The sequence below is a fragment of the Acinetobacter sp. Marseille-Q1623 genome, from assembly GCF_902809895.1.
Lineage (GTDB): Bacteria > Pseudomonadota > Gammaproteobacteria > Pseudomonadales > Moraxellaceae > Acinetobacter > Acinetobacter piscicola_A.
In genome coordinates, this window is the sequence record NZ_CADDWG010000001.1 from 980415 (window position 1) to 1038085 (window position 57671).

Genomic DNA, 57671 nt, shown 5'->3' on the forward strand with positions numbered 1-57671 from the left:
CAATTGATTCATGGGCATGGTGGTATGTTAGACCGCATTGATTCAATCTGTTTTTCAGCACCTATTTTCTTTCATATTTTACGCTATTGGTGGAGCTAAGAATTTAGGTTTTACATCACATAATGTAGTAATCACATAAAAAAGGATGGAGAAATATCGCTATTTCCCCTCCTTTTTTCATGTCGTATAGGTTGTTGACCTATTATTGTTCAGCTACCCAACTCATAAAACGTTGACGTTCTGCTTTTGATGCTCTTTGCCAGATCTGAATCATTTGTTGATCTGCACCGTTGGCTGTATTTAAATCAACTGATGTATTGGGTGTTGCTGTCGTATTGACCCCAGCGGCAGACTGCTGTGTATTGGCATAAACGGGAGCTGGTTGATTTTCAGATTTTTTTGAGGTTGTTAAATCAAATACTCGACCAAAAACACCACCCGATAACCAAGGTTTCGCTTCATTATTTGCACCTGTTTGCTGCACAATCATTTGATTATTTTGATCATACAAAGCAATTGTAGGTTGTTCAGCATATTTCTTGGCTGCATCAAAATCTTTGGGCGCATTCACTAAATTTAATTTATAGCTCTGACCCTCTTGTAAATTAGGCGCCGTAATCGTAACAACACCCGATTTTAAAATATCATGTTCATTATTTAAATGTTCAAAATATTGCTGATAACGCACACTGATTGCGGTTTGACCCGCATTGACTTTATATTCATTTTTCTTAGTTCTAAAAATACCTGTATTGACTTCTTGATCATTTACAGCCAAAACAACAATTTCTTCAGGTGCGGTAATGGTGACTGCTGCAAATGCTGACGCATTCATGATAAGACCTAACCCCATTACACTTGCTGCCAATTTAAATCGCATAGGTATTTCTCAAATATCAATAAACTTTAAAATTTAATGCACTATGCTATGTGTGCATGACATTTTTATGACAATTTGTTTTTAAACCCCAAATTTACAAGTAATTTGAAGAAATTTATCACTTTTTATAAGCTTAAAAAAAGCTAAATATTATTATTTTTACATCAAATGATGTGTATATCTACGGTACTTTATACAAGCTAAAAATAAAAGAGCGCCTAAGCGCCCTTGTATTTAATAAACTGATTAGTTAAATGTTTTAAAACGTTCAGCATCATCCATAAATGCTTTTTCGCCAGCAGGTGCTTCTACTGAGCCAAAGACCAATTGAGCACGTAATTTCCAGTTGCTAGGAACATTAAAGGTTTGTGCCACTTCTTCATCTACAATTGGATTGTAATGTTGTAATGATGCACCTAAACCAGCTTCTGAAAGCGCAGTCCATGTTGCAAATTGTGCAATACCAGTTGAATGTTCAGACCAAATTGGAAAATTATCTGCATACAGTGCAAATTGTTCTTGCAAGCTTTTTACCACATCTTGATCTTCATAAAACAAGACTGTGCCATAACCTGCGATAAAGCTATTAATTTTCTGGCTTGTCCCTTCAAATGCTTCTGCAGGTACAATTTTACGTAACGTTTCTAACACAATTGTCCAAAATTTTACGTGTGAATCACCAAATAATGTCACTGCACGTGAAGTTTGTGAGTTAAATGCAGATGGGCTAAGTTTAATGGCTTGCTTAATGATATCTTCAATTTTTGAATTATCCAAAGTCACATTTTTGCCAATTGCATAAATACTACGGCGTTCTTTGATTTGATCTAAAAATGACATTATCGTAATCCTCAATATTTCTTTGACCCTATGGTCGTGTTCTTAAGATAAGCTAAGTGTATTACATTCAAAAAATCTTCGTTAGTGGTATCTATATGACATACTGTTGCATAAATAGAACAATATCTAAAAATCAATGCTTTAAATATGTCAACATCCTAGCTAAGACACAGACTGATCCATTCAATCATCAATCAGTGTAATTATTATGACCTAGCTTCCATACGCATGATGATGAATATCGAATAAAAATAGCCTTTCTTTACGCTTTAATCCTATAAAATGTCAAATTTTTTATAAAAGCTTATATACATTTATGAAAATACTCGAAAAATCACTTGATCATCTTCATAGCTTTTAGCATCTGCTGGCGTCATGATTGAGCCAAAAGTCATTTGTGCTTTTAATTGCCAATGTGAGGGTAAGTCATAATATTGCAAAATTTCATCATTTATATTGGCATTATAATGATGTAAAGCCGCCCCTAAATTTAAACTTGCCAATAATCCCCACACTGCAAACTGCACCATACCTAAACTTTGTTCTGACCATACTTCAAAGTCATTTGCTTGTAGTGGTCTTAATTTTTGTAGTTTTTGTATGACATCAAGATCTTGAAAATACAAAATCGTCCCATATGCAGCCATGCTTTCGTCTATTTTTAATGCCATGCCCTCATAAGCTTTTTCATGCATGTATTTTTTTTGGATTTCTTTGACCATTGCCCAAAACTGTGCATGTGATTTTTGCAGCAAAATAACCACACGTGTACTTTGACAATTCAACACTGAAGGACAGCAATATACCGTTTCTTTAATTAAAGACACTAACTCATCTTGTGGATAAGCGACCTTTTTACCTAAATGATAAATACTACGTCGCTTACGTAGTTCTTCTAGAAAATTGCATTCATCCTTTTGATTTTCCTTTCGTTTAAAAAGTATATCTTTGGATAAATCCGTTGCTAACACCTGACCGATTTTAGACAAAATTGTCAATTTGTATTCCCCCTAAAAAATGAATAAAAAACCATATTTTTTTTAGGTATTTTAGCTTTAATTGCATGTATTTGTATATTTAAGCAAGGTTCTAACGCCTATTTTTACAGCATAAAATCATTTAAAAACAAAAAACTCCGTGGATAACGGAGTTTTTTGTTTATTTATTCCACATTGTAGCTAGATTCATTATTTTTCAGTTTCAAATAATGCTGCCACAAATGATTTTGCAGAGAATGGGCGTAAGTCATCAATTTTTTCACCGACACCAATAAAACGAATCGGTACATGTGTACGGCTTGCGATATTAAACAACACACCACCTTTGGCAGTACCATCGAGTTTGGTAATGGTTAAGCCTGTTAAGCCCACGGCTTCATCAAACATTTCCACTTGATTAATGGCATTTTGTCCCGTACCCGCATCGACAACCAACATGACTTCATGTGGCGCAGTTGCATCAATTTTTTGCATCACACGTTTCACTTTGGTTAACTCAGTCATCAAGTTACTTTTGTTATGTAAACGTCCTGCTGTATCTGCAATCAATACATCCACACCTTTAGCACGAGCACTTTCAAAAGCATCGAAAATCACAGATGCACTATCTGCTCCATGCCCTTGTGCAACCACTTGGATATTGTTACGCTCACCCCAAATTTGTAATTGCTCTGTCGCTGCCGCACGGAAAGTATCACCCGCAGCCAACATCACTTTCTTACCTTCACCCTGCAAACGTTTAGCCAGTTTACCAATAGTAGTGGTTTTACCTACCCCATTTACCCCAACCACTAAAATCACAAATGGATTTTTATTCGGGTCAATATGTAAAGGTTTGACACGCGGTGCAAGTAATGCCACCAACTCTTCTTGTAAAGCCTTATATAATGAATGTGAATAAATTAAATCACCACGTTCTGTACGCTCAGTCAGATTAGCAATAATCGTCTTGGTTGCTTCAACACCAATATCTGAAACTAAAAGCTGTTCTTCAACTTCTTCAAGCAATTCATCATCAATTTCTTTACCACCGATGAGAATATTCACCATACCGTCTGCAAGGTTTTTACGGGTTTTAGTTAAACCCTCCTTCATACGGCTAAAAAAACCACCTTTCGTTTGCTGTTGTGACTGTTGTTCATCTGTCACAGCCGTATCTGCTACTGACGCTTGTACAACCGGTGTTTCTATAATTTTATTTTCAACGATGGGCACATCAACGGTGGGTAAACTCGGTAATGTGACATCATCATCACCAATTTCCGCATCAATCAAGAATTTATTGTGCTGTTCTTGCATGCCGATTCCTTGAAAAGCATCATGTTAAAAAAGAAAGAGTTTAGCACAGATTGTCCTATTGATAAGCGTTTAAGACACTTTTAAATATATGCTTAAGGTATTTGTGCTGATGCAAATCAACTAAAATGCAACATTTCAATATTGATTTAAAAAATATTTTTCTAAAGAATGGTTTATGTATTTAACACGTTTGGGGTAGGTAGTGCTGAAAATCAAAAAAAATCCTCACTCTATTTTTTCAACTTTATCTCATGTCGTACTTTTAAGTGGATTTTTCTTGACGACTTGTCACATTCCCACAGCATTTGCTGAAACACAAAGTCAATTAGCACGTACAACCGTGGAAACAACTTTAAATAATGGTCTAAAAGTCATTATTCGAGAAGACCATCGTGCGCCGATTGTGATGACACAGATTTGGTATGCAGTAGGCAGTAGTGATGAATCTGGCAATGTACTCGGCATATCACATGTCTTAGAACACATGATGTTTAAAGGCACACAAAAAGTGCCCGATGATGAATTTACACGTCTGAGTCGTATTTATGGTGGGCGGATCAATGCTGCAACATTTACCAATTATACTAATTATTATCAGCTTTACCCTAAAAAGTATTTTCCATTGGCTTTAGAACTTGAAGCCGATCGCATGCAAAACCTCGTCCTACGTCAACAAGATTTTGAACCTGAAATCAAAGTCGTTATGGAGGAACGCCGTCAACGTACCGATGATAATCCGCGTAATTTAGCATACGAACGTTTTAAATGGATTGCCTACCCTACGAGTCACCACCGCCAACCTGTAATTGGCTATATGAAAAATCTACAGAATATTCAACTTGATGATTTAAAAAAATGGTACAAAACGTGGTATACGCCTAACAATGCGACCTTGGTGATTGTTGGCGATGTCAACGCAGAACAAGCACTCAAACAAGTCGAAAAATATTTTTCCGCCATTAGTCAAAAAACCACACCTGACCGCAATGATGTGCTTGAATTTGACCGTTTAGGGTATCGTCATATGGAGTTGTCACTCCCTGTACAGGTTCCAAACTTATTTATGGCATGGAATGTTCGCTCCCTTGCCACCGCCAAAAATCCACAAGATGCTTATGCACTCACGATTATTCAATCTTTACTCGATGGCGGAATCTCTGCCCGTCTGCAAGATCGATTGATTCGTGATAAAAAATTGTTGACTGCCATTAGTGTAAGTTACGACCCCTACAATCGTGGGGATAGCTTATTTATTATTTCCGCCTTACCTTCTGAAAATGTTTCACTGACCGAAGCACAAGCTGCTATCGAAAAAGAAATGAATTTATTTAAAACCGAATTGGTCAATCAAACCGAGTTAGCACGTGTGAAAAACAATTTTGTCTCTAATTTAATCTATAGCCAAGATGATATTATTGGGCAAGCAAATATGATTGGCAATTTAGAGGTAAATGGCTTGAGTTACCGCCTGATGGATGAGTTAGCCCAACATTATGAAAAAGTGACTCCACAAGATTTACAACGTATTGCCAATATTTATTTTGTTCGCGATAATTTAAGTACCTTGTACTTAAGCCCCGAATCAAATAACAAAAAATAGAGAATCAGGAGCTTTCAGTGCAAATATCGCAATTTATTGTATTACTAAGCACACTACTTTGTTCTAACCTGAGCTTAGCTGAGTTTGATCATGACACCTCGCAAAACATCGAAGAATTACCCAATGACACCCCTTTAAAATCACTCAGCTCTTTGCAAAGCTTAAAAAATTTAAGTCAGCAAAAAAGCTATGAAGCACCTTTTGTACAACAACTCAATAACGCCCATAAGGTCCGAACACTTTTTGTTGCTGTGCAAGATCTTCCGATTGTAGATATCCAACTGACCTTCAATGCAGGCTCTGCCCAAGACGAAAATATTGCCAAAGGCTTGAATGGACTGTCCAATATGGCAGCACGGCTGATGACTGAGGGTACAGATCAATATACTGCAAAACAAATCGCCAGTATTTTCGACGGTTTAGGTGCAAAATTTAGTGTCAACGCATACCGTGATATGTTTACAGTTCGAATGCGTGTATTGTCTGATCCGCAAAAACTCACCCCCGCAATCGAGATGATGTTACATGTTCTCAATCATGCGACTTTTAATAATAGTGGACTCAATTTAGTTTTAAATAATACAAAAATTGGACAAAAACAAATCCAAGAAAATCCAAATCGGCTAATGAATATCCGTTTCTATCGTGCAATCTATGGGAAGCATCCATACGCAGAACCGAGTGTAGGAACAAATGGCAGTATTCAAAAAATTACGCCTGAATTATTGGTTCAATTTCGTAAACAACTTTTAGTCGCACAAAATATGAATATTGCAATCACAGGAAATCTAACCACAGAACAAGCGACCCAATTAGGCAACCTAATCACACAAAATTTAGCACAGGGTGAAAAAGCAGCCGAACTGCCCGAACCTCTAGATCAAACTGATTTTAATATTCAATATATTCCCTATCAATCGACACAAGCCCATATTATGATGGGGCATCTTGGCATTAGGCGTGAAGATCCTGATCGTATTGCACTCGAAGTTGCCAATCAAATGTTTGGTGGAAATGGCTTTAACTCGGTTTTGATGAAAGAATTACGTGTAAAGCGCGGTTATACTTATGGTGCATATAGCACATTGTCTTCTACTCAAGCGCGTGGATTATTTAGTTTGAGTTATAGCACACAACAAGACCAAATGATGGAAAGTATTCGTGTCACACATCAAGCACTCATCGATTTTGTACGACAACCCATTCAACGCAAAGTATTAGAAGAAACCAAAGAAGGAATGCTACGTTCATTTCCAATGACTTTTAGCAGCAATGCTAATATCAATGCACAATTGGCAGCGATTGCTTTTTACCATTTACCAAGCAATTACCTGTCAGACTATCAACAACAACTGAGTCAAATAACGGCCAAACAAGTCCAAACTGCATTACAAAAACATATTCGGGCAGATCGTTTAACGCTTGTTATTGTTGCCAATCAGCTTGATGCAGTGGCTTTAAAGACCATGCTCAATGCAAATTTAGGCATTCATACACCTTTAAAATCTGAAAAAAGCACAGAAAATTTGAGCAAATAACCATCAATTTACTATAAAAGTCTATTTAAGACGTCATTCATCCTCAATGGCCATTGCAGGATATTCTTTTACACGATGCGATTCATAAGCATATGCACGCATGAGCCTAAAATATTCATGCGTAGCAATTTGTGGTTGAAGCCGTAAATGCTGAGCAAGAGCTTGTGTGTGAGGATAACCTTCTTGTAGAGAAAGTTGGGCAACCTGTTGATATTTTTCAACATTAATTGGGCGAAATAAAGCGTAAGTTGAAATCATTAAAATAAAGACCACAACTGCCATAATTGCCATTTTCAAAAAAAACTCTAAGTTTATATGGGATTTAAAATGTAAAATTTGATCTTTTGATATGAGCATGTACTACCTCGAATGTAGAAGTAGTTTAATCCTGAGGCAATAAAAAATACAGTGTTTCAATAAAATACACACAAAATTAAGGGTTATTCAACAAGCTACTGTAAAATAACCCTGATGATCATATGGCTCAATATTACACCGCAAAAGCGATACTCCATTTGCCCAAATAATTTAGTTTAAGACTGAGCGAATCACTGCAAAATATAAAATAAGTGCAATAATTCCTAAGGCTAAAAACACTGTAAATACACTGACACCACCTTCTGCATCAGCGGGATGCAGATCATCATCATCTGCTAAACGATGTAATTCACCATCGTAAACCCGATAAAATCCTAATTTTTGCAAAGGTTCAAGATTTCGTGTATAATCATGCACACGCTTTCTTTGCGCTAAGCAAAAATTACCTAAATGAATTTCTTGGTGAAATATTGCTTCGTCCAATTGTTTGCGGTGATACTGAGCAAGTGCAACAATTTGAGACTCAGTCGGAGGTACATCAAAATTAAAACCATCTATGATATGTGTCATATTTGTTCTCCTTTTTAGTCGTCTTCCTTATATAGATTTTAATAAAAATTGTTTTTGATTATTGTTTAATCATGTAATCATAAACCATACGATCTAGTGTCTCAAAATAGTTGACAAGTTAAGTAAAATGTAATATTAGTTTAATAAAGAGAAGTTAAATTAGTAGTGTTAGTAAAAGACCTCATGGGAGGTCTTAATGATCATAATTACAATAAGGAGTTATATATGATTCATCAACTTTCTCAACATGACTTAGAACATGTTTATGCAAATGCGGTAAATACGATCCATTCAGAAATGAACTTTGTAGATGCAGTAAAACAGTTAGAAGACGCAGCAAAAGCTGGTCATGGTAAAGCAGCAATGTTCTTAGCAGAACTTTATTTCCAAGGTTTCCGTGTAGAACGTGATTCTTTAAAAGCACAATATTGGCAAAAATTAGCCACAATGCAAGCATAACAAAACGTCACTTAGGTGGCGTTTTTTAATGCCACCCCTTTTTATTTATATTTGTTTACGAATTAACAGCAAGCTTACATCAAAATAACAGCCGAATCACTTACAATAGTCTTGTATCAAACTCGATTGTTTATCATGAAAAAATACATCCTTCTTCAACCAATTTCTAAAGAACTGACAATTAAACTTTCTATTCTTAAATCTCTGATGTACTGTGGTGTTTTATGGGGCTTATATCATCAAGGTTGGGCAATGAAGACCGACAAAAATGATATATTCTTTCCATTTTGGTTAAATTCTTTGCAAGCATATCAATATGCTAGCTTACATTGGCCACAATACACCCCAAAGAAAATCACACCGAAAGACTTTCAAGAAGCATTACTACCAACCCTAACACGATTGAATGTCAAACCTGCTTTATTCAATTCATCAGGTCGCAAATTCAAACTTTCAACGCTACAAATGCACCATTTTTTCTTTCATAATTCCATGCAATTTCATGCAATTTAATTTTAAATTGCATGAATATTTTCTTTCCCCTCGCACTCAAAATTTTTATTTTGCGCCCATCATCTGTAATTTAAGCTTTTCCTGACGAAAGATTAAACAAACTATTGTTTTTTTCTGCAATTGTCATAAGAAAGTATTTGCATTCTTTTAAAATAAAGCTAAGTTAAAAGAGTGCAATAAAAACGAAAAGGAAAATAATGATGACCACAGTTGCTCAAGTGATTCATAATAAAATAGGTCAAGAAATTTTTACAATTTCGCCTGAACATACCGTCTTGCAAGCCATTACCATTATGGCAAATAAAGGCATTGGCGCATTAGTGGTTACCGAAAACACAAAGGTGGTGGGCATCTTATCTGAACGTGATTACACGCGTAAAATTGCTTTGATGCAACGTACTTCTGACCATACCACTGTGGCAGAGATTATGACACCAAAAGTGATTTCTGTAACACGTAATAACACGGTAGAAGAATGTCTAGGTCTAATGACCGATCGCCATTTACGTCATTTGCCTGTGATTGAAAATGATGAATTAATCGGTTTTGTTTCTATTGGTGACCTTGTAAAAGCAACGATGGAAGATCAACGACAACTGATCGAACAATTAAGACAATATATTTCAGGTTAATTTTTAAATCGTAATAAAAAACCTAGCTTAAGCTAGGTTTTTTATGGCATCAACTGTAAAAATTAGTGTAAACCTAATTTCCCTGCAACAAAGTCTGCGTCTTTATCGCCACGACCTGATAAATTGACAACAATTTTTACATCTTTTGGCATTTTTGCAGCTTCACGTATTGCCCAAGCGACTGCATGTGAGCTTTCTAAAGCAGGCACAATCCCTTCAACACGAGACAAAGTCATAAATGCATCTAAACATTCTTGATCTGTTGCTGTGGAATATTCCACACGCCCTAAATCTTTTAAAAAGCTGTGCTGTGGACCTACGCCAGGATAGTCCAAACCTGAAGCAATTGAATGTACAGGTAAAGGCTCACCCTGTTCATCCTCTAACACATAACATGCCATACCATGCAACTGGCTTGGTTTACCTAAAGTTAATGTTGCCGAATGCATATCTGTATCTAAGCCATGACCTGCTGGCTCAACTCCGACCAATTTAACATTTTCTTCATTTAAAAATGCAGTGAATGCGCCCATTGCATTTGAACCACCACCAACACAAGCCACGACATAGTCAGGATTTGTACCAAAACGTGCATTGGTTTGAACTTTAATTTCATCACCAATAATCGCTTGGAAATCACGTACCATTTTTGGAAATGGATGTGGACCAACTACTGAACCAATGGCATAAATGAAATTTTTCGGATCTTTTAAATATTCTTCAAAAGCACTATCTACCGCATCTTTTAACGTTGCTGTACCACGCGTTACCGAAATCAGGTTTGCGCCTAAAATTTTCATTTTAACAACGTTTGGATGCTCTTTTTCAATATCCACTTGTCCCATATGAATTTCACATGGAATCCCGACTAAAGCACACGCAGTTGCCAAAGCCACACCATGCTGTCCTGCACCTGTTTCAGCAATCACTTTGCTTTTACCCATATATTTAGCAAGCAAAGCCTCACCTAAACAATGGTTAATTTTGTGTGCGCCTGTATGGTTTAAATCCTCACGCTTTAAGTAAATCTGTGCGCCGCCAATTTGATCAGACAAACGCTTCGCGTGAAATAAAGGGCTTGGGCGACCTACATAATTCGCAAATAAATCAGCAAGTTCATTTTGAAATTCAGCCGTGTGACGAATTTCTTCATACGCCACATTAATTTCATCCATCGCTTGTTTTAAATGGGGTGGAATAAATTGACCGCCGTATTCACCAAAAAAGCCATCTTCATTGGGTAAAGCAATGCCATTTATTTGATGTGTCATTTCATTCCTCAGATCATCAATCAGTTTCAATTCAAACAGAAATTATAAATATTTTTTATAACTAACGGGATAAGTATTTCGTCAAATCTTCAATACCCTTCAAAGTCATCGGATACATATGATCATCAAAGATTTGCTTAATCCAACCAATCGTTTGCGTATAATGCCAATAATTTTCTTGTTCTGGATTGAGCCACGCCGTTTTTTCAAAATGATTGCGTAAGCGGCGTAACCACACATCGCCTGCCTCATCATTCATATACTCAACCGAACCACCTACTGACTTCAACTCATAAGGTGCCATACTGGCATCACCTACCACGATGACACGATAATCGTTGCCATAGGTATTCAATAAATCCCATGTATTCATTTTAGTAGATGAACGGCGAAAATTATCTTTCCATACATAATCATATAAACAGTTATGGAAATAAAAATATTCCAGCGTTTTAAACTCAGTTTTAGCAGCACTAAATAGTTTTTCACACTGTGCAATATGAGAATCCATCGATCCACCGACATCAAACAGCATTAACACTTTGATGCGATTACGGCGCTCAGGGATCATTTGCACATCTAAAATTCCCTGTTTAGCAGTTTCATAAATGGTACTGTTAATATCCAGTTCTTCAGCTGCACCTTGACGAGCAAATTTCCGTAGACGACGCAAAGCCATTTGCATTTGACGTGTACCTAAGATTTGTTCATCATCCAAATTTTGATATTTACGCTGTTCCCATACCTTAACGGCTGAGTTTTTCCGACTTGGACCACCAATCCGCACACCTTCGGGATGATCCCCAAATGCACCAAACGGTGATGTACCGCCTGTACCCACCATGCGGTTACCACCTTGATGTTTTTTATGCTGTTCGCGTAAACGCTCTTCTAGCATTTTCATCAATTCTTCTAATGAACCCGCTTTCATCAACTCCGCACGTTGTTCAGGTGTTAAATGCTTTTCAAGCAGTTCTAAATCAAACCAATCTTTCGGTAAATTTTGAACTTTACTCAGCAAATCATCGATATCAAAGGTTTGAATCCCCTCGAAATAATCCTTCATTGCACGATCAAACTTATCAAAGAATCGCTCATCTTTGACCATGACTGTTTTCACGAGTTGATAAAAATCATCTTGATTGGCAAAGACGAGACCTGCCGCAATGGCTTGATTGAGATCAATCAATTCACGTGTTGAGACAGGAACACCATATTTTCGTAGGGTATAAAATAATCGCACAAACATTTGGCGATCCCCCTATTAACGACGCGACATAAAGGCTAAACGTTCAAGCAATTGCACATCTTGTTCGTTTTTAATCAGCGCACCATATAAAGGTGGAATGGCTTTCGATTTATCATGATTACGCAATACATCTTCTGGCATATCATCTGCCATGAGTAAACTTAACCAATCAATCAACTCAGACGTTGAAGGTGGTTTTTTCAAACCAGGCACTTGACGTAATTTAAAGAAAACTTGTAAAGCTTCAGTCACCAAAGTCGATGAAATTTTCGGGAAATGCACTGCAATAATTTCACGCATGGTTGCTTCATCAGGGAATTCAATATAATGGAAGAAACAACGACGCAAGAATGCATCTGGAAGTTCTTTTTCATTATTTGAAGTGATGATCACGATTGGACGTTGAGTTGCTGTAATCGTTTCCCCTGTTTCATAAACAAAGAACGACATTTTGTCGAGTTCATGCAACAAGTCATTTGGAAATTCGATATCTGCTTTATCAATTTCATCAATCAATAAAACACAACGTTCTTCACTGGTAAATGCTTCCCACAACTTACCGGGTTTAATATAGTTTTTGATGTCATAAACACGGTCATCCCCGAGTTGACTATCACGCAGACGTGATACAGCATCATATTCATATAAACCTTGCTGCGCTTTGGTAGTCGATTTAATATGCCAAGTAATGAGTTTAAGACCTAAACTCTCAGCCACTTGTTCAGCCAATAAGGTTTTCCCTGTACCTGGCTCACCTTTCACCAAAAGCGGCTTTTGCAACGCACGTGCTGCTTTGACTGCAAGTTTCAAACTATCAGTCGCAATATATTGCGCTGTCCCTGTAAATTGTTGTGCTTCCACAGACATAATAAACCTTTATTTTTTATTTAAAGTGGTGATGTGTTCTTCGTTGACGTTGTTTTTTGCATTAAATTTTTATTTGCTTGGTATTTCGACCAAAAAAAGCCGAGCACTAAGCCGATACCGATGACAAAAACAATCAGTGCAACATTTGACCAAATTAATGGAGAATCTTTGGTCAGTATCCCAAAAAGCAATCCAAAAAATGCAGGTGCAATTGCAGAATTAGGTCCTTCTGAAATGGTAGGCGTTGCAATAACAGCAAATACAATAATCCATGTAATCCCACCCAGGGGTGAAGGTAGACGTTTTGCAATCGAATACCAACACCTTAAAATAATCAGTGTCCCAAGAATATAGACGGTGATCGCAATATTGTCTTCTGGTATAGAATCAAATAGGTTGAGGAAGTTTGCCCATATTCCTGATAACTGCTCAAGCACCGCGTAATCCCTCTGGTTCAACCGCATTTGGGTTAATTAAACCTTCTGGCGGCATTTGAATAAAGAAACCTTTTGTTTGTAATGAATCTAACACATGTAAAACATTCACACGCGCTAACTTACGAGATTCACTTAATTCCAAATGCATCACATGCGTTGCACGACCAAATGCAACACGCAAAGGTTCAGCTAAAATGTCAAGTGGATCAGCATTTTCAGCTTCATTTGGATGATTTGGGCGAGCCACATAAAGATACATTTCATCTTTTTTGCTCGACTTATAAATATCACAATGCATTTTATTCAACAGCGTAACTAAAACTCAAACACAGCATACATGAAAAAAACAACCGATACATTAGTGTTTGTTAACGCATCAGTCGTTATTTTATGCTGTTTGTAAATTCTTTAACCAATTTATTTTAACTCAATCCACATATGCTTATGGGAAAACTTCCATTTGCATAGAAAGATACTGTTTGTCATTCATCAAGATTTTAAGCAATGGTTGTGTTAATGCCTCATAGCGCCAACCCAATAAATAACGGGGCAAATCCTGCTCATCACGTTGAAAAACCACGTGCTGATACAATGCATTCATCCATTTTTTACGCATCAGGACTTCTTTCGGAATTTGCTTTTCCGTAGAGACATTTAAAATTAAATTCTCCACAGTCTGTGCAACCTCCTGTGAGGAATGTTTGATTGGACGTGCTATACGTAATGGCCATTCATCCATATCGGGTAAAAATTTTAATAAATCTAAAATCGTTTTTCCATGTTCACGCACAATATGTGGACGAATATCTTTGCTTTGAGACAACTGGAAATTGTTTTTCGGATTTTTTTCTACCAAATCATGCATGGTCGAATTTTTTAAAATAAAGCTTCTTGGCTGATTTAAAGCTTTCGCCAATTCCTCACGCCACAAACTTAATTGTTGTAATTGCATCAATTGTTTACGTGAATGACGATAGTTACCAATGTCTGTATATAATTTATCTTTTGGTGTTTCTTGTGCAATTTCATAAGTGAGATTTTTACAATCTTCAACCACGCAATTATAGATATTTTTACGGTTCAATTGCTGCTTTAAATCATCTGCTAATTGCATAATATATAATACATCATTTGCAGCATAATCCATTTGCTTGCCCGTTAAAGGACGTGCTAGCCAGTCTGAACGCGTTTGATCTTTATCAATTTCAATATCCAAAACTGTTTTCAATGCAGACTGATAACTGACTTGCAAACCATGTCCTAAAAATGACATGGCCACTTGTGTATCAAAGACATTTTCTAAACAGTTTTTTTGCGAATAATGATAAATCAGATCAATATCTTCACTGCATGCATGAAATACATTCTGCTCTGCCTGATAAATAGATGCCCAAAAACCTGATAAATCTAAAGTTGTTCCATCAAGTAAAAATACTTGATCACAGACATTAATTTGGAACACGCCAAGTTTTGGCCATAATGTATCGACTTTGATAAATTCAGTGTCGAGACCATAAATAGAGCTCTGACGCATTAATTGGATCACATGGTCGAGTTCGTTTTGCTGATGAATAAATTGAAACATGTCTGTTTTGCGTCAAGATGTTACATTTAAATAAAATGTTGATTTTACCTTAATATATAAAATATAAATATAATATTTTCAAAGTAATTTACAACAAAAGCTATATTTTTCAGCAATATCAATACACCAAATGTATTTGAAAAATAGTTTTTAACACTTAATTCCTATATAAATCCATTTATATCTGAATATCACTTGAAAACAATCATTATCATGATTGAATTGCATCGTGGCATAAATTTACATTTTCTGAGTAGCTATTCTGCATCGTAATTGTAAATATTTATATTTAAAGCATAACCTGATGAAAAATGGATTAATTATTCGCTTGACCTATACATATTTGCACAAGATTCAAACCAAACAAAATAAACCCTAAATCAAGTTTAAAAAAATAAGCACATGATGTGCTTATTTCATTTGCATCCGATTATGGACAGCTTGACTCAGTGTATGACTGTCGACATATTCAAGCTCACCACCTTGAGGTACACCCTGTGCAATACGGGTCATTTGTATCCCTAAATGCTTGGTTGCTTCTACCAAATAGTGTGCTGTTGCTTGTCCTTCAACAGTTGCATTGGTCGCTAGAATCACTTCTTGGATTGGGTTATTTGCCAATCTTTGTACCAAATAAGGAATGCCTATTTCTTCAGGTCCAATCCCATCTAAAGGTGATAAATGCCCACCTAAAACGTGATATTTCCCTTTAAAACTGCCACTTTGCTCTATTGCCATAACATCCGCAGGTGACTCAACCACACAAAGGATTTGATCGTTGCGTTCTGTAGACTGACAAATATCACAAATTTCATGTTCAGTTAAAGAATGACAAATACTACACTCATGAATATAAGACGTCGCTTCATTTAAAGCAGATGCCAAAGCCACAGCACCTTCTTTATTTTTCATAATCAAATGCAATGCCATACGCTGTGCCGACTTTGGTCCAACACTGGGCAATATTCTTAATGCTTGTACCAATTGATCAAAACGGTTACTAAACACCTAAGCAATCCTTAGAACATGCCTGCAAGACCTGGTGGTAAACCCATGCCTGCATTTGCTTCTTTCATTTTTGCTTCAGATACGACTTCCGCTTGACGTGCAGCATCATTCATTGCTGCAGCGATCAAATCTTCAATCATGTCAGCATCGTCTTGTAAAAGTTCAGGACTAATTTCAATACGTTTTACCACATTGCGACAAGTCATTGTCACTTTGACTAAACCACCACCAGCTTCGGCATGAACCTCAGTTTGAGCAAGTTCTTCTTTTGCCTTTTTGACATTGTTTTCCATATCTTTTTGCATGCGTTGAGCTTGCTGCATGAGCATATTAATGTTCATAAAATTCTCCGAACATAAAGTGGTTTAAATTTTCATGACTCAAGTCTCCACCGAACATGTAGACTTGAGTATTTTTTCATTCAAGTAGATTCTAAATTAAATCTAAGCCACGAGAAAGGTCACCGATAATATCATCAATGTTTTCCAAACCTACAGATACACGGATTAAACCTTCTACAATGCCTGCGGCTTGTTTCGCTTCATCTGACATTCTACCATGTGAGGTGGTTGCTGGATGGGTAATGGTCGATTTTACATCGCCCAAGTTACTGGTGATCGACAAGAAACGAGTGTGATCAATCACAGTCCAAGCCCCCTGACGCTCGCCCTTCACCACAAATGAGACTACACCACCAAAGCCTGATTGTTGTTTTTTAGCCAAGTTATGACCTGCATGGTTAGGTAAACCTGCGTAATACACTTTTTCAACTTTTGGATGTGCATCGAGCCATTCTGCAAGTTTTTGTGCACTTTCGCAATGTGCTTTCATACGTAGACTGAGGGTTTCTAAACCTTTTAAGAAAATCCACGCATTAAATGGACTCATTGAGTTACCTAATGTACGAATTACGCCATTAATTTCTTCAACAAGTTTGTCTTTACCAACAACTGCACCACCTAGCGCACGACCTTGCCCATCAATATATTTTGTTGATGAATAGACGATCAAATCTGCACCAAATTTAATAGGTTGTTGTAATACAGGTGTACAGAACGTATTGTCCACGGCAAATAAAGCACCATGTTCATGAGCAATATCCGCAATCGCTTGCATATCACCCACTTGTGCCAATGGGTTAGATGGCGTTTCGATAAAAATTAACCGTGTATTTGGACGAACAGCTTGTTTCCAACCTTCTAAATCTTCTAAGTCTACAAATGTCACGTCTACAGCAAATTTAACAACGTATTTTTCAAATAAAGAAATAATTGAGCCAAACACAGCACGTGAACAAATCACATGATCGCCTGCCTTAAGATACGCCATACAGACTGCATGTACCGCAGCCATACCTGAACTTGTTGCCACTGCACGTTCCGCACCATCTAAAACGGCTAGACGTTTTTCAAATGCTTGTACCGTTGGATTGGTATAACGAGAATAGGTGTTTCCTTCAATTTGTCCAGAAAATTTAGCCGCAGCATCAGCCGCATTTTCACATACAAAAGACGATGTCAGGAAAATTGGCTCGCTATGCTCACCTTCAAAACTACGTGTATGTCCTGTACGAATTGCTAATGTATCCAGTTGGTATTCTATCTCGTCTTGTTGGCTCATGTTAAATTCAGTGATCCACTGCCTTTGTAAAGTATTGCTAATATTTTGAGCGTCTAGTGTATTTAAGGTCAAGGTATAATGTGAAATTATCGCTTAGACTTCAATCAAACTTTTATGATTTCTGGACTAAACCGCCTTATGGAACAATTAACGAGTAATTCTCAAGTCCGTTCGAGCAAAATTAAAAATTTATCTAGACGCATTTTCAAAGGTAAATCACTAGTTTTATCGCAAACCACGCCTTATGAAATCATTGGTCACCACAAGCAGGCTAAAATTCGCTTTTATGCCGCAACTGAACGCAAATACTTAGAACCCTTAGTATTTGTTGCACCACTTGCAATCAACATGTCTATTTATGACCTTTATCCTTATCGTTCTTTAATTAAATACTTTACCGAACAAGGTTTTGATGTCTATTTATTAGATTGGGGTAAACTTAACTATAAACATCGCAATCTCAATTTTTTAAATTTTATCGATGAAGCAATTCCGTATTGTATTGACCAAATTCGCACGCATTCTAAAAGTGAACAAATTTCTTTGCATGGTTGGAGTATGGCAGGGATTTTTGTCTTGTTATATACGGCGTTAAGACAGCCCAATTATGTCAAAAATCTGATTGTTTTAGGCAGTCCGATTGACAGTTACTCCTCAGGTGGCATTGGTAAACTTTATAAAAAAATCAATATACTTTTATCTAAAAATCATAAAATTCAACAATCGATTTATCATGGCATCATTCCTAAAAGGATCTTACACACACCAGGTATTTTAAACGCCATTGGTTTTAAAATTTTAGATCCCAAAGGTTGGTACGAAGGTCATAAACAACTGTTACTCAACCTAGACGATGAAAAATTACTATACGAGCATGCAACTTTGGGCAATTTTTTAAACCATATGATTGATTATCCAGGGGGGGTTAATCAAGACATGTTGTTTAATATTTGGCTGCAAAATCCGTTAAAAACAGGTGCAATCCGTTTAAAGCAACACACCATTGAGCTAAAGAACATTGATTGTTCACTTTTAATTGGTGCTGGAAAAAATGACCAAATGGTCACTGCAGCCTCTGTTAAGCCTTTGAGCGAATTGACAAACAGCAATGATGTCACGTTTACTCTAATTCCGGGTGGGCATTTAGGCTTAATGTCGAGTCAAAAAAGTGCGGAAGAATTTTGGCCGATGCTTGCCCAATGGTTAGATAAACGTTCAACACAATATAAGGACTAAACAATGATCCAATCAGTTGCATTTATTGGCTTAGGTGCAATGGGCTATCGTATGGCAGCACATTTACCAAAACATTTTAATGAGGTCTATGTTTGGAATAGAAATCATGACAAAGCTAAGCAACATGCAGCTGAATATGGCACACAAGCGGTTGATTTACGCCAAGCGAGTCAAGCCGATGTCATTTTTTCTTGCTTACCGACCAGTCAGGAAGTAGATGCTATTTTGGCGCAAGTACAACTCAAAAAAGGCTGCATTTGGGTAGACTGTACCAGTGGTGTACCTGAAGCAGCCAAAGCACAAGCTTTACACTTGGCTGCACAAGGTGTTCATTTCCTAGATGCGCCTGTGAGTGGGCAAACCATTGGTGCAGAAAATGCAACTTTAACTTTTATGGTCGGTGGCGACTCAGATGCTTTTCAACAGGCACGACCTGCCATGCAAGCTATGGGGCAATTGATCAAACACGTGGGTGGATCAGGTGCAGGCTTTGCCGTTAAAGCTATTAACAACATGATGATGGCTGTTCATCTCTGTGCTGCAGCAGAAGGGTTTACCACCCTTAAAGCACATGGGGTAAATTTAAATGAAGCATTAGCCTGTATTAATGCCTCGAGTGGTAAAAGTGGTGTTACTGAAACAGCTTTACCTCAACGGATTTTAAACCGTGAGTTTCCACTGACGTTTGCCCTACCACTTTTAGCTAAAGATACTGGTATTGCAATCGATTTAGTGCGAGAAGCAAAACTTTCAGCCCCTGTGATTGGCTTAACCCAAAGTTTGATCCAAGCTGCAAATGCTTTAGCTGAACCGAATAGTGACTTTTCAACTGCGATTAAACTCTATGAATCATGGAGTAACATCACTTTAGAATAATTAAGCGATTAATTAAAGATTCAACACAAATAATTTTAAAGAGCATGCGCGCACTAACGCATGCTTTTTCATATTGAAAATTCCATGACTAAAATCGTGAGATGAACATCAATAATGCTTTACTGAGTCAAAATGACTCGTCTTTAAGCCCTGATATTAAATATATGAATGAAATATGAATTAAAATTACACATGAATAATTTTTCGCCATTGAAAAACAAAGATTGTCCCCTATAATCTAAATGATACAAGTGACAATCCAATATGTCCAATTGAGGTAAACTCATGAAAAAGTTGTTCGTTACAGCCTTTACATTTACTAGTATGTTGATCGGTTCTTATACTTTTGCAGCAGATAACGCACAAGAGTGTAAAAAATTGCAAGATGACTATAATGTCATTTATGCATCAAAAGGTTTCTGCTTCAAAGATCCTGAAGCAAAAGCAAAATTTGGCAATGAAAATTGTTTTACTTCAAAACCTAAGTTTTCTGACAAAGAACAACAAAAGTTAGATCAAATTGCTGCGCGTCAAAAAGAATTAAACTGTAAATAACGCTATGATAGACACATTCACAGTTTAAACCGCATAAGCAAGGAATTTAAAATGGCTTACGATGATCAAAATATTTTTGCACGAATTTTACGTGGTGAACTTCCTGCTATCAAAGTCTACGAAGACGAACAAGTGCTGGCATTTATGGATATTATGCCACAAGCCGATGGTCATACTTTAGTCATTCCTAAAACCCCAGCCGTGACATTACTTGATCTACCACCTGATGCGGCAGCATACACTATTCAAGTGGTACAAAAAGTTGCCAATGCCATGAAAAAGGCATTAGACCTCAAAGGAATTGTACTCATGCAGCTTTCAGGAGAGGCCGCTGGTCAGACCGTGCCACATGTGCACTTCCACCTCATTCCAAGCTCAGTACATGAACTTGGCAAGCATGCAGCACAAATGGGCGATCAAGAAAAAATCAAAGCCTTTGCAGAAAAAATCAAAGCTGCGCTTTAAAAAATTTAAAAATAAAGACTAAATCGCAACACCTCAATGAGGCTTTTAAAGCCTCATTTTTTTTTTATTGTGACCAAAATAACTTCCATTCATTCAGCTCTTTTTCATTCTGTTCTTAGCATCGTCATCAAAATGTCATCTCCTCTTCACCCATTTGTAACAAAGTTTGCAGATACTGCACCCAAGTTAGTAAGTATCGTAAAGATTTGTTTCTTACTTACTGAGTATAAAAAAGTGACAGGGCCATGCCCGACAGAACTGATTTGGAGAAATCTCAATGAAAAAAGTGCTACTCGCTGCCGCAGTTGCATCATTCGGCTTAAGCGCAGCGCAAGCAGCGCCAACATTGTACGGTAAGCTCAATGTTTCGTTAAACCAAGTTCAAAATTATGATTTTGCTGATAATGATGAAACCCAATTAAATTCAAATGCTTCACGTATCGGGGTTAAAGGCGAAGAAGCATTAACAGATCGTATTGCAGCAGTATACCAAGCAGAATGGGCTGTCTCTACAGATGGTTCAGGTTCGGATACAGATTGGAGCGCACGTAACCGTTTTTTAGGTCTTAAATTTAAAGACATCGGTACAGTAAAAGCAGGTAACTACGATTCTTATTTCAAAACTGCTGCGGGCAAGTACCAAGATATCTTTAATGATGACACAAACTTAGACATTACCAAAACCATGCATGGTGAAGAGCGTCTTAAAAATGTAGTAGGCTTTGAAACGGATAAAAATTTAATCGTTCCAGGCTTACAGTTCAATCTAATGGCACAAGTTGGCGAACACAATTCTACTGAATACACAACAAAAGAAAATGATAGTTTCAGTGGCATTTCTACTTCGATTTCTTACGAAAATAAAGAGATCGGTTTAGCTGCTGCAATTGCAGGTAACTTTGCTGTACCAGGTGATTATGCTGCACTTAGCTTAAAAGATGTTGAATCTGATGCTTACCGTGTAACAGGATCATTAGACCTCGGTGCTTTAGGTGCAAAAGGTCTAGTGTTTGGCGCTTTATGGCAACACGCTGAACTCTCTGATTCACCTTCTGCTGCTGCATTGACTGCTGCTAAACTTAAACCTGAAGCTGCATCTGCTGAAGAAAAAGCGTGGGCAATTACTGCTGGTTATACAATTCCTGAAACACCTGTCACATTGAAAGCACAGTATCAATCTGCTGAAACCACAGCAGATGGCATGACTGACCGCACCATTGATCAATATGGTGTTGGCGTAGACTATAACTTCAACAAACAAACTCGTTTTTATGGTGTTTTAGCACAGCAAAAACACGACTGGAAAGCCGAAGACAAGAAAACTGTAGTTGGTGTGGGAATGGAATATAATTTCTAATATCGCCACAACAGCAACAGATAAAAGGAATATGAGCAATCATATTCCTTTTTTATATGTTCATTTTAAATTCGATCGCTTTGTCTATTCTTTAGATCATTTTTCGTATTTGATCGAGTGACGATCATTAACGATCATTGGATCAAAAGAGATTTAAAAATTAAATCTCTTTAACATGATATTACTTCTATTTTAACACACTGATTTTTCCATACACTTCTTTTGGCATTTCAGCGATTTCCACACATAATTGAATTTCTAAGCCTGATGCTTGATATTGGTCAAAATCTTTTAAACATGCCAATAATTGTGCAGACATCCGTTGACGTTGTTCTAAGGTACGCCCTGTCAGAATGCCTAAACGCACATGAATATACGCTTGATGATTGTCACCAAAACCAATTAAAAAATCTTGATTGGCACGAATACGTGTCTTGATATTAAAAGGATGATCAATTAAACCTGTATCAAACAAAGCATGGTTTAAATTTAACATCAAATCTTGCTGATTCAGCGCTTTAATATTGTCTGAATATTCAACGACCATTTGTGGCACGATACACTTCCTTTTTTGACATATTGCCAAATCAACGCAAATAACTTAAATCTAAAACGCAATATTTTGTTCAATATTACACCGCACATTATTCAATAAATAATAAGGCTAAACGTACTTGGTCATAGCCCATTTTTGGATTCGTCAATTCAACAATTGGACGCAATTTGATTGCACCTTCTTCACTAAAATGGCTTGGATCTTGACGTTTTTGCAATTTTTTATAGATTTTACGGACTTGCTCAAGCACATTTGCATCGGGGCTTGCCACTGAAATATCCAAGCCTTGTTCGCGGTGTAATTTTGCTAAATGGTTAATGATGGTTGCAGGCGTCAAACCACGCTCATTAGCAATATCCTGAATTTCATAACCATTTTCAAATAACTCACGAGTTTCGTCCAATGTTGCTGTCGCGTAATTGGTTTTACCGGCATTTTTCGCTAACTTTTTCTCATTGCGTTGAATTTCAGATGCATTCAATGTCCCCCCACAATGTCGAATAAATGCATTGTGTTGAACAGTTAAATCTTCCTCAGCAAAGTGCTGTTCTGCCTCAGTTGAAAGCTCTTGGAAACGGCGATCCGCTTTAATGGCTAAACTGTCTAATTCTAAAGCTTGTTCATTAAAACCCAGTAAACGCAGACCTTCGATGGATTTCAAACGTGATAATGCGACATAACCTTGCCCTTTTTCAAACGTATGAGACAAGTTAATTTCAGCAGCTTCTAAGGTCATGCCTTGCGATTTATGAATGGTAATTGCCCATGCCAAACGCAGTGGAACCTGTTGCAAACTCGCAATGGTTTTGCCTGCATCGTTGTCTACAGACCAAGTTTCAGGTTCAACCAATAACGTTGTACCATCTGTAAGTTTTACCTTAGGCAACAATCCCAGTTCATCATCTTCTTCAAAACCGACCACTTCCCCTAAGCTGCCATTGATATAACCCATGTCAAAGTTGTTTTTCACAAACATGACTTTGGCATGTTTTTTCAGGGTTAATTCATCAGGTGCACGAACTGAAGACTTCAGTGTTTCAATCAGTTTTTCATTACCATCCGCCACTGCAACAAATTGGTATTCTTTGCCTGAAATTTCATTTAAATGTTTATAATTAATATTATCCACATCCATATTGTGGGTATATAGACGTGTATAAGTGTCACCAATATTTTGATTGCGTGTGTTATGTAAAGCTTGCAAGTGTTGTGGTTGAATGTTTTGCGCGCGAATGGCATTAAGAACATCATTTAATGCCGAATCATCTTGACGATGTTGCTCAGTCAAATAGCAAACACGAAATTTTGCTTCCACCCAAGCATTTGACATAAAACAAAACTTATCACGGTTTTTTTCATCATTTTTTCCTACAGGGGGCAATTGGAAAAAATCCCCCGCTGCGATGACTTGAATACCACCAAAAGCTTCATCTGATTCTTTAAAGTATTTTAAGACTTGATTAACCAAATTCAGTTGTTTGGCATGTAACATTGAAATTTCATCAATAATCAAGACTTGGGCATTTTCCAAATGCTCTTTTAAATATTTACGTTCTTTCATACGTTTCAGATCTTCATCTGAAAGTACATCTTTAATACCGATGCCTGCCCATGTATGAATAGTCATCCCATTCATATGCGTTGCAGCAATCCCTGTAGATGCTGTAATCGCCACAGGCACTTTACGCGCTTTTAGATAGTTTATATATTGATTTAAGGTATACGTTTTTCCTGCACCTGCGGAACCTGTCAAAAAGACATTTTCACCTGTTTTCATGAGTTTCAGCGCAGTTTCTTGTTTCATAACAACCTAGACCTTATCAGACCGCTATAGCCTAACGATTTTTGACAAAAAAGTTAAGTTTTTATGCCAAAATCCGCTCATCAACCCTCCGTTTACGTAGCATCAAATTAAATTCAGCAATAAAAGCATAGACTTTATTCAGACAACTTTCATCTGCTGCACGATTGCTTGGGTATTTTAACTGATCAAAATACAATTGATCATCTTTGTACACACAGCCCAACGTCAAACATTGTGTAGGATGTTGCTCTGGATAAATGTGAAAAGCGACATATTCTTGTGCCAACATACGCTCAGTATATGAATGTGCTAAACAATGTTTATAGTCGACAGACTCTTGAATGACGCGCTCTAATTCATGTAATTCTTCAAAGCACCAACCTTCAAAATAAATGATCGGCTCAGGTGAAATCGCTTGCCAACTTTCAGTTTCAATTCTACTTTTTAGATAATTTAAAGTGCTATCAAATTCAAGTTGCTGATGCCATTCATATGCTTGCTGAAATAAACCTTGCCAAGTCAAATTCTTATTTACAAAACGCTGCTGTGCAAAATGATCCAGTAAATAGTCTGCTACATAAGAATCAAACACACTGATCGAACGCTGCTGCTGTGTAAAATGATATTTAAAATATTGTCGGAACGCGATGACTTCTGTTTTAGACTGTTTTAAAGCCTTAAAAAAATCATGTTGTTGATGCGTTTTAGGATCAATAAAATCCCATAATTCTGTCGGTAAAGTCGAAATAATATGTTGTAAAAACAACATATAGGCTTGCATTACTCGGCTGAGTTTCACATAACATTTTTTCAATAATTTGGGATCATTTTTTGAAAGAATATGCACTAATTCTAGCCATTCTTCGATATATAACATCGAAGCACTAATAGCATTTTTTTGATCTAAATGTTCCCGACTTTCATTTAAACGATATTTTTGATTTTCAGGATTTAAGAACCACTGTTGCTCAAGCGATAAATGACGGCAGTCGGACAAAAATAAACGTCCTGCAATATTTTCAAAATATTTTAAGGTCAGTAAAATGACTTGTGGATGTATATGACTACAATCTAAAAAGCTCAATGCCGTAACTGCAACACGTACATTTGGACTTTGAATCACTTGGCTGAGCCATAAATTCAACTCAAGCTTTTGTTTGAAAATCCAATTGACTGCTTTGCTTTGATAAAACACAGGTAACCGTGCGAGTTGTGAATCATCCCAATACAGACTTTTTGCATCTAAAAAGTGTTTTTTATCCAGTAAATCCTGATATTGCCAATAGCCTCGATGCATCAATTTTGCATAAGCAAGCACATGCGGTTTTTCAATGGCATGTTGTCGCAATAACTGAAAATCTTGTTGATGATCAATCAGATTCATCAAACTAAATTGTTCAGGATAAAAACATTGCACTAAACAATAAATGTCTTGAGGTAAAAATTGTTGTGCAGAAAAGGATAACTCCTCATAGCTTGAAATGAGCTCATTTACAGCAATAAATTGTTCACCTTTTATGGAGTTTACCAAACATAAATGTTTGATATTTAACTCCACTTCTAAAGGGACTTGTATCCCATGTTCGGCAAATGCGGTTAAATGTGGCTGATCATAATAATGTTGCTGTATCAATAACTGATCAATCAATACTGCATCTGGTACTGAAATATTGTAAATAAATTGTTCTATACGATTTTCAGCATCGACCCATTGAAAAGCTTGCTCCATCAAGATTTGACGCAACACTTGCACATTGGTTTTTACTGTTGTCGGATGCTGTGCTAAACGATTGCCTGTAAAAAATATCATGTCTTGTAAAATAAATTTTGAAATTTTTTCTACAGCAAGTGCATCTTGTACATGTAACTGCAACATTTCACTTTCTTGATTAAAATCAATTATCAACAAACCATTTGCTATAGAGATCCGCTTATTTTTCTCATCAATTTGCAGCATATTCTGTGCATGAATATGTTGTAAATAACGCCATTGTTCTTGAAAAATAGAGAACAATGCAGGCGCAATTTTTAATAATTGTTGTGCTGTCCACTGATGTGGAGGTATATGCTGTTGATCATCAAATGGCAACATATGGATCTGTTTCTCAACTCAAGTATTCCCCTATACAAACCCATTATAAGCCTTCTATTTTAAAGATTTGTTCTATTTTCAATTTTATTTTTTATGAAAAACTTTTCATTATTTCATCTAAACACTTCGTAAATTAAAACTAAATCATTAATTCTATTTATTTTTATTTGGTAGGTGTTTCGTAGGTATAAAAACACCTGTGCTTAGACAATACTCATTCTTAAGGTGATCATCACCTGTTGGATGATTAATAACAAAATGGTAGAAGGAATCGCACCATGGCTTTTAAAAATATTGCAGATCAAACAAACGGCTTTTATATTCCTTGTGTTTCATTATTTGGACCCGGCTGTGCCAAAGAAGTCGGTATAAAAGCACAAAATTTAGGTGCTAAAAAAGCACTTATCGTGACCGATGCCGGTTTATTTAAATTTGGCGTTGCCGACATTATTGTTAATTACTTAAAAGATGCTGGCGTAGACAGCCATGTTTTCCCAGGCGCAGAACCCAATCCTACAGATGTTAACGTTCACAATGGTGTGAATGAATATAATGAAAACGGCTGTGACTTTATTGTTTCTTTAGGTGGCGGCTCATCGCATGACTGCGCGAAAGGGATTGGCTTAGTCACAGCAGGTGGTGGACATATACGTGATTATGAAGGGATTGACCAAAGTAAAGTACCTATGACGCCGTTAGTGGCCATTAATACAACCGCAGGTACAGCATCTGAAATGACCCGTTTCTGTATTATTACCAATACAGATACCCATGTTAAAATGGCAATTGTCGACTGGCGTTGTACACCACTCGTTGCTATTGATGATCCTAAACTGATGATTGCAAAACCTGCGGCTTTGACTGCTGCAACAGGGATGGATGCATTAACACACGCCGTTGAAGCCTATGTATCTACAGCAGCAAATCCAATTACAGACGCATGTGCTGAAAAAGCCATTACCATGATCAGTGAATGGTTACGTCCTGCGGTTGCAAACGGTGAAAATATTGAAGCACGTGATGCTATGGCGTATGCACAATATCTCGCAGGCATGGCCTTTAATAACGCCTCTCTTGGCTATGTGCATGCCATGGCGCATCAATTGGGCGGTTTCTACAACCTTCCACATGGCGTTTGTAATGCAATCTTACTGCCTCATGTCTGTGAATTTAACTTAATTGCTTGCCCAGATCGCTACGCAAAAATTGCACAACTAATGGGTATCAATACGCATGGTTTAACACAAACTGAAGCCGCGAATGCTGCAATTACGGCAATTCGTGAATTATCAGCATCAATTGGTATTCCGTCTGGTTTAGCAGAACTTGGGGTCAAAGCCGAAGATCATGCCGTGATGACAGCAAATGCACAAAAAGACGCATGTATGTTGACCAACCCACGTAAAGCAACAGATGCACAGGTTATTGGTATTTTTGAGGCGGCAATGTAACACTCTCCCTTTTTGCTTTATTTTGGCTAGCCTTGGGAATATCTTGATAGATATTCCCTTTTTTTATTGCGATGAATATTCAATAAAAACAGTAAACTCAAAAATCAATCATATTCAACTTGTAAAAACTTCACCATTCAACCAAAACGTTTTATGATCATTCATAGCTCACAAATTGGATGTCAGTAAAAATGTTGAACTCACAAACTTTAAATTATATGCCTGACATTCTCGGTACAGGCTTTGAACAAGTCACTTTAGATTTTCCTGATGATGATCAAGGCAAAGTGGTTGCGACGCTGATTCGTAAGAAAGCTGCTCAACAAACCAACAAAGCTGTTTTATATATTCATGGTTTTATTGACTATTTTTTTCAAAAGGAAATGGCTGAGCAGTTTAATCAACATGGCTATGATTTTTACGCGCTTGATCTTAGAAAGTATGGGCGCTCATATCGTCCGCATCAGAAATATTATTATGTAAAAAACTTAAATGAATACGATGCCGAAATCCATCAAGCCCTCGATATTATTGCATCGGAACAGCATGAAAGTGTAGTCTTGGCAGGACATTCCACAGGTGGGCTGATTGCCACGCTTTTTGCTGCACACCACTTAGACCATCCAACGATTAAAGCTTTATGGTGTAACAGCCCATTTTATGACTTTAATATGAATATTTTAAAGAAAAAATTAGCACTGCCTCGTTTAAGTAAGCTAGGACAAAAATTCCCAAATTTGAAATTCCCAAGTGAATTAAATAAAAATTATGTCCCAAGTTTACACAAAGACTTGTCTGGAGAATGGGACTTCAACCTGACATGGAAACCGACAAAATATCCAAAAGTGTATTTAAGTTTTGTACATGCCATTTTTGAAGCACAAAAAGAAATTCATGCAGGTGCAGAAATCGATATTCCAACACTTGTGATGCATTCGCACCAAACCAAAAATCCTAAACGTATGAATCGAGCTGCTAAAACCAGTGACATTATTTTAGACGTGAAAGACATTGAAAAATACGCAAATAAATTACAAGGTGATGTCACTGTCATTACAATTAAGAATGGATTACATGATTTAGTGCTGTCAGCATCACCGGTACGCATTCAAGTCTATGAAAGCTTATTTCAATGGCTAAAACAAAAAATAGGATGAGATTCAAGCTTGAGTGTGACTAAATCAGTGTTGCAAGAAGCTGTGTAAAACAGCTTCTTCATTTTGTATTAGTTTAAATAATCTAAAATAATCATGGTTAATGTTCTTCTCTATATTTTAATAACATCTGATGTGCTGGATGCCCCAATGGCGTAAGTTCAATTAAACGTTCTACTGCATCAATCGCTTCAGGAAAATGTGCCAAATGTTTTAATAAAACATCAGCCTCGTTGGCTTTAAAAATGGCTTCACTCAAACGTGACTCTAAACAATCACGCCACGCACATAAAAAAGGACTTTCGGTTTTTGCTAAAAAAACGCCTCGACATAACTTTAATGCTGACTCAGTATAGCCTGCATCTAAAGCACGCTCGACTTGTAAAAAATCTGCCTCAACTTGCGCCAACAAACGATAAGGACGTGAACCCAACATTCCCCCTAAAATTTCACGTAGCTGTGACATCTCTGCTTTTAAAGTCCCCATACTGACTTTACGTTCGCCATACAGCGATTGATGCAAACCTTCTAAGTTTAATCCTTGTGGGCACAGTGCCAAAATCGTTAAGATTTCAATCTGACGAGGTGTTAAGACCACAATTTTACCGTTAAACAACACTTGAGGAATGGTAAAAGCACGGATAAATAAATGTTGCTGCTGATAATTTAATAGTGCAGATTGCAAAATAGAGGCACAACGTTCAGCTGCCAACAAACCCAAACTATTATGATTACTCCATGTTGTAGAAAGGTCGATAACACCCAAAACATTTTTCGAATAGGGGTCGATCACGGGCGCTGCATAACAAACCCAATCATGGATAGAGCTCATATAATGTTCATTGGAAAATACGCAACTCGACTGTTGTGTTTTTAACGATAAAGCCAAAGCATTGGTGCCAACCAAATCTTCACGCCACTGCCCACCTTCTACAAAATGAACTTTTTCGGCAGCATTGCGCATCTTACCACTGGCTGCTGACCATACAATGGTGCTACCAATATCCCCCACTGCAATCACCATAGACGATTGTTCAGCAATATGTTTCAATTCTTCACTACACGCTGCAAGTGCAACATCTAAACTACTTTTATTTGTTCCATTTTTCTGTTTTTGAATTTGTAACGGCGCAGCTTCTCGATCAACAGGAATTGCTGCCTGTTTAGAACGCTGCCAAGAACTCGCAATACTTTGCCCTAATTGATCAGCTTGATACAAAGATAAACTACTACTTTGTCTAAATTTTTCAATTTGTTGACGCTTTTGCATTAAACTTTGCATATTCAACACCCTTTTACATCCATGTGATGATTAACGTATAACGTGCCATTTTACTTTTGTTGAACCTTCACTCCATTGTTCGCAAAATACTCAGTCATGGTCAAGACATTTAATACCAAAGCGTAAATCAATTTAACACCGATCTCATTTTTAAATGTCCTGATTAAAAATAAAATACGACCAAAATTTAAAGCATAAGCCAAATATCATTTTTTTAATGCCAACCTTTTTCCAACCTTATATTTCTTAATCTCAAATCAACCAAAAGAACGGATGAAAAAAATCGTCATCCATGCAACGTTAAAATAAGTAAAGGGAAATTCTTATGCGCTATGCAAATCCAAATACTGAAGGTTCAAAAATTCACTTTAAAGCTCAATATGAAAACTTTATTGGCGGCAAATGGGTTGCACCAGTAAAAGGTGAATATTTTGAAAATATTTCACCTGTCGATGGTCAAGCTTTTACCAAAGTCCCGCGTTCTTCTGCTGAAGATATTGAACTCGCACTTGATGCTGCACATGCAGCCAAAGCACAATGGAACAGCAGCTCACCAACGACACGTTCAAATATTCTATTAAAAATTGCAGATCGTTTAGAAGAAAATTTAGAACTTCTTGCTGTTGCTGAAACTTGGGAAAATGGCAAACCGATTCGTGAAACACTGGCAGCAGATATTCCACTGTGTATTGACCATTTCCGTTATTTTGCGGGTTGCCTACGCGCACAAGAAGGCGGTATTTCTGAAATTGACGAAGATACGATTGCTTATCACTTCCATGAGCCTTTAGGTGTTGTTGGGCAAATTATTCCATGGAACTTCCCTATTTTAATGGCAGCATGGAAACTTGCACCTGCTTTAGCTGCGGGAAATTGTATTGTACTCAAGCCTGCTGAACAAACTCCTGCAAGTATCTTAGTTTTAGCTGAACTGATTCAGGATATCTTACCTGCTGGTGTCTTAAACATTGTTAATGGTTATGGTGTTGAAGTTGGTCGACCACTTGCAACTAATCCTCGTATTGCAAAAATTGCATTTACAGGTTCAACAGCAGTGGGGCAAATGATCATGCAATATGCCACTGAGAATATCATTCCAGTGACACTTGAACTGGGTGGTAAATCACCAAATATCTTCTTTGAAGATGTCATGGATAAAGAAGATGATTATCTTGATAAAGCTTTAGAAGGTTTTGCCATGTTTGCCTTGAACCAAGGTGAAGTCTGTACGTGCCCTTCACGTGCATTAATTCAAGAAAGCATCGCAGATCAATTCTTAGAAATGGCAGTTGAACGTGTTAAACGCATTAAAACTGGTCATCCTTTAGATACCGATACCATGATTGGTGCGCAAGCATCGCAAGAGCAACAAGACAAGATCTTGGGTTGCATTGCAACAGGTCGTGCTGAAGGCGCGAAAATCCTCACAGGTGGTGGCGATCGTCAAGAAGTGGGTCAAGGTTTCTATATTGAACCGACCATTTTTAAAGGCGACAACAGCATGAAAATTTTCCAAGAAGAAATTTTTGGACCCGTTTTGTCTGTAACCACATTTAAAGATTATGACGATGCAATTCGTATCGCCAATGACACGATGTATGGTTTAGGTGCGGGTGTTTGGTCTCGTTCAGCACATACGTCTTATCGTGCAGGTCGTGCGATTCAAGCTGGTCGCGTTTGGACAAACTGCTATCACATCTACCCTGCACATGCAGCATTTGGCGGTTATAAGAAGTCTGGTATTGGGCGTGAAAACCATAAAATGATGCTTGATCATTATCAACAAACCAAGAACTTACTTGTAAGCTATTCAACCAAAGCAATGGGCTTCTTCTAAGTTAAACATATAAATTTTAAGTAGTTAAAGCGAACTTCTGTTCGCTTTAATTGTTTTTAGCTGTTATGAAATCAAAACAAATAACGATTATGACTCAACAGGTGCTAAATGACTTTCCACAAAGTGCAAATGATCAACCCCCCAAAACATTTCATCATTCACAAACCATGTCGGTGCACCAAATACACCACGATTCACAGCTTCTTCGGTTAAAAACTTAAGTTCATTTTTAACTTTTTCGTCATTTAGCCACGCTTCGACTTGTTCAGCGTCTAAACCAGCATCTTGAGCAACTTGTAGCAATCCACTCCACTCATTTAAATTACGTGGCTCACCAAACATTGCTTTAAAAACAGCTTCTAAAACAGTCAAAAACTGTTCTGGTGCAAAAAGTTGCGTTGCTGTAATTAAACGCATGGCATTTAAGGTGTTAATGGGAAAATTTGGATTCATTTTGACAGGGATATTCCAAAGTTTTGACCAACGTTTTAAATCTAACATTGAATAGCGTGCTTTGGCGGGTACAGCCATTGGGCTATTATTACCTGTCGCTTTAAAAACAGCACCTAACAAAATAGGCTTCCAAATGATTTTCGCTTGATATTGATCAGCAATTTTTTGAATTTGGTGAAAGCCCACATAACTATATGGACTCCCAACATCAAAATAAAATTCAATCATTTTCATTCTTTGCTCATCCTTCAACGATTAACTTACTTTTTATTAGTCACTATATAAATAATAGGATATTGTATTCAACTTACCACTGTTCAATCCAAGGGCGTAAATCCAACTCATGCGTCCAAGCATCTCTCGGTTGCTGGGCAATATGCCAATAATTTTCAGCAATATGCTTAGGATTTAAAATACCATCTTGGTCTTTTTTGGCATACATTTCAGGAAAATTATTTTTTATGAAATCAGTATCAATCGCACCATCCACCACGACATGCGCGACATGAATATTTTGTGGTCCTAACTCTCGTGCCATACTTTGTGCCAAAGCACGTAAAGCATGTTTTGCCCCCGCAAAAGCTGCAAAATAAGCAGAACCGCGCATTCCTGCGGTCGCACCCGTAAAAATAATGGTTCCTTGTTGTCGCGTCACCATGCGTTTAGCCACTTCTCTGCCGACTAAAAATGCAGCAAAACACGCCATTTCCCAAATTTTAAAATATTTACGGGCAGTTTCTTCCAATATACTACACGGAACATTTGCCCCAATATTGAAGACCATCACATCAATTGCACCAATCTCAGTCTCTATTTTTTCAATGAGTTGAATAACCTCTTCTTCTTTGCGTGCGTCTGATCCAAAACCGTAAGCTATACCACCTTGTGCTTCAATTTCTTCAATCAATGGTTTTAGTTTATCGGCATTACGGCGTGTCATACATGCAATATAACCACCTTGAGCAAAGCGTTTGGCAATTTCACCACCTGTAGCATCGCCAGCACCGATCACCAATGCCACTTTTTTTCCCTGTGTTTTCCAACTAGACATTTATTTTCCCTTATGCATATTTTTATAAAATAACGATCGTTACTATAACGATCACTATGTTATAGTTTTTCGACAGCGTCAAGAAAAAGATTGATGGAGTTTTATGCGTTATAAAACAGGCTATAAACAAGAAAAACGTCAGGAACTTTTAGCAAAAAGTGGGCAATTGGCTAAAAAAAATGGCTTTAATGCCACAGGTGTCGACAGCTTTATGAAAGCGTCAGGTGCCACCAGTGGTGCTTTTTATTCTCATTTTTCCTCAAAAAATGAATTATTTAAAGCTTTGGTGGAAAATGAATTACAACGCAGTATTCACCTGTGGCAAAAAAATCCACATCATGAAATTGGAGCATGGGTTGATTTTGAACTTGAGCGCTATTTATCACAACACCATGTAGACCAACCTGAGCAAGGTTGTATTTTACCCGCACTTGCCGCAGAAGTTGCCCGTGCTGACACGAATATCAAACTGGTCTATCAACAAGAACTTATGCGTGGCTATCAACTTTTTGTTGAACACTTGGGCGATGAACAGCTGGCTTGGGGCTTTATGTCTCAATTGGTTGGTGCGATTTTATTGGCGCGAAGTATAATAGATCTTGAGACCAAAGAAGCCATCTTAGCATCGAGTAAGCATATGATTCATTTAGCATTAAAACAGCAAATAAATCATAAAAATTAAACACCTAGACCTATATGAGCAAATAAAGTATAACCGAATTTTGCTTTTTTATTTCGATCAATGTAACTCAAAGACTACTTTCAATCTGGGAAATTACTTTTATTTTTATAAAGTCTTTTGCTACAGTATTTCAAAATTGAATTCGATTACAGATTATGACGCACAATAATTTTCCTAATAAAACGATTTATGCCATCCAACATTTAGCTTTTGAGGATTTAGGTATTCTTGAAGATACGTTTTATGAATTGGGCTATCGTATTCGTTATTTTGAAGCGGGTGTAGATGACCTCAAGCAAGCACTCGAATTTGAAGGTCTGACCATTATTTTAGGTGGTCCAATCGGTGTGTATGAAACTGAAGACTACCCTTTTTTAAAAGATGAAATTGAATATTTAAAACAACGCTTAAGTAAAAACCTCCCTACGCTCGGCATTTGTTTAGGTGCTCAACTCATTGCACATGCTTTGGGGGCTAAGGTCTATGCTGGACCTCAAAAAGAAATTGGTTGGAGTTCATTACAGATCAATGATGTAAAAAATAACCCACTCTATGTTTTAGGTGAAACTAAAGTCCTCCATTGGCATGGTGATACATTTGACTTACCTGAGCATGCAGAATTATTAGCAAGCTCTGAAATATATCCAAATCAGGCATTTAGAGTGGGTACTAATATTTTAGCACTACAGTTTCATGTCGAAGTGGCTGCTGACAGCATGGAGAAATGGCTGATTGGGCATACGTGTGAACTACGGAAAGCAGGATTTGATATCCCACATTTACGTTTTGACAATGAACAATATGCGCCAGAACTTGAACAAAAATCCCCACAAGTATTGACAAATTTTTATAATCAGTTGACTTAATTACAGTTAAAAGAGCCCATTTTTATTAAAAAACGGGCTCTTTCATATCGCTTATAATCGAATAGTTACTTTGGTTGCAGATGCTGTGTTGGCAGATGCACAATATCTACAAAAGTCCCATCTTGTGCTTTAACACGGTAGGTAAATTCTTTTGCATTTAGAGTCACAATATCGACGACACGGGTAAATAACACTTTCCCTTCCGCATTCATCGCAGTAATGGTACGGGTTTTACCATCTTCAGATACTGACCACGTCCCTTGCATTTTTGGTGTATCATCTAAATTATACATTTTAAAAGTACCATCATTTTTAAAATACGCATAACCGACAAAGTTTTTAGCACGGGCATCTGTTAATGCAACATTCTGGGTATTCTGATCTTTTGCAGCTGTGGTTAGCCAAGCCTGAGCAGATAATCGTTGACTTGGTGTTAATTGCTCCTTGGCAGTCACCATTTGATTTGCAACACAACCATCTAATAATGGCATAAGCAAAAATATACCGCCAACGCAGTAACTTTTAACTTCATACAAACCATCCCTGAATATATTTAATGCTTATTAAATACTAAATAAAAGTATTTAAAATCTGACTCTTCCATACAATCTAAAAAATAAAACAGTCAAAAATCATTGTCTAGCATATTTTACACCGATACAAAAAAAGCACTCAAAATTGAATGCTTTAATTTACAACAAAAATAAGGCTTTATCTTATTTAGCAACTGCCGCAGGTACAGAGGCTTCAGTGGTGATGTTTACAGTGATTTTATCGCCAACATTTGGCATGTTAAATTTAACAATAAAATACAATAACTTAAAATAATTTGGCGTGATATTGGCGTAAATCAAAAGTTATCCACAGTTATAAATAGCAGAAAACCGACTTAGAGTTACTTCTAAATCGGTCTAATAGCCCAATAAATATAGCACAATTATCTACCCCTTTGACCATAGAAAATTTTGATCTTTGATCTATAAAAGTCTGAAATGAAGAAAGCATCGACAATAAATTGGGATTTATGTGCAAAAATATTTGTTATAAATAATTTTTAACAAAACTTAATATTTGATTAAAATTTTCTCCAATAGTTTTATATATAATTGGGTTTTAATTTATAGTTTGAAAAAATGTTTAAATATTCTTATATTTTTATGCTAATTAGCTCTAGTTGTGTTCATGCGAGTACTTTCATAGAAAATACAGACATCACAGATCAAATTAATGAAAAAATTAAAAATGGCGGAACACTTTCGATACCTGCTGGAAATTATAAGATTGATGCACTAAAAAGCATTCAAGTAAGAAATAATACAACTATTAACTTATCATCCAATACAGTATTAAATGTAATACCTAATGACCAAGGATCATATAGAGTTTTTAATATTAATAATATTAAAAATGTTAAAATTTCTGGTGGGACATTAATTGGTGATAAATATACTCATCTATCTAAAGATGGCGAATGGGGTATGGGCATTGAAATTAAAGATTCTCAAAACATATCAATCTCCAATGTTAAAATAAATAAAATGTGGGGTGATGCTATTTATATAGGGACCAATGGTGCAGACTCAAACTATAATATTCATTTAAATAATATAAAAATGGATGATAATCGTAGACAAGGTATTTCTATTATTTCTGTTAAAAAATTAAGAGGCTATAATCTATATGCTAATAACACTTCAGGTACCAACCCTGCAAGCGGTATAGATATCGAACCAAATAATAATAAGGCTGTGTTACAAGATATTTATCTCCGTAATATTTATACATCAGGAAATCAAGGATCAGGTCTTCATTCGTATTTTGGTTTTTATAAAGGTTCAAAAAAACCTATAGATATCACAATTCAAAACCATGTTGATAGCAATTCCAAATATGGTTTTTATATGCTTGGTTTGGATAATAATGCAATAGGTAACTTTAAAATCAATAATGCTAATTACCAAAAAAGCAAAACATCAAATTTATGTCTTTCTGATTGGAAAAATCCAAACTTTGCTCTAAGTTTTGATAAGTATAAATCAGACAATATGCTCTCCACAAATAACGATTGTAAAGTTTTTAAAAATAATAATAAAATTATAATTAACTAATTATTTAATCAATGTGGCATTCTATTGAGTGCCACATTGATTCTAAAAATTTCAAAACTTATTTATTACAATTCCCTAACTTTCTTGGCACTCACCCCATTCAATACTGCTAACTTATAACGTGATTCAGCAGGTCGACTTTTCTAAGCTGCCTATACGGCAGTGAACGGAACTCAAGTAATATCATTGGAGTAGGAAATTTTCTAAGCTGCCTACATGGCAGTGAACGCATATGGGTGTGTCGCAATTAAAACTCGCAATTTCTAAGCTGCCTACATGGCAGTGAACGTATAACAATAAGACATACAGATTCAAGGGCTTTTCTAAGCTGCCTACATGGCAGTGAACCAAAGCATACCACACAAAAAGCAACTACCTAGTTTCTAAGCTGCCTACATGGCAGTGAACCTAAACCTGTTGTGAAGCTGCCTTTCCACATTTTTCTAAGCTGCCTACATGGCAGTGAACAGAAAAAGATAATACCGCTTGTATGTTTTTGCGTTTCTAAGCTGCCTACATGGCAGTGAACATATGCCAATATATGAGCCTGAATTGTTCGGCTTTCTAAGCTGCCTACATGGCAGTGAACTTTCAATCACTATGAATGGGGTAAACTGCTCGTTTCTAAGCTGCCTACATGGCAGTGAACATTTTGATGGTGACGGAAATTGGTCTGTTTCATTTCTAAGCTGCCTACATGGCAGTGAACTTGAAGGTACAAACGGTACTGCTCCTGCCGCATTTCTAAGCTGCCTACATGGCAGTGAACTCTATGCGTTTTATCGTTTAATTGTTAGTGATTTTCTAAGCTGCCTACATGGCAGTGAACTTTTACTGCTTTTGCGATGATTGCATAAGCAATTTCTAAGCTGCCTACATGGCAGTGAACTTATAAATTTGTATTATCTGAATACTTCACTATTTCTAAGCTGCCTACATGGCAGTGAACTAGCATAATTTGCTAAATCAACACTTTGTTTATTTCTAAGCTGCCTACATGGCAGTGAACAGTAATAATATAGTAAAAAGTAAAGATATAACAGTGAGTTAAAACTTAAAATATCAAAATACCCAAGTTTTAAACTATGTTTATAACCTATTGATTTTATTAATGTGTTAAAGAGTTAAAAAATATTGGGTAAAATCATCTCTTACCCAATAACTTAATTTAACAGTCTATGATCTTAAAAACCATATATAACGGTATTATTTCACATGATGAATCAAGACATCCGCAATATCACGTGCAGCTAACCAGTACTTTTCATTAAACATTTTTAGCTCAGCTTCATTTGAGATAAAACCGAGCTCAACGATTAAACCACCATTACTAATAAATCCTAATTTTCCACGCGCTGATTGTGACTGATCAATCCACCCATCATCACCACGAAGTTTTGAATTAAATGCTTTGGCCACAACTTTTGATAAGTCTTGTGCTAATTTCTTATCCTTTGCTAGTGCAATAGTTTCAATACCGTAAGCTGCCTTGTTGCTTGCTGCGTTCATGTGAAATTCAACAGCAACATCAGAGCCTTTGATCAATTTGATTGCTGTATTCAGATTATGGTTATCAGAACCGATACCATCAGTTTTGATTGCAATGCCCGCTTCACTTAAATAATGAGCAACAGCATTACGGAACTTTGTGACCAATTCAGCTTCTTTGAATTTGCCGTTGACTGCTCCCGGATCTGCATTCGAGTGCCCTGCTGTCACTGTAACAAATTGATTTACATTGTGTAAATTTGGCTGTGCAATCTTGCGACCAAGCCAAGTCAAAGCGGGGATTATAGTGCTCGCAACAATAGCAGCAGTATCACCATCTATAATTTTGTAGTCTAAAGCCCATTGTAAAACCAAAACAACAAGCATAAAAAAAGCTCCCAACATTGGGAGCTTCACGCTTAAGTATTGCCATGCACTTTCATTGATTAATTTCATTTTCACTTACCTTATCTATTTTCTTACTAACGAAATGTGTACCCTTGTATCCAACAACTGAGGCAAAGCCAACTGAGATAATCTCTGGAAAGCCCAACCATGTTGTTAATGACCAAAACCCAACTGCAAAAAATCCGCACATAAACGCTTCAAGCCAATCGGCTTGTCCACGTTTCTTTGCGGTTCGAAAAAGAGCCATTAAAAAAGCCATCACAAATGATGCGATGGCTGTATAAAATGGTCCTACGATTTCTGCGACTTGTTTAGTAAAGTCGTCCATTATTTCCCCTTTTTTGGCAATAAAAAAACCACCCAAAGGTGGTTTTGTTGGTCTATAGAATTACATTACTTTTTCAAACACAGGTTTTAATAACTTAGCACCTGTGAGGTTTAAATGATCATCATCAAAGTAGTATGGATGCTTAGCATCATCACTAACAATACACTCTGTATTACAGAAAATTTGGCTAACCTCATGTGTTTGCAAATTACTATACTTAGACTTTAAAGCTTCCATTTGTGCAAAAAACTCAGCATTATCACTTTGATATTTCTTAATATCATAGTGAGCAGCTAAATTATTCTGATAAATAATTTTTGGTACTGATTCTGTATAAGTTGGCACAGGTAAAATGAAATCAACTTTCATATTGTTTTGTTGCGCCAAGTCTACAACTTTTTCAATAGTCTCTATTTTTAAGGCTTTTGGAGAAAAGTGCAGCACTAAATGATTAATTTTCAAACTTTTAGCTTCATTAATCAAGCGCTCAGGAGTTACAGAGGCATCCATGAGCGGAGTATTTGAAACTAAAAAATAAGTATTTAGCTTATGCTGACTAGCTACTTCTGAAAATGCTATTTTAATCGAGTCTGCATGACTATTACCCACCAATAAAATCGATTGATCAAAATGCTCTGCATTAATTTTACAACTAATTGCCTTTGGATCTGTGATACGAACTAACTTACCACAGCGATACGGTGCGCGATCTTCTAGACCGTTGAAGATATTTTTATCGCGCTCACTATACATCATATTCGGAACAACTTTAGTTGCTCCGGTTAATACAAATATTGACACCAGTGAAACTAAGTAAGCTGCTGCAATATTATTAAAGCGTCTAGTCTCAATCAATTTATGCATTAGAATCGATGCAACAATAATCAGAACAAGTAAAATTCCTTTATCTACATAACTCTCGGGATATAGTTTTGTTCCAGAAAATGGTTCATACAAATACAAAACAATGATTGGGAAATGTACTAAATAAATTGAGTATGAGTAATCACCAATTTTAGCAATACCATTACTAATCACATTGTTTTCTAAAACTTTCGGTAAACCAAAGCCCAAAACTAAACTTGTGGCAACACATACAAATAAAGCGTAAAAACTCGGATGTCCTTGCAATCTATTTAATGTCTGTCCATCAACATGAATGAAAGGAATAGCACACAAAATAATTAAACCTATTAGGCCCAACCATCTAAAATTATTAAATTTAACTGAACCATTATTTGTGAAATAAAAAGCAACTACAAATCCTATCAAGAATTCCCACATGCGTAGTGGCATCATAAAAAATGATGTTTTAGTTGATATTCCTACAATAAAAACACAAGCTGCAAATGAACCTAAGATTGCTAAAAATAAAAATATTTTTGATTTTCTAAAGAACCAAGCTAATAACGGCACAATAAGATAAAATTGAATCTCGACACCAAGGGACCACAAATGCAACAATGGATTAAAATCAGACTTACTAAAATAAGAATTCTGCATCCAAAAACCGATGTTATTAGCAAAGAATAATCCGTAGATCGATTGTGTCGCAACTTGCCCTAGTTCTGACGGAAGTACTAAAAATAATGATGCAATTAAAGTCAGTATAATTGTTGCAAAGTAAGCAGGTACAAGTCTTTTAGCACGTCGTTCGAAGAATTTTTTTGCTTCACCTTTTTTGTAAAGAATGGCCATTAAAAAGCCACTCACTACAAAAAATACATCAACTCCCAAAAATCCACTTTCAATTCCTGCAATTTCTAAATGAAATAAAACTACGAAAATAACTGCGAGTGCTCTTAAAAGTTGTATGTCTATCCTTTTATCCATTTTATAAATCTATTAAATTTAAATCGAGAGCATTATAAATAACACTCTCGATAAAACAAATTAATTCCAACTTTTCGAATATTCTAAAATTTCAGCATCACTCATCTGACGATTGAAGATCGCTAGCTTTGTGATAATGCAGTTACCCCCTTGTTGCACCTGGGGTGTAGCCAACGCTGGTGCTAAGCGCAATCTTTTAAGCTTATTTAGATTTGTTGCAGCGACAGCGCTGTAAATTTCACCCCCATTCAATCCCAATTTAGCCCCTGTCGCTGTTAAATACGCAACTTGCGTTGAAGCGACATTAAGCGCACCTTGTTGACTGTTGCCAGATCCAGACGACTGTGTTGTATTGTCAGATTTGATGAGTGAAACAAATCTGCTTGCAATGCGCACATCAGACGTTTTATTGAGTCCAATGCCAGCAACCAATGTGTCTGTTTCTACGGCAGCTCGTAGTTCGTTGAACATTGTTCGAGCATCATGCGTTTGGTACATTGGTACTGATTCAATCAGTATCGTTACAGGTTGATCAGTATTCAGCAGACTGCTTAACAGCTCTTGTTTTATTTCGAGCTGATCATTGCCTGAGTTCGGGCGTGATGCTGTTGTTGTGATCGGGCTATGAACGCAAGCAAAACCAGCGCAGCGCACAACTTGCACATGCGATAATGTACCGACAACTTCGACACTCAGCGTAATAACTCCAGCTTGGGCTTGAGGCGTAATAGTTTTCGGCGTAGCTTCAGTCACAACTATAGAATCTATACCTGTGCCCGTAATTACAAGCGACCCAGATCCGATACATGATGCGACAAGCGTTGACCCAGCAGGGATTGCTGAAATAGTCTGTGTTGCAGGAGTAGCACTGTTAGCAAACCAGTTTGTTTGCTCATTCTCAATAAGTACGCCAAAGCGTTCGCCAATTTTCCAATGGCGGATGTCAGTTGAAGCTGTCGTATAGCTGCGTACTCCCTGCTTGTTCATAGTCTGCGGTTTCACAGCCATGTTTTTTGCACCAGTATTTGTGATCGTTTCAGCAAGCGTCAAAGTATTGCGTACACCGTTTTTCTGCGTCGTGTATTCCTCATTCTCAAAGTCAAAGAATGCTACCCAGTCTTGCTTCCCCTTGATTCCATTGATATTTCCAAGATAATTAGTTGCGATGTTATTTGATTTTAATGCGAGTGACATAATTACTTCTCCGTAAAATTTACGTCTAAAAAAGGTGTTGGTTGTACAAATAATTTGTAACGCAAATTAACGTCTGTGTTTGAACTATCAGAAGTCCATAAGCACATTAAGCGCATTTGATTTTGATCATTGAACTGTGGCAAAAAAGTTGCTTTGTATATGCCGCGCTCATCTGTATTCCAAAAGTCGGAAGCCCATTTAAAGTTTTGAAAATCAGAAGAAATGCCAAGGAAAAAACCTCGGTTTTTCGATGTTGGTGTCCATATTCTGTCGTGAACTACAACAATTTGCTTATCGCCCACCTGTTTAATGTCTAAATGCCAAGGTGTGTATTGCGCAGGTGTTGTGATTGAGTTTACGAATACCCAGTCGTTTTTTCCTGTCTTACTTGTGTAATGTTGAATGCCTCCGCCAACACCATACAAGTGATAAGTTTCTGTTTTTGCATCAAAAATAACAGCAGGGGCAACCAGCGCAAATTTGTCGTTTAAGATTTCACGATCTGACCAAGCTTTACCGTCTTTTGTTCTTCGTGTGTATAAAATTTCATGCGTATCATTGGGCGCAATACCGTCCGTATCTGCCCAATAAGTCCTGAAAATCAAGACAAGCTCAGAAGTTTTTACGTCGTAGAACATGAACGGGTCTGAGTTATACACAATCCCTTTTTCCCACGTATAACTATCAGGCTCGTCTAAAAGTGGCGTTAATAGCTCAAAGTTACTTAGGTCATTTGAACCGAGCAAAAAGGGGTTTTCTTCAGCAGTTACACCATTCGTATAACCAGTGATTGCTAAAATATAGCGATAACCCATAAATTTGTTTGGGAACTCTAAAATTTGCGGATGAACCACTCCTCGATCACTGCCGTAAGGAGTTTTAACAGGATGATAGTTCCCCCAACTTTCAATTTTTGCTTGATCAAGCCACGTGTCTGAAATTGAGAAGTTTTGTTCAAAACTATGTAACGGGACTGGTGCAAGCAGTCCTACATTTTGTGTATTTCTGAAAAAATTTAAAAGACGCTCGGCTTTAGAGATAAAAGTGTCACGATATGAATAGTTGCTCAAATTACTTGTGTCTATCTGCTCAAGCCCTGCATTTGCTTTGCTGTTGATCGCAGCAGCCACGTCAGTATCTAAACCAACAATGAACAATTTTGAGTCTTTATCAATGTAAGCAATGATATTTTTATTGGCATCAAGCAGTAAAAATAAATGTTTATTATTAAAATTTTCAAAAGTACTGTTCAAATGAGAAACTAAGTCTTTATCTAATCCTACTAATTTCAAGCCACCATTTAATGTCAATTGCATAACAATTGAACCAAATTTATCAGCAAAGTCAAAAAGTGTATCTTTATTCTGCGATTTAAATAAAATACTTAAAACTTCTTGAACAATTGACTCAATAAGCTTCTTGTTTTCATTGTTTTTCTCTAGAGCAAACTCTTTCGCCTGCTCCAACTTCTCACTTGCAATCACATCTGCTTCAGTAGCAGCTTCCTGCACAGCCTCTTGTTTTGCTGTACTTACATCCTCTTTAGATGAGGCATTATCAATAAAATCACCTAAAGCAGTTTTAAACCCCTGTTCTGTAACATTTGCACCAATCAGTGCGCTCTTATCTGGTAATGGCATAAAAATCTCATCCATAAAAAAAGCACCCAAAATGGGTGCTCATGTTGTTAATCAAATTTAAGTTTCAGAAGTACTTTGAGCATACTGATCTGAATAATTCCAAATTGTTTCTTTCCATACATCACGTGCAGCAACTCGCACATAGTAGATCGTTGTAGATGTAAGCTTTTCAAAGGTATGAGATAGGTCTGATCCAACCCACGTTGGTGCGATTGAACTCGGATCAAAGTTTTCCGTTTGACTCATCCAAACTGCATAATCTTTTAAATCAGGGGCTTCACTTGGATTCCAACTTACAGTTAATGTATCTTTAGTTGCTGTGGTATATACATTTAAAAGTTTTGCAGGAACTGGATTACTGATGTTCAACTCTGCAAATGAACTCACATTGCTACCACTAACACTAGCCACCCGAATTGTATAGGAACGCCCCAAACCATCAGATTTAGCTTCCTCAACAGAATAACTATAGTCTGTATTGGTTGTCTGAACTTCACGTAGCAAAATACCATTTGAAAGTATTTGCACAACATAGCCCGAAACACCCACAACAGTTTGCCACTGCACTTTAAAACTCGTACCGATAAATGGTGACTGTAATGAGAGCCCTTTTACACCTGTAGGCTTTCCACCCACCAATGTGTAGCTATAAGCAGTTACTTCATCTAACGTTTGCTCTTGCTGCTGTAAGCCATTGAAACTAGTAAATTTCAAATGGATCTGTTTGCCAATAAGATTTTTATTAAAACCATGTTCAAAAATTGCTTTATCAATACGGACAAATGGCTCACCTGAAATATGTACTTGAGCATCATTAAAACGTCCACGTAGCACATCATCTAATGTATACAGACCTGATCCATTGAGTGTTGCTACTTGATAGTTCAGATATTCACCACCCAACCAGCATAATGTCGCATCCGCTTCAGCATCCTCTAAGGTCCCACTGAACATTTGACTTGGTGTATTAAGTTGGACTTGTAAGGCAGGGTCATCTGTATCAATAGCTGCAACCAATTGACCATAACGCGCTGAACCATAAATGGTCCCAATCATGTCATAAGTAGTGTTGTCTAAACTCGCCCAGACATTACAACCACCAAAATTAACCCCACCTGATACGGCGATCCACACTTGATTGATACCATTGGTCAAATCTAGAGGTGGTTCAAAAATGACAGGTGCATTCACATGTCCTGGTTCTTCATTTCCTCCCTGATAACCATTAGATGCTTGTAGGTCATACTCAATCGCTGAGTAAGATCCAACGGACAACTCATTTGCTGTAACGGTGAGTAAGCCCTCATCATCCTCTTCAATCCGTGTAATGCGTACAGGAAATTGATCCAACCCTAAAGAGATGTCTGTAATTGTCACAATATCCATGGGTTCCAGTCGGCAGTACTTCCAACCAAGTTGAAACTCATATTCATTTCGTACATACAACAATCGCTGTAAACGTAGCTGACAGGCATGCCGAGCAATTTTGGGCTCACAAAAGAAATCAAGTTTTACCGCGTCCTCTGTACGCAGACCAAACATTTCTATATTAGCTTGGTCTTTGGCTTCGACTGTTTCCGTGTTGTATTGGTTATAACGGTTGGTATATTCAATTTGCGTATGATTAAAAGCATCCGTATCACGACTACGGCGCACTCTGATAGGCTCATCTTCACCAATAAAATCATCATCTGTTAAATGATAAACAGGAGTTAAATCGGGTGTAAATGTGACTCCATGTCCAGTCAAAGCAGCATCTCCATAGGTTTTAATTTTTAAACCATCTGGGCTAGGTACCACTGCACAATTCACCGCCTCAACAATCGTATTGATCGTTTCATACGCTTCGGCTTGTTCTGTAAATGCTGGGCTAATTAATAAATTTGCTGCTCGGCAATAGGTTCTAAATTCCGCCAAATCAGCCATATTTAAAATAGGTGCCGCACCGTAGCGTGGATGTGTAATAAAATCCTCAATCACATCCGCAGGATTGGCATCATGCACTGTATCTGACAATGTAATATCGCTAATGACTTCAAAGGTATGATTGGAAAGACTAGCACTATTCCCTAAATCATAATTCGCACAGGCAACATAACCAAGAAAAGGATAATGTAATGCCTGATCTGGATGCTTGGTCTGTATATATCCCCAACGTGGATTATCATTACCATCAAATAATTCAAAACCTAACTGATCAATAGGGCTTTTGGTTACACCATTTTCAGTTTTATTGATAATCTGATCTTTGTCTCGCCATACAATCCCAATATCTCGGATCTTATTTTCACATAGCCCAAGCATCAATGAAGCATTGTAGGTAAATGTTGTATTGCGAGTTTTAGAGCTACCACCTTTCCCCCCTGATTTAGTCACAGTGGTATGTGGTGTTGCAGCAAAATCACCATACCAAAACATATTGGCAGTCACTCGATTTTTACCATATACCAATGGTTGACAAAGACCATACGCAGATTGCTGAACACGCATGGAGTTAATACGCGTTTCAGTTGTACTTGTGGTACCACCACCAAATAATCCACCCATATTATTCTTTCAGCCTCTTCATACGAAAAAACCCAGCTATTCGCCGGGCTAAACTTCCTTTGGTACCATCTTGGATAATGACACCCTGATGGATATATGAGTGGATCACCGTTGGCCACTCCACAACAATGGCACCGTGACTGATGCATTTACCAAAGTGATATAAAACAATATCACCCGGCTGTGGTTCATCGACTTCAAAACATACACTCTTCACATGCTCTAAGTATCGTTGACCCAATTGATGCATGTGCCAATCAGGTGGGTAGGGTCGTGGATCCAAATGATCCATTAAGCCCACTTTTTCATACACTTCACAAATTAAGGTACCACAATCTACCCCCACACCCTTTACTCGTCCTTGGTGATGGTATGGTGTACCCAGCCAAGTCTTAGCTTCTTCAACTGCAGCTAGGTTTTTCATACAGCAGTCTCCGGCACAGGAATAAATGGTTTCCCTGCAAAACGATTACGATTATTAAAGCGATTAGTGCATGTATCTAAACGTTTATCGCATCCAGGATAAACTTTGATTTTTTGACCAGCTTTAGCTTGCTCAAGTAAAGGTAATGTCAGTACTAAAGTGCCAGACTCATGCAAACGAATCGTGCGCTTTAAGCCTTTATTCCCACCTTCTAAAAACTCCACCACGCCTTGTGTGAACCAACCTTGTGGCTGTGTCAAAGTACATATAATTTGTGAAGTACTACTGTTTACTTCAATCATCGTGCTTATAGCAAAATTATCACGCAGCAAACCACAACCATAATCGAATAAAGTGTTGGAACAACTTGGTTGGTATAGGTTACGTGGCATTTGAATATGAAGATCATCAATATCTGATGCCACATTAAAATCAATCACATTTCGATCGAGTTCGGGTTCAATAATTCGACCTTCAAATAATTTCAATGTTCCTGCACTTGTATCTGTAGGCGTATGCATATCCATAAAGACCCGTTCTAACTTAAAACGCGCACCATCCATTTGACCATTGTGAAAAGCCTGAACTACACGCACATCATTAAAATGCTGATCATTCGTAGTATTAATGCTGACAGATAAATTATCGACCTCAATACCTAGTGATAAACTGATTCCCTCACGGCTAATTATAGGTCCATCGGCTTTAAAAACTTGGTTGGCCACAATCAAGTCATAATCATAATTGGTGTAACGGTAAACATCACCTTGCACTGTGGTAATCGTATATAGATCTGCCATTAAAAACTGATCTTGATCTAATAATGCAATTAATTTTGTCGATGCCTCTCTCATATCTTCATTCCTAATGTACCGACCAATTCGATTTTTTGTGCTTTCCACAGTTTGGCCATAAAATTGGAATACTGTTGCTCATCATCAGCAAAGCGACAACGATAAAAGAATGTACCTTTAACTGTAACCTCCTCACCTACCGCTAACGGTGTATTCAGCATATATTTCCCATCTTTGCTAATACCCGCCATTTCGTTATTCCACATAGGTTTTTCAATGTCGCTATCCCACATATTTTTGGTTTCAACTTGATTCCACATGTTGGGATTAATTGGTTGCGTCATCTGCATCGTATTGCTCACTGGCATATGTAGAGAATGCATTTTCTTGAAGATTTGGTAGGTTGTTGTGCTTCCATCCCCAACAAAAGTACATTCAAACTGATTGTCATCTGGCATCTTGTAGAGAAATGAATCAAAAGCACCACGCCGCTCGGTAAAGAAGCCTTCTAGTTGCTGTAATTCATTTCGTCCTTTGCTCTCTCGCAAGAAAGCAAAGGACATAGTGATGTTATATTTTGGAATTGCTTGATAACTCGCTCGCAGTTCACGACCATTGATTGAGGTCATAATTTTGGTATTAAAAATGGGAGTCTTTGTCAGCTCCCATTCCAATCCTGGTAATTCAGGAAATAATTCATCAGACACGCACTACTCCTTACTTACCAAAATTACGCCCATACCCTTTTAAGCCACCTGCCAATTCACGACCATGTTTTTTCATAAAGCGGCGAAGATCTTTAGAGTCCCAACTTTGGAAGTTAAAGTTGTTAATATCACCACCACTCACACCACTTGCTTGTGACATTGGCATAGAACCATCACCCATCACTGATTTACCTAATGCACGAATGGTGTTGGCATGCTGTTTAGGTAAAACCATCTCTTCTTCATGCAGTTGCGTCATCGGGTTTACACCTGCAGGAATGTCATAACCTCCTCGAGCAGAAGCCACTTTACCCACAATTGCCGAAACCCCAGCAAAAGCAGCAATACCTGCAGCCACGCCTAATGCAGGACCAATAATAGGAATTGCTGACATTGCAGCCCAAGCTGCCGCCATCGCCTCCCATGCTGACATCATGATGGACTTTAAAGTTCCTGCGAGTTTGATTCCTAAACGAGTGAGTACACCAGTAGAAGTTGCGGCAGTCTTAACGCCTTCACCTGCAACAACCGCTGTTGTTTGTGCTGCTTGCCCTGAAACCTCAGCAGCAGTTTCTGCCTTAATTAAACCTAATTTCACAGCCAAACGCGGTGCCATACTTGCTACATATTTTTTCATTGGCGCTGTGATCATGTTTTGAATGAACTCAGCTGCTAATTCAGAATAAATTGCATTCATGGCATTTTTCCAAGTCAACGTACCATTCATCATGGCTTGAATGCCTTGATCCCATAAACTTGACATGCGTGAAGTCAAACCACCAAACTTTTTCTCAAAGTCTGCCATTTGGGCATCATTCATTAAATTTGGTGTCTGAATATCAGAGATCGATTTTTGATGGTCTAAATCCACAATGGCATTAGTTGCAGCAGCTTGCCCTTCAGGTTTACCTGTAATCTCTGATCGAGCACTTTGTAGTTCTAAACGTCGGATTAAACCATCTCGTTTAATTAAATAGAGTTGATCTTCAAGTTGCTTTTCAAGTTTTAGCTTTTCAACATTAGAAATTCGACCTGCATCAAATGCAGCCTGAATATTTGATTTTTCAATCTCAAATATCCGCTGTGCTGTATCTAATTTAAATTGAATTTCTTGCTCATCAATCGCCTGCTTCTGCTCTAATGCCCTCAGGTTGATTTCAACCATTTGCGCTTGCGCCTCTTGCTCAGCTTTAACTCGATAAGCCTTTTTATCATCAGTTGAAGCTGTTGAGTCATTGATACGCTGAATTGCTCTTGCTAAGTCCTGCTCCACCTTCTCTTGCTCAGTGGCATATTTGTACTTCAACTCAAGTCTTTCTTTTTCAGCCTGTTCAGCTTGACGATTTTGCTCCTCTTGAAATTTAAAATAATCATCATTTTCACCACCAGTTTTACTTTTGTTCGCTGAACCCGCTGTAGCGCCTTTTGGAACCTTATTCATAACATCTGGGGATTGGTGCAGTAGACTCAACACAACACCATCCGCAAAAGTAACTTTAGAAACGTAACCACCTTTTCCACTGTTAAATGTCTGAACATTTTTAACACTGTGATTAGTCGTAATAGGTGTTCCCACACGCATTGAAAAATCCATGCCTTTGTGGAAAGTTGAAGCACCTGCTGTCGGCGCTTCTCTAGGACCATAGCCTGATGTCATTTTATAGGCTGAAAGAGGTTTACCACCTGCCTGCAAACGTGCTAAATGTTCTGTACTGACGGGTGCATTTCTCCCAGAATAACGAACATCTAAGTGAGCACCCGTGCCAATACCGGTATTTCCAGAAATGCCGATCAAGCGATTGCTTACAGCTTTTTCAGAATCACTTTTTGCTTTATCACTCGCCTTTTTATCATCATCCTTTGTACCTGTGCCAATCCCCTTATTTGAGTTAAAGGTATTTGGTGGTGGTTTAATGGGTGCAGGTGGCTTGACTTCAGTCGGTTTTTTTAAGAATAAATTGGTAAATTGTTTATTACCATCTTCAGTAACTTGACCTATTTTATTCCAAGCATTTACTCCTGCATCAACTGACTTTGTTACACCACTATTCCAATCAGACTTTAACCAATCCATGCGAGTAATCATTTTTGATGAGTAACGATCAGTAATATCGCTTAAATCCTTAAAGCCTTGCTCATAAGCTGCTTTCGCACCAGAAAAATCAAAACTCAAAATACGACTGACAATATTGCCAAAAGTTCTAAACTTGGTACCCAAATAGTCCAAGCCAAATTGAATCGTTTCTTTTAATGCACCAAAGCCATTTAAAACGCCTGTAAATGCAATAGAAATTGCCTGACATACAGCAACAATCACTGCGCGTATGATTGCAAAGGCAGATTGAATACCTACTTTTAAACCTACTGCAGCTGCTGCAAATCCCTTGAGTGCACCTGAAACCAAGTCCATAAAAGTTATCTGCTGCAGTGATCCATCGCCAATATCTTGCGTGAGGTCTGTCCAAATATCACCAATCACACCTACTGTTGATTCCACAATTTCAGAGAGACTACTAAAAATGGTAATGATTGCCCCAACCGCATCATCAATTGAACCTTTTGACTCAGACATATAGCGTAAAAAATTATTCGCCATGGTTTTTAAACCAGGTGCAAGATCAGCAACCAAATTTGCAACAACACCTTTAATTGTTGAACCAATCAAACCCAATGCACCTTGAAACTCTTTAGTTGCTTGAATCGCTTCATCATCAAGAATGACACCAAGTTCATGCGCTTGTTTAGACATCTCCTTGAGTTTCTCGCCATTATTGGCAAGCAACGGTGCAAGCAAAGTTGCATCATTGGCAATTGACTCCATGTAGAACGTCATTTCTGCTTGCGATACATTAGCTTTTTGCAAAGTTTGATAATATTTTTCAAGAATTTGAGGACCTGATAATCCCTGAAACTCTTTGGCTGTTACTCCAACCTTAGGTGCAATTTTTTCGAAGAAATCCGCCATTTCCCCGCCACCTGTTTGCATAAAGTCACCAAACTTATCGTTCACATCTTTCATGATGTCACCGAGTTTTTCTTGACTTACACCAACAGAAGATGAAGCAAATGCCCATTCCTGAAATTCTTGTGTGGTTGCGTTAGCAAGGCGTGACATATTTTCAATTTCACGTGCGTTACGAACCACTTCTGCGGTTAGTGCACCTAATTGCGATATGATTTGACTTGTCATATTTGCAAGAAAGTTCCCTGCAAAACTCGTCAAAATACCACCACCTCCACTAGGACCTGATCCACCACCTGATGGTCCACCACCTCCACCGCCACCACCCATACTGAGTTGATGACGCAGCAGATCCAAAGCCACTTTTACGCGATCAAGTGATGCACGGAGTAGATTGCTCGTAGCATCAATATTGATAGCTAAACCAGTGCTCAGATTGCTTAACATGGAACGCGCAAGATTGATCTGATGATTCAAATACGTGAGATCTATACCAAGTTTGACTTTATAAGTTTTATTGGTCAGTCCTTGCAGTTTTGTTTTTAAGTTTGAAATATCTGCCTGTAACAAACTCGGAATAACTTTGACTTTAATCCCTGCAGTAAAAGCAGCATTCAGTCTATTTTTAATCAAAGCAATTTCAGCAGTTAAGGATGGACTATCTAACTTGGGTTTAACCTTAATGATTTGCGCACCAAGTTGATTAAACTTTTGCTGAATCTCATGTGTATCAATATCTAAACGGATATTTTGAATTGGCAAAGATGCTAAACGCGTTTGAATTAAACTTTCTGCTTGTCCAAGTTCACTATTTAAAGATGTGATATCTAATTTTAGTTTTACCTTTGCATCATCAGCGATACCATTGATGCGCGTTCGAATCGTATCCACAGCACTATTTAAACGTTGCTGCATATCACTCATATCAATATTCAAGCTGATATCAATATTTTTAAGTGAATCACGTACACCATCAAATGCATTTTTAATGGTATCTGCAATACGATTAATATCGACTGCTGCAGCTTGAACTTTATCAGTTGCCTGATTCATGCCCTGACTTAATGCCTCAGTTGAGGCTGTGATTTTTACTTCAACTTCGTTCGCCATTACTTTTCCTCAGGCAATAAAAAACCACTCTAAAGAGTGGTTTGCTTTATAAGAATACAGAGCTATAAAATAATTAAGGATTGGTCTTATAACTGCTTGTAAGATTCTAGCATTTCGTTAAATTTCTTGGTAAAACCATGTAGTTTTGATTCATTATCGCTATTTTTGTATTGATATGGCCATTCGACATATCTTGTATAAACAACTTCACCTTTTTTCATTTGATCAATTATAAAATTAGCATTACTTATGAACATACCCTTATTTGCAGTTAGTGTTGAATTATTATCAATCTTTAAACTTGCCTTAGAATTAGGATAGTGATCCCTTCCGACAGATACCATGTATCTCCCATTCAGTAAAAGTATTCCTACATCTTTATTGCTCATATAACAAGATTTTGAGTTATCGAAACGATCACGCTTACAAGAATACGTCCATTCTGGATAACGTATAGCATCTAAATCTATATCATATATTGACTTATTTTTTTTATCCTTATTAAAATCCGAATAAACTAAAACTGAATCAGTGTTAACTTTTTCAGAACTCTGAATATTTGTTAAAAAAGATTGAATACTGTTTTTGAGTTCTGCGTCCTTATCACCTAATAGGTAAGTGTTTAAATTTTCATCAATAATTACTAATAAGAGTTTTTGTTTTTCAGCATTATATGCCACATAAAGTGATAAATTTTGTCCATTGAATTTTTTATTCTTTTGCCAAAAATATGTGGATAGGATTCCATTTTTAACATTTTTATCAGATAAGCACTCGCCCATATCAAAATCATTAAAAGACAATCCCCCAAACCGCCCTAGCAACAAATTAATATTTAAACTTAAATTCATATCCGATTTCGTAATATCATGATTACTATAAGTACACTCTTCATTAAATTTTGGAGTTTCATTAATAGAATTAATAAACTGCTGCGCTGTTATATTTTGCTTCGCATGTAATGTAGAACAAGATATCAATATTGTTAAAAAAATTGTTCCCTCTATCTTTCTTTTCATCTCATTACCAAACTATTGTAAAGTAATGTAAACATAGCGAATTAAAGAATAAAAATCAATCAGGGCAACCAAAGTCACCCTAAATGATTGATTTATAATTTATTTGATTATCCAGTTACTTTAATTAGCTCAACCACAGCTAAAATAATTGGTGCAGCTTGCCAAGCAAGTATTCCAATTAATATTGATAAAACAATTATGTAAGACCAAATTCTTAAAGGTTTACTTTCTGATAGTTTATTCATCACTTTATCAACCTGCATATTTAGGTTAAAATTCATTTATGTTCTGATCCTTATCCCAATCATTTGGATTTGAAAACAAAAAACCCAAGACTGCGAATCTTGGGTTTTTGCTTTTTAAATATTTAATTAAGGGCAACCGAAGTTACCCCTGTGGGAACGCGCTCAACATCTCTTCCAAATCATCTTCTTCAGATTCTTCCTGTTGTTGATTTTCCTCAATCCCCATAAATGCCTCTAAAATACGACAAAGTCGTTGTACACCAACATCGGTGGGAGGAAATTTAAGCTGATACTCATTGAGTGCGTATAACCTCGGCAGATCCATCTGATCACGTACATAGTCATAATCCTTACCAGTGGTTAGCACTAAATGTGTATAAATTTCCTCCCAGTTTATTCCCCCGATTCACCGCCATTTGAATCTTGCTTATTTTTCAAACCTGAAACTGACATGACTGCGCCCATCACTTCTTCGAGTTGGTCCATATAAATCATATCTGAAACGTCTTCACGGCTGATATCAGGATAATTACGCTTCAATGATTTATGTGCAACATCAATCACAAGCCCTACATCATGTGGTTTAAATTCTTGTAGTGCAGGTAAAAGCTTTTCAACCGCCCCCAAAGACAATGGTGCAAAAACAAAAGACTGCCCATCAATAACAACTGTCGTACCACGTGGGTTTTCAACTTGATTAAATAACATGAATCATTACTCCGAAGTATTCCAACTAAAAACACGGTTAAGATCATCAGCCATCGGCTGAAACTCGAACTCTGGTAGATCATAATCATCTTGTTTTGAGCTAAAGCCGAGCTTATTACTGGTGCAACGGAAGAACTCCATGCCCATAAATTTACCTTTATATTCACGCTGTAAGTTAACTGAGAATTCAGGGGTATAACCCATATCCAAGTTATTGACTAAACCTGACTTAGCACCTGCAACCGTTGCAGAATACTTAAAGCTAATAAATACCACTTTACCCACATCAGCCACAGCAAAGGTATATTCACCCGTTGCCTGATCGACACTGTATTGACCTGTTACAGGTGCAGATGCAACACGCTTCAATGGAATTGCCTTAGCATCCGTTACGCCCAAATCTTTCACAAAAGTACCTGCGTTTGGTACAACAGGCGTTAACGTTCCACCCGTTTGGATTTTTTCACCATTAATGGTTTGGGTAACAACATCCATTCCACCGTCAGCAACAACACCACCAAAGAAAATGGAGTTCAGTAACGCGCCACTGATACGACCAATCGTTGCTTTGCACTTAATTGAACCTTTACCACGTGCAGCATCTACAGCAAACTGCCCACGACCGTAAAGCTCTTTTAAGTCATAAGATAGATCAACTGATACTGACTGCATAACACCAATTTCAACAGGTGTTGGATTAACAATCGGTTGACCATAAACATCTAAAATAGGTGTGGCAAATAACTTACCTGCACCAAATAAATATTGAGCCATTAATTTAAACCTCTATAAAATGAAAAAACCACCTAAAGAGGTGGTCATAATTTGAATTAAATCATTAGTTGGTGGTTAAGATTCGAATCGGGACAATCGCAATACCTTGTCCATCAATCATCCCGTCCACACCCTCAAAAACTTCAATCGTGCCATCAATCCAGCAATGCTCAACTAAACCACCTAAGGTTTGGTATTCACACATTTCAGGATATTCAGGCTTAATTGCTTCTCGAATAGCATCCAGGTAATGATTGATCTGCATTCCTATGGCTTTTTCAGGATCAGCTTCATAGATATACAAATAAACTTCTGCAGCGAGTTCAATCTTGGCATTTAAACCTTTAACTGCATTTTCATCCTGATTACCCTGAGTAATAAATAACGCAGGACGTTTTTCATTACCCACATGATTAAAATGACGTAATCTGCGGCTGACTGTCACCATGCCTTGGATATTGCTAAGCTGATCACACAAAGCTTGGTAAATAGATTCACTATTCATTTTTCAATCCTCGCTCAATCGCTTTTTCAATATTCTTTGGTATGATTTTGCCAATTTCATCTAAAGAATCCCGCATAAAACGGCGTTCCTTAAAATTAACAGTTCGGCTGTGTGCTTTCACCAATACATCCTTAGGTGCAATAGGTTTACCAAATGCCTGTTTAATATGACGCAAATGACTTTTGATATTCACAGCAGCAGCCAAGCCAAACTCATGAATAAAGGCATATTTCACATGAGCACCACCTGCAGATACAATCCCTTCAAACATTTCTGCTGATTCAGAAATGCGTGAAACCAGTGAGCCACGTAAACGACCTGATTGGACATTGAGTCGTTGTCCACTGAGCATATCTTCCTGAATGGTTCGCTGTAGCTTTAAGGTCAATGTTGTAATGGTTTTACGAATCTCAACCTTTACCTTATTGTTTTCATCATTTAGATGAATTTGCACATCAACTGAATCAGCCATCTATCACCTAGCTTTTCGTCGTTGAAACCGCTGTGACTTTTTTAGGCTCTTCCACATAACGTGTAAAACCCATTGGCTGCAAGATGTGATAAATATCTTGATCTGACTCAATGATATTTCGTGTATCGAGAAAGTACATCTGCCCAGCTATTTGAATGCTTGTACTTTTAAAATATAGTGGTGCTTGATATTTAAATGACATGATTTTCTCCTAAACAACAAAGGCACCAACACGCAGATTATTAGGGTTAGTGCCTTTATCATCGATTGGGATGGAATTTTTTAATGCCAAATAACGTTGGCCATAAATGCTTTGGTCGTAGAACGTTTCTTTTACAGAACGCGAAAAACCAACGCTTTGTCCTGCAATCGACATATTGCTTGCATTTGAAATGGCGGTACCATTTGGATTAGCTTTTTGAACTTTTAAAATATGTGCCGCATAAAGACCTACAGCGCGTTCTTTTAACTGCCCAAATTCCACGACCGATACCACAAGTTCCGCTTCTTCCAAAGCATCTTGGATTTCTGGCTCACTTGCATTGTAGAGTTGAGAATCCGATTTAAATCTTTCTCGGAAAGTCTGTAAGTCCATGCATCACCTATTATTCTTGAGCTTGAGCGAGTTTAGCTTGCAGTTGCTCTAATGTTTCATCATCTGCATAAGTCACACCCAAAGCTTTTAACTCAGCACGTACTTTATCGAGTTCAGGATCTGACTTGCTTGAACCTTTACGACCTGTAGTTTTACTGTCCTGCGTGTCATCTACTGAAAGATCACCCAATTCAAGCAAAGCCTTAAAGACTTTTCCTTTTTGCAACTTGGTCAACTCAGCACCAGTCAGCTCAATGGTTTGACCTTTGCCAATCTGAATCCCATCAAAAGAAAAAGCGGCTTGTAAGCCGCTGTATGTAATTTTTGCCATGGTTTATTTTTCCTTATTCCACATCGTAATAACGTAATGAATCAACACGCTTCAAATATACACCTTCATACATATAGT

At 37.3% G+C, this 57671-nt stretch carries 61 protein-coding genes and 1 CRISPR repeat array (2 of these 62 cut by a window edge); of the genes, 17 read left to right on the forward strand and 44 right to left on the reverse strand.

Annotated features, from left to right (window positions below; all coding sequences use genetic code 11):
- Nucleotides 1–99 carry the end of a phosphatidate cytidylyltransferase gene (locus HUV91_RS04590; protein WP_174492681.1) on the forward strand. 846 nt of this gene lie to the left of the window's left edge, so the window shows 99 of its 945 coding nt (coding positions 847–945); the start codon falls outside the window, past its left edge; its stop codon occupies nucleotides 97–99.
- A gap of 103 nt (nucleotides 100–202) precedes the next feature.
- On the opposite strand, the gene HUV91_RS04595 is transcribed toward HUV91_RS04590, so the two are convergent.
- The 4 genes from HUV91_RS04595 to ftsY form a co-directional block, all read right to left on the reverse strand.
- Entirely contained in the window at nucleotides 203–880 is a 678-nt protein-coding gene (locus HUV91_RS04595) for a DUF2057 domain-containing protein (protein ID WP_174492682.1), read from the reverse strand.
- A gap of 246 nt (nucleotides 881–1126) precedes the next feature.
- A complete protein-coding gene (locus HUV91_RS04600) occupies nucleotides 1127–1723 on the reverse strand; it encodes a nitroreductase family protein (protein ID WP_174493586.1) in 597 nt (198 codons plus the stop codon).
- A 311-nt stretch (nucleotides 1724–2034) separates the two neighbouring features.
- A complete protein-coding gene (locus tag HUV91_RS04605; RefSeq protein ID WP_174492683.1) occupies nucleotides 2035–2718 on the reverse strand; it encodes a nitroreductase family protein in 684 nt (227 codons plus the stop codon).
- Nucleotides 2719–2907: 189 nt separating this feature from the next.
- Nucleotides 2908–4017 carry a signal recognition particle-docking protein FtsY gene (gene ftsY / locus HUV91_RS04610; protein ID WP_174492684.1) on the reverse strand — a complete coding sequence of 370 codons (1110 nt, stop codon included), beginning with the start codon at nucleotides 4015–4017 and terminating at the stop codon, nucleotides 2908–2910.
- 277 nt (nucleotides 4018–4294) lie between these two features.
- Between ftsY and HUV91_RS04615 the strand changes: the two genes are divergently transcribed.
- Together HUV91_RS04615 and HUV91_RS04620 are read left to right on the forward strand one after the other, a co-directional pair.
- A complete protein-coding gene (locus tag HUV91_RS04615) occupies nucleotides 4295–5617 on the forward strand; it encodes a M16 family metallopeptidase (protein ID WP_228257112.1) in 1323 nt (440 codons plus the stop codon).
- Between the two features lie 17 nt (nucleotides 5618–5634).
- Entirely contained in the window at nucleotides 5635–7155 is a 1521-nt protein-coding gene (locus HUV91_RS04620) for a M16 family metallopeptidase (protein ID WP_228721834.1), read from the forward strand.
- A gap of 33 nt (nucleotides 7156–7188) precedes the next feature.
- On the opposite strand, the gene HUV91_RS04625 is transcribed toward HUV91_RS04620, so the two are convergent.
- Together HUV91_RS04625 and HUV91_RS04630 are read right to left on the reverse strand one after the other, a co-directional pair.
- On the reverse strand, nucleotides 7189–7452 hold the full coding sequence (locus HUV91_RS04625) for a hypothetical protein (protein WP_174492685.1): 264 nt from the start codon (nucleotides 7450–7452) through the stop codon (nucleotides 7189–7191).
- A gap of 231 nt (nucleotides 7453–7683) precedes the next feature.
- Nucleotides 7684–8043, reverse strand: a complete 360-nt coding sequence (locus HUV91_RS04630) for a hypothetical protein (RefSeq protein ID WP_130075177.1) — start codon at nucleotides 8041–8043, stop codon at nucleotides 7684–7686.
- 225 nt (nucleotides 8044–8268) lie between these two features.
- Between HUV91_RS04630 and HUV91_RS04635 the strand changes: the two genes are divergently transcribed.
- From HUV91_RS04635 to HUV91_RS04645, 3 genes are all read left to right on the forward strand, one after another.
- Nucleotides 8269–8502 carry a hypothetical protein gene (locus HUV91_RS04635; RefSeq protein WP_130075178.1) on the forward strand — a complete coding sequence of 78 codons (234 nt, stop codon included), beginning with the start codon at nucleotides 8269–8271 and terminating at the stop codon, nucleotides 8500–8502.
- 135 nt (nucleotides 8503–8637) lie between these two features.
- Complete coding sequence (locus HUV91_RS04640; RefSeq protein ID WP_130075179.1) at nucleotides 8638–9015, forward strand: DUF2750 domain-containing protein; 378 nt, start codon at nucleotides 8638–8640, stop codon at nucleotides 9013–9015.
- Nucleotides 9016–9215: 200 nt separating this feature from the next.
- Nucleotides 9216–9647: a CBS domain-containing protein gene (locus tag HUV91_RS04645; RefSeq protein ID WP_130075210.1), complete on the forward strand. Its 432-nt coding sequence runs from the start codon at nucleotides 9216–9218 to the stop codon at nucleotides 9645–9647.
- 62 nt (nucleotides 9648–9709) lie between these two features.
- Here HUV91_RS04645 and trpB read toward each other — a convergent pair whose 3' ends face one another.
- The 9 genes from trpB to HUV91_RS04690 all read right to left on the reverse strand — a co-directional run bounded on the left by trpB (nucleotide 9710) and on the right by HUV91_RS04690 (nucleotide 17684).
- Nucleotides 9710–10918 carry a tryptophan synthase subunit beta gene (gene trpB, locus HUV91_RS04650; protein WP_130075180.1) on the reverse strand — a complete coding sequence of 403 codons (1209 nt, stop codon included), beginning with the start codon at nucleotides 10916–10918 and terminating at the stop codon, nucleotides 9710–9712.
- 61 nt (nucleotides 10919–10979) lie between these two features.
- Nucleotides 10980–12167 (reverse strand): vWA domain-containing protein, encoded by a 1188-nt coding sequence (locus HUV91_RS04655; RefSeq protein WP_174492686.1) that lies wholly within the window; start codon nucleotides 12165–12167, stop codon nucleotides 10980–10982.
- Between the two features lie 15 nt (nucleotides 12168–12182).
- Nucleotides 12183–13034 (reverse strand): AAA family ATPase, encoded by an 852-nt coding sequence (locus tag HUV91_RS04660; protein ID WP_130075182.1) that lies wholly within the window; start codon nucleotides 13032–13034, stop codon nucleotides 12183–12185.
- Nucleotides 13035–13054: 20 nt separating this feature from the next.
- Nucleotides 13055–13471: a hypothetical protein gene (locus tag HUV91_RS04665; RefSeq protein ID WP_228721835.1), complete on the reverse strand. Its 417-nt coding sequence runs from the start codon at nucleotides 13469–13471 to the stop codon at nucleotides 13055–13057.
- A complete protein-coding gene (locus HUV91_RS04670) occupies nucleotides 13464–13769 on the reverse strand; it encodes a YcgL domain-containing protein (RefSeq protein ID WP_174492688.1) in 306 nt (101 codons plus the stop codon). The genes HUV91_RS04665 and HUV91_RS04670 overlap by 8 nt, the downstream gene beginning before the upstream one ends.
- Nucleotides 13770–13913: 144 nt before the next feature.
- Nucleotides 13914–15056 carry a ribonuclease D gene (locus tag HUV91_RS04675; protein ID WP_130075184.1) on the reverse strand — a complete coding sequence of 381 codons (1143 nt, stop codon included), beginning with the start codon at nucleotides 15054–15056 and terminating at the stop codon, nucleotides 13914–13916.
- A 411-nt stretch (nucleotides 15057–15467) separates the two neighbouring features.
- Nucleotides 15468–16064, reverse strand: coding sequence for a recombination mediator RecR (recR, locus tag HUV91_RS04680; protein WP_130075185.1), 597 nt, complete (start codon nucleotides 16062–16064; stop codon nucleotides 15468–15470).
- A gap of 11 nt (nucleotides 16065–16075) precedes the next feature.
- Nucleotides 16076–16405, reverse strand: a complete 330-nt coding sequence (locus tag HUV91_RS04685) for a YbaB/EbfC family nucleoid-associated protein (protein WP_130075186.1) — start codon at nucleotides 16403–16405, stop codon at nucleotides 16076–16078.
- A 91-nt stretch (nucleotides 16406–16496) separates the two neighbouring features.
- Nucleotides 16497–17684, reverse strand: coding sequence for an O-succinylhomoserine sulfhydrylase (locus HUV91_RS04690; RefSeq protein WP_174492689.1), 1188 nt, complete (start codon nucleotides 17682–17684; stop codon nucleotides 16497–16499).
- A gap of 138 nt (nucleotides 17685–17822) precedes the next feature.
- On the opposite strand from HUV91_RS04690, the gene HUV91_RS04695 reads away from it, so the two are divergent.
- The 5 genes from HUV91_RS04695 to HUV91_RS04715 all read left to right on the forward strand — a co-directional run bounded on the left by HUV91_RS04695 (nucleotide 17823) and on the right by HUV91_RS04715 (nucleotide 22173).
- Nucleotides 17823–18920 carry an alpha/beta fold hydrolase gene (locus tag HUV91_RS04695; protein ID WP_174492690.1) on the forward strand — a complete coding sequence of 366 codons (1098 nt, stop codon included), beginning with the start codon at nucleotides 17823–17825 and terminating at the stop codon, nucleotides 18918–18920.
- A 3-nt stretch (nucleotides 18921–18923) separates the two neighbouring features.
- Entirely contained in the window at nucleotides 18924–19796 is an 873-nt protein-coding gene (locus tag HUV91_RS04700) for an NAD(P)-dependent oxidoreductase (RefSeq protein WP_130075189.1), read from the forward strand.
- 324 nt (nucleotides 19797–20120) lie between these two features.
- Nucleotides 20121–20351: a YARHG domain-containing protein gene (locus tag HUV91_RS04705; RefSeq protein ID WP_228257113.1), complete on the forward strand. Its 231-nt coding sequence runs from the start codon at nucleotides 20121–20123 to the stop codon at nucleotides 20349–20351.
- 51 nt (nucleotides 20352–20402) lie between these two features.
- On the forward strand, nucleotides 20403–20816 hold the full coding sequence (locus HUV91_RS04710) for an HIT family protein (protein ID WP_130075191.1): 414 nt from the start codon (nucleotides 20403–20405) through the stop codon (nucleotides 20814–20816).
- 277 nt (nucleotides 20817–21093) lie between these two features.
- A complete protein-coding gene (locus HUV91_RS04715) occupies nucleotides 21094–22173 on the forward strand; it encodes a porin (protein WP_174492691.1) in 1080 nt (359 codons plus the stop codon).
- Between the two features lie 187 nt (nucleotides 22174–22360).
- Here HUV91_RS04715 and HUV91_RS04720 read toward each other — a convergent pair whose 3' ends face one another.
- The 3 genes from HUV91_RS04720 to HUV91_RS04730 all read right to left on the reverse strand — a co-directional run bounded on the left by HUV91_RS04720 (nucleotide 22361) and on the right by HUV91_RS04730 (nucleotide 26625).
- Nucleotides 22361–22720 (reverse strand): 5-carboxymethyl-2-hydroxymuconate Delta-isomerase, encoded by a 360-nt coding sequence (locus HUV91_RS04720; protein ID WP_218946259.1) that lies wholly within the window; start codon nucleotides 22718–22720, stop codon nucleotides 22361–22363.
- Nucleotides 22721–22817: 97 nt separating this feature from the next.
- Entirely contained in the window at nucleotides 22818–24533 is a 1716-nt protein-coding gene (locus HUV91_RS04725; RefSeq protein ID WP_174492692.1) for an AAA family ATPase, read from the reverse strand.
- Nucleotides 24534–24594: 61 nt separating this feature from the next.
- Nucleotides 24595–26625: a hypothetical protein gene (locus HUV91_RS04730; protein WP_174492693.1), complete on the reverse strand. Its 2031-nt coding sequence runs from the start codon at nucleotides 26623–26625 to the stop codon at nucleotides 24595–24597.
- Nucleotides 26626–26903: 278 nt separating this feature from the next.
- Here HUV91_RS04730 and mdh point away from each other — a divergent pair, with 278 nt between their 5' ends.
- Nucleotides 26904–28076 (forward strand): iron-dependent methanol dehydrogenase, encoded by a 1173-nt coding sequence (mdh, locus tag HUV91_RS04735; RefSeq protein ID WP_130075196.1) that lies wholly within the window; start codon nucleotides 26904–26906, stop codon nucleotides 28074–28076.
- A gap of 191 nt (nucleotides 28077–28267) precedes the next feature.
- Nucleotides 28268–29233, forward strand: a complete 966-nt coding sequence (locus tag HUV91_RS04740) for an alpha/beta hydrolase (protein WP_174492694.1) — start codon at nucleotides 28268–28270, stop codon at nucleotides 29231–29233.
- Nucleotides 29234–29330: 97 nt separating this feature from the next.
- On the opposite strand, the gene HUV91_RS04745 is transcribed toward HUV91_RS04740, so the two are convergent.
- Nucleotides 29331–30512 (reverse strand): transcriptional regulator, encoded by a 1182-nt coding sequence (locus HUV91_RS04745; RefSeq protein WP_416377006.1) that lies wholly within the window; start codon nucleotides 30510–30512, stop codon nucleotides 29331–29333.
- A gap of 325 nt (nucleotides 30513–30837) precedes the next feature.
- On the opposite strand from HUV91_RS04745, the gene HUV91_RS04750 reads away from it, so the two are divergent.
- Complete coding sequence (locus HUV91_RS04750) at nucleotides 30838–32349, forward strand: aldehyde dehydrogenase family protein (protein WP_174492696.1); 1512 nt, start codon at nucleotides 30838–30840, stop codon at nucleotides 32347–32349.
- Between the two features lie 87 nt (nucleotides 32350–32436).
- On the opposite strand, the gene HUV91_RS04755 is transcribed toward HUV91_RS04750, so the two are convergent.
- Both HUV91_RS04755 and HUV91_RS04760 read right to left on the reverse strand, forming a co-directional pair.
- Entirely contained in the window at nucleotides 32437–33036 is a 600-nt protein-coding gene (locus HUV91_RS04755; RefSeq protein ID WP_174492697.1) for a 2-hydroxychromene-2-carboxylate isomerase, read from the reverse strand.
- A gap of 73 nt (nucleotides 33037–33109) precedes the next feature.
- Nucleotides 33110–33853: an SDR family oxidoreductase gene (locus HUV91_RS04760; RefSeq protein ID WP_174492698.1), complete on the reverse strand. Its 744-nt coding sequence runs from the start codon at nucleotides 33851–33853 to the stop codon at nucleotides 33110–33112.
- A gap of 103 nt (nucleotides 33854–33956) precedes the next feature.
- Here HUV91_RS04760 and HUV91_RS04765 point away from each other — a divergent pair, with 103 nt between their 5' ends.
- Together HUV91_RS04765 and HUV91_RS04770 are read left to right on the forward strand one after the other, a co-directional pair.
- Nucleotides 33957–34535, forward strand: coding sequence for a TetR/AcrR family transcriptional regulator (locus HUV91_RS04765; protein ID WP_174492699.1), 579 nt, complete (start codon nucleotides 33957–33959; stop codon nucleotides 34533–34535).
- A gap of 155 nt (nucleotides 34536–34690) precedes the next feature.
- Nucleotides 34691–35401 carry a glutamine amidotransferase gene (locus HUV91_RS04770; protein ID WP_130075203.1) on the forward strand — a complete coding sequence of 237 codons (711 nt, stop codon included), beginning with the start codon at nucleotides 34691–34693 and terminating at the stop codon, nucleotides 35399–35401.
- Between the two features lie 65 nt (nucleotides 35402–35466).
- Here HUV91_RS04770 and HUV91_RS04775 read toward each other — a convergent pair whose 3' ends face one another.
- Complete coding sequence (locus HUV91_RS04775; protein ID WP_174492700.1) at nucleotides 35467–35892, reverse strand: DUF4822 domain-containing protein; 426 nt, start codon at nucleotides 35890–35892, stop codon at nucleotides 35467–35469.
- 225 nt (nucleotides 35893–36117) lie between these two features.
- On the reverse strand, nucleotides 36118–36255 hold the full coding sequence (locus HUV91_RS16580) for a hypothetical protein (protein ID WP_228721836.1): 138 nt from the start codon (nucleotides 36253–36255) through the stop codon (nucleotides 36118–36120).
- Nucleotides 36256–36534: 279 nt separating this feature from the next.
- On the opposite strand from HUV91_RS16580, the gene HUV91_RS04785 reads away from it, so the two are divergent.
- Nucleotides 36535–37509, forward strand: a complete 975-nt coding sequence (locus HUV91_RS04785) for a right-handed parallel beta-helix repeat-containing protein (RefSeq protein WP_174492701.1) — start codon at nucleotides 36535–36537, stop codon at nucleotides 37507–37509.
- A 140-nt stretch (nucleotides 37510–37649) separates the two neighbouring features.
- Nucleotides 37650–38518: a CRISPR direct-repeat array (repeat unit 28 nt; unit sequence TTTCTAAGCTGCCTACATGGCAGTGAAC).
- Between the two features lie 197 nt (nucleotides 38519–38715).
- On the opposite strand, the gene HUV91_RS04790 is transcribed toward HUV91_RS04785, so the two are convergent.
- From HUV91_RS04790 to HUV91_RS04890, 21 genes are all read right to left on the reverse strand, one after another.
- Nucleotides 38716–39453, reverse strand: coding sequence for an N-acetylmuramoyl-L-alanine amidase (locus HUV91_RS04790; RefSeq protein WP_174492702.1), 738 nt, complete (start codon nucleotides 39451–39453; stop codon nucleotides 38716–38718).
- Entirely contained in the window at nucleotides 39437–39733 is a 297-nt protein-coding gene (locus HUV91_RS04795; protein WP_174492703.1) for a phage holin family protein, read from the reverse strand. The genes HUV91_RS04790 and HUV91_RS04795 overlap by 17 nt, the downstream gene beginning before the upstream one ends.
- Before the next feature lie 60 nt (nucleotides 39734–39793).
- Nucleotides 39794–41566, reverse strand: coding sequence for an acyltransferase family protein (locus tag HUV91_RS04800; RefSeq protein WP_174492704.1), 1773 nt, complete (start codon nucleotides 41564–41566; stop codon nucleotides 39794–39796).
- Nucleotides 41567–41626: 60 nt separating this feature from the next.
- Nucleotides 41627–42553, reverse strand: coding sequence for a hypothetical protein (locus tag HUV91_RS04805; RefSeq protein ID WP_174492705.1), 927 nt, complete (start codon nucleotides 42551–42553; stop codon nucleotides 41627–41629).
- A gap of 209 nt (nucleotides 42554–42762) precedes the next feature.
- On the reverse strand, nucleotides 42763–44415 hold the full coding sequence (locus HUV91_RS04810; protein ID WP_174492706.1) for a hypothetical protein: 1653 nt from the start codon (nucleotides 44413–44415) through the stop codon (nucleotides 42763–42765).
- Nucleotides 44416–44457: 42 nt separating this feature from the next.
- Nucleotides 44458–46947 carry a phage tail protein gene (locus HUV91_RS04815; protein ID WP_174492707.1) on the reverse strand — a complete coding sequence of 830 codons (2490 nt, stop codon included), beginning with the start codon at nucleotides 46945–46947 and terminating at the stop codon, nucleotides 44458–44460.
- Between the two features lies 1 nt (nucleotide 46948).
- Nucleotides 46949–47371 (reverse strand): NlpC/P60 family protein, encoded by a 423-nt coding sequence (locus HUV91_RS04820; RefSeq protein WP_107009919.1) that lies wholly within the window; start codon nucleotides 47369–47371, stop codon nucleotides 46949–46951.
- Nucleotides 47368–48225: a DUF2163 domain-containing protein gene (locus HUV91_RS04825; RefSeq protein WP_174492708.1), complete on the reverse strand. Its 858-nt coding sequence runs from the start codon at nucleotides 48223–48225 to the stop codon at nucleotides 47368–47370. Before HUV91_RS04825 ends, HUV91_RS04820 begins: the two co-directional genes overlap by 4 nt.
- Nucleotides 48222–48872: a DUF2460 domain-containing protein gene (locus HUV91_RS04830; protein ID WP_174492709.1), complete on the reverse strand. Its 651-nt coding sequence runs from the start codon at nucleotides 48870–48872 to the stop codon at nucleotides 48222–48224. Before HUV91_RS04830 ends, HUV91_RS04825 begins: the two co-directional genes overlap by 4 nt.
- 10 nt (nucleotides 48873–48882) lie before the next feature.
- Nucleotides 48883–52944, reverse strand: a complete 4062-nt coding sequence (locus tag HUV91_RS04835) for a phage tail protein (RefSeq protein WP_174492710.1) — start codon at nucleotides 52942–52944, stop codon at nucleotides 48883–48885.
- Between the two features lie 86 nt (nucleotides 52945–53030).
- On the reverse strand, nucleotides 53031–53963 hold the full coding sequence (locus HUV91_RS04840) for a hypothetical protein (protein WP_174492711.1): 933 nt from the start codon (nucleotides 53961–53963) through the stop codon (nucleotides 53031–53033).
- A 107-nt stretch (nucleotides 53964–54070) separates the two neighbouring features.
- Nucleotides 54071–54244, reverse strand: coding sequence for a hypothetical protein (locus HUV91_RS04845; protein ID WP_174492712.1), 174 nt, complete (start codon nucleotides 54242–54244; stop codon nucleotides 54071–54073).
- Nucleotides 54245–54350: 106 nt separating this feature from the next.
- Nucleotides 54351–54533: a hypothetical protein gene (locus HUV91_RS04850; RefSeq protein ID WP_174493588.1), complete on the reverse strand. Its 183-nt coding sequence runs from the start codon at nucleotides 54531–54533 to the stop codon at nucleotides 54351–54353.
- 68 nt (nucleotides 54534–54601) lie between these two features.
- Nucleotides 54602–54916: a hypothetical protein gene (locus tag HUV91_RS04855; protein ID WP_111860617.1), complete on the reverse strand. Its 315-nt coding sequence runs from the start codon at nucleotides 54914–54916 to the stop codon at nucleotides 54602–54604.
- Between the two features lie 6 nt (nucleotides 54917–54922).
- On the reverse strand, nucleotides 54923–55690 hold the full coding sequence (locus HUV91_RS04860; protein WP_174492713.1) for a hypothetical protein: 768 nt from the start codon (nucleotides 55688–55690) through the stop codon (nucleotides 54923–54925).
- 64 nt (nucleotides 55691–55754) lie between these two features.
- On the reverse strand, nucleotides 55755–56195 hold the full coding sequence (locus HUV91_RS04865; RefSeq protein WP_174492714.1) for a hypothetical protein: 441 nt from the start codon (nucleotides 56193–56195) through the stop codon (nucleotides 55755–55757).
- The gene (locus HUV91_RS04870; RefSeq protein ID WP_174492715.1) at nucleotides 56188–56667 is read right to left on the reverse strand and encodes a hypothetical protein; all 480 of its coding nucleotides are present in this window, start codon (nucleotides 56665–56667) and stop codon (nucleotides 56188–56190) included. The genes HUV91_RS04865 and HUV91_RS04870 overlap by 8 nt, the downstream gene beginning before the upstream one ends.
- A gap of 7 nt (nucleotides 56668–56674) precedes the next feature.
- Nucleotides 56675–56869, reverse strand: coding sequence for a hypothetical protein (locus HUV91_RS04875; RefSeq protein ID WP_174492716.1), 195 nt, complete (start codon nucleotides 56867–56869; stop codon nucleotides 56675–56677).
- Between the two features lie 9 nt (nucleotides 56870–56878).
- Nucleotides 56879–57262, reverse strand: coding sequence for a DUF4054 domain-containing protein (locus tag HUV91_RS04880; protein ID WP_174492717.1), 384 nt, complete (start codon nucleotides 57260–57262; stop codon nucleotides 56879–56881).
- A gap of 10 nt (nucleotides 57263–57272) precedes the next feature.
- Nucleotides 57273–57593 (reverse strand): hypothetical protein, encoded by a 321-nt coding sequence (locus HUV91_RS04885; RefSeq protein ID WP_107009931.1) that lies wholly within the window; start codon nucleotides 57591–57593, stop codon nucleotides 57273–57275.
- A 13-nt stretch (nucleotides 57594–57606) separates the two neighbouring features.
- A protein-coding gene (locus tag HUV91_RS04890) for a major capsid family protein (RefSeq protein WP_174492718.1) crosses the window boundary here: on the reverse strand, nucleotides 57607–57671 show its final stretch. Its footprint extends 916 nt past the window's final position; only the last 65 of its 981 coding nucleotides appear in the window; its start codon lies beyond the right edge, outside the window; it ends in the stop codon at nucleotides 57607–57609.

Coding starts and splice junctions, on each gene's coding strand:
- HUV91_RS04870 (WP_174492715.1), bottom strand. CDS start 56,667: ATGGCTGATTCAGTTGATGTGCAAATTCATCTAAATGATGAAAACAAT.
- HUV91_RS04820 (WP_107009919.1), bottom strand. CDS start 47,371: ATGAAAAACCTAGCTGCAGTTGAAGAAGCTAAGACTTGGCTGGGTACA.
- HUV91_RS04705 (WP_228257113.1), top strand. CDS start 20,121: ATGTTGATCGGTTCTTATACTTTTGCAGCAGATAACGCACAAGAGTGT.
- HUV91_RS04835 (WP_174492710.1), bottom strand. CDS start 52,944: ATGGCGAACGAAGTTGAAGTAAAAATCACAGCCTCAACTGAGGCATTA.
- HUV91_RS04675 (WP_130075184.1), bottom strand. CDS start 15,056: ATGTTTCAATTTATTCATCAGCAAAACGAACTCGACCATGTGATCCAA.
- HUV91_RS04725 (WP_174492692.1), bottom strand. CDS start 24,533: ATGAAACAAGAAACTGCGCTGAAACTCATGAAAACAGGTGAAAATGTC.
- HUV91_RS04730 (WP_174492693.1), bottom strand. CDS start 26,625: ATGTTGCCATTTGATGATCAACAGCATATACCTCCACATCAGTGGACA.
- HUV91_RS04800 (WP_174492704.1), bottom strand. CDS start 41,566: ATGGATAAAAGGATAGACATACAACTTTTAAGAGCACTCGCAGTTATT.
- HUV91_RS04845 (WP_174492712.1), bottom strand. CDS start 54,244: ATGAATTTTAACCTAAATATGCAGGTTGATAAAGTGATGAATAAACTA.
- HUV91_RS04655 (WP_174492686.1), bottom strand. CDS start 12,167: ATGTTTGTGCGATTATTTTATACCCTACGAAAATATGGTGTTCCTGTC.
- HUV91_RS04760 (WP_174492698.1), bottom strand. CDS start 33,853: ATGTCTAGTTGGAAAACACAGGGAAAAAAAGTGGCATTGGTGATCGGT.
- HUV91_RS04745 (WP_416377006.1), bottom strand. CDS start 30,512: ATGCAAAGTTTAATGCAAAAGCGTCAACAAATTGAAAAATTTAGACAA.
- HUV91_RS04715 (WP_174492691.1), top strand. CDS start 21,094: ATGAAAAAAGTGCTACTCGCTGCCGCAGTTGCATCATTCGGCTTAAGC.
- HUV91_RS04645 (WP_130075210.1), top strand. CDS start 9,216: ATGACCACAGTTGCTCAAGTGATTCATAATAAAATAGGTCAAGAAATT.
- HUV91_RS04640 (WP_130075179.1), top strand. CDS start 8,638: ATGAAAAAATACATCCTTCTTCAACCAATTTCTAAAGAACTGACAATT.
- HUV91_RS04880 (WP_174492717.1), bottom strand. CDS start 57,262: ATGGACTTACAGACTTTCCGAGAAAGATTTAAATCGGATTCTCAACTC.
- HUV91_RS04595 (WP_174492682.1), bottom strand. CDS start 880: ATGCGATTTAAATTGGCAGCAAGTGTAATGGGGTTAGGTCTTATCATG.
- HUV91_RS04710 (WP_130075191.1), top strand. CDS start 20,403: ATGGCTTACGATGATCAAAATATTTTTGCACGAATTTTACGTGGTGAA.
- trpB (WP_130075180.1), bottom strand. CDS start 10,918: ATGACACATCAAATAAATGGCATTGCTTTACCCAATGAAGATGGCTTT.
- HUV91_RS04795 (WP_174492703.1), bottom strand. CDS start 39,733: ATGGACGACTTTACTAAACAAGTCGCAGAAATCGTAGGACCATTTTAT.
- HUV91_RS04865 (WP_174492714.1), bottom strand. CDS start 56,195: ATGAATAGTGAATCTATTTACCAAGCTTTGTGTGATCAGCTTAGCAAT.
- HUV91_RS04805 (WP_174492705.1), bottom strand. CDS start 42,553: ATGAACAAGCAGGGAGTACGCAGCTATACGACAGCTTCAACTGACATC.
- HUV91_RS04635 (WP_130075178.1), top strand. CDS start 8,269: ATGATTCATCAACTTTCTCAACATGACTTAGAACATGTTTATGCAAAT.
- HUV91_RS04755 (WP_174492697.1), bottom strand. CDS start 33,036: ATGAAAATGATTGAATTTTATTTTGATGTTGGGAGTCCATATAGTTAT.
- HUV91_RS04695 (WP_174492690.1), top strand. CDS start 17,823: ATGGAACAATTAACGAGTAATTCTCAAGTCCGTTCGAGCAAAATTAAA.
- HUV91_RS04660 (WP_130075182.1), bottom strand. CDS start 13,034: ATGTCTGTGGAAGCACAACAATTTACAGGGACAGCGCAATATATTGCG.
- HUV91_RS04750 (WP_174492696.1), top strand. CDS start 30,838: ATGCGCTATGCAAATCCAAATACTGAAGGTTCAAAAATTCACTTTAAA.
- HUV91_RS04850 (WP_174493588.1), bottom strand. CDS start 54,533: ATGGATCTGCCGAGGTTATACGCACTCAATGAGTATCAGCTTAAATTT.
- HUV91_RS04720 (WP_218946259.1), bottom strand. CDS start 22,720: ATGGTCGTTGAATATTCAGACAATATTAAAGCGCTGAATCAGCAAGAT.
- HUV91_RS04690 (WP_174492689.1), bottom strand. CDS start 17,684: ATGAGCCAACAAGACGAGATAGAATACCAACTGGATACATTAGCAATT.
- HUV91_RS04765 (WP_174492699.1), top strand. CDS start 33,957: ATGCGTTATAAAACAGGCTATAAACAAGAAAAACGTCAGGAACTTTTA.
- HUV91_RS04810 (WP_174492706.1), bottom strand. CDS start 44,415: ATGGATGAGATTTTTATGCCATTACCAGATAAGAGCGCACTGATTGGT.
- HUV91_RS04785 (WP_174492701.1), top strand. CDS start 36,535: ATGTTTAAATATTCTTATATTTTTATGCTAATTAGCTCTAGTTGTGTT.
- HUV91_RS04700 (WP_130075189.1), top strand. CDS start 18,924: ATGATCCAATCAGTTGCATTTATTGGCTTAGGTGCAATGGGCTATCGT.
- HUV91_RS04670 (WP_174492688.1), bottom strand. CDS start 13,769: ATGCATTGTGATATTTATAAGTCGAGCAAAAAAGATGAAATGTATCTT.
- HUV91_RS04770 (WP_130075203.1), top strand. CDS start 34,691: ATGACGCACAATAATTTTCCTAATAAAACGATTTATGCCATCCAACAT.
- HUV91_RS04630 (WP_130075177.1), bottom strand. CDS start 8,043: ATGACACATATCATAGATGGTTTTAATTTTGATGTACCTCCGACTGAG.
- HUV91_RS04875 (WP_174492716.1), bottom strand. CDS start 56,869: ATGTCATTTAAATATCAAGCACCACTATATTTTAAAAGTACAAGCATT.
- HUV91_RS04685 (WP_130075186.1), bottom strand. CDS start 16,405: ATGAACATTAATATGCTCATGCAGCAAGCTCAACGCATGCAAAAAGAT.
- HUV91_RS04815 (WP_174492707.1), bottom strand. CDS start 46,947: ATGGGTGGATTATTTGGTGGTGGTACCACAAGTACAACTGAAACGCGT.
- HUV91_RS04775 (WP_174492700.1), bottom strand. CDS start 35,892: ATGCCATTATTAGATGGTTGTGTTGCAAATCAAATGGTGACTGCCAAG.
- HUV91_RS04885 (WP_107009931.1), bottom strand. CDS start 57,593: ATGGCAAAAATTACATACAGCGGCTTACAAGCCGCTTTTTCTTTTGAT.
- ftsY (WP_174492684.1), bottom strand. CDS start 4,017: ATGCAAGAACAGCACAATAAATTCTTGATTGATGCGGAAATTGGTGAT.
- HUV91_RS04855 (WP_111860617.1), bottom strand. CDS start 54,916: ATGTTATTTAATCAAGTTGAAAACCCACGTGGTACGACAGTTGTTATT.
- mdh (WP_130075196.1), top strand. CDS start 26,904: ATGGCTTTTAAAAATATTGCAGATCAAACAAACGGCTTTTATATTCCT.
- HUV91_RS04790 (WP_174492702.1), bottom strand. CDS start 39,453: ATGAAATTAATCAATGAAAGTGCATGGCAATACTTAAGCGTGAAGCTC.
- HUV91_RS04825 (WP_174492708.1), bottom strand. CDS start 48,225: ATGAGAGAGGCATCGACAAAATTAATTGCATTATTAGATCAAGATCAG.
- HUV91_RS04840 (WP_174492711.1), bottom strand. CDS start 53,963: ATGAAAAGAAAGATAGAGGGAACAATTTTTTTAACAATATTGATATCT.
- HUV91_RS04740 (WP_174492694.1), top strand. CDS start 28,268: ATGTTGAACTCACAAACTTTAAATTATATGCCTGACATTCTCGGTACA.
- HUV91_RS04860 (WP_174492713.1), bottom strand. CDS start 55,690: ATGGCTCAATATTTATTTGGTGCAGGTAAGTTATTTGCCACACCTATT.